Below are 56,941 nucleotides of genomic sequence, written 5' to 3'. Positions count from 1 at the left end.
CGAGGCGATCGAGGAGATCCGCGTCATGGTCAAGAACGGGGTGGACTGCATCAAGCTCGCCATGGACGGCACGCAGACGCGGCCCGACGGCGAGCTGATCGCCGCCTTCAACCAGGAGGAGACGCATGTCATGGTCGAGGAGGCGCACCGCCTCGGCCGCAAGGTGGTGGTGCACGCGGTGGGGCGGGAGGCCACGCTGTATGCCGCGCGCGCCGAGGTGGACCTGATCTTCCACGCCTACCACCTCGACGACGAGTGCATCGAGGCGATGCTGAAGTCGGGCAGCGCGATCGGCCCGACCATGACGCTGCAGCGCAACGTGATCGACTTCACCCAGCCGCACGAGCCCGCCGCGATCAAGGGCCGGCAGAGCGCCACGGAGCGCCTGTACGAGCGCGCCTGCGTCAACCTGCGGAAGGCGCGCGAGGCCGGCGTGACGATGATGACCGGCACCGATTCCGGCTTCGCCGTGACGCCCTACGGCGAGTGGCACGCGCTGGAGCTGGAGATCTTCGTGCGCGACCTGGGCTTCACGCCGGCCGAGGCGCTGCGCTGCGCCACCTCGGTCACGTCGCAGTTCATGGCCAAGGGCGGGAAGATCGGCGTGCTGGAGCCCGGGCGCTACGCCGACTTCATCGCGGTGGAGGGCTCGCCGCTGGAGAACATCGCCATCCTGCAGGACAAGAAGCGCATCCGGCACGTGCATATCGGCGGCCGGCGCATGCAGGTGGACGACCGCGGCTACGACCCGCGCCAGGTGACGGACCGGAGCTGGTCGAACTGGACCGAGCTGTACACGCAGGAGCATGTGCGGACGGTGCGCGCGCGCCGACTCGGCCTGGCGGCGGAGTAGCGCAGCGGTCCGGAGCCGCCTTCCACGGACCGCGCCGGCATCCGTGAACACAAGATATGGTGTGGCTTCCGGGTCGCCCCCGGCACCCGTTGTGGCGGCGTCGCGCCGCCGGCACTGGCGACTCGCCGCCGGCCGGGACTAAGCTGCGGCACGACGCCGACCTGGCCCCGAGACCGAGCCGCATGACCGACACCACTTCCCGCCTTGCCGAGGACGGCCAGCCCGTCCGCTTCGACCTGCTGACCGAGAATCCGGTCTACAAGCCCTTCCGCTACCCCTGGGCCTACGATGCGTGGCTGACGCAGCAGCGCGTGCACTGGCTGCCCGAGGAGGTGCCGCTCGCCGACGACGTCAAGGACTGGCACAAGGACCTGACGCCGACCGAGCGCAACCTCGTCACCCAGATCTTCCGCTTCTTCACGCAGGCGGACGTCGAGGTGAACAACTGCTACATGAAGCACTACGCGCAGGTGTTCAAGCCGACCGAGGTGCTGATGATGCTGAGCGCCTTCTCGAACATCGAGACGGTGCACATCGCCGCCTACAGCCACCTGCTCGACACCATCGGCATGCCCGAGGTCGAGTACCAGGCCTTCCTCAAGTACAAGGAGATGAAGGACAAGTACGACTACATGCAGTCCTTCTCGATGGAGTCGAAGACGGAGATCGCCAAGACGCTGGCGGCCTTCGGCGCCTTCACCGAGGGGCTGCAGCTCTTCGCCTCCTTCGCGATCCTGCTGAACTTCCCGCGCTTCAACAAGATGAAGGGCATGGGCCAGATCGTCACCTGGTCGGTGCGCGACGAGACGCTGCACTGCCTCTCGGTGATCCGCCTCTTCCGCACCTTCGTGCAGGAGAACCCGGAGATCTGGACGGAGGAGCTGCAGCGCGACATCGCGCTGATCTGCGCCACCATCGTCGAGCACGAGGACGCCTTCATCGACCTCGCCTTCGGCCTCGGCAGCGTCGAGGGGCTGAGCGCGCCGGAGGTGAAGCGCTACATCCGCTACATCGCCGACCGGCGCCTGCAGCAGCTCGGCCTCGCGCCGCTCTACCACATCGAGAAGAACCCGCTGCCCTGGCTCGACGAGATGCTGAACGCGATCGAGCACACCAACTTCTTCGAGAACCGCGCGACGGAGTACTCCAAGGCGTCCACCGCCGGCAGCTGGGAGGAGGCATTCGCCGAGGATACCTTCGCGACCCCGCAGCCGGCCGGCGGCATCGTCCTCCCGCCCGGCCTCCACTGAGACCGGCCGCCATTCCCCTGTGCCCGCCTCGCCACGGGGCCGGGGCCCGGCAGGGGGGCACCCTCCGCCACCGTTGACTCGGGGCCGGCCCTGACCGAAGGAAGGACAGTGGGACTGTCTTGCCAGGATCCGCCGCGGGGGGCGGCATCGGCGTCGCCATCCGTGCCGTTCCGGGGGCCGCGCTCCGGGAGCCGGCTCGGACCCGCGATCCGCGCGCAGGCCCAGCGCCGCGGCCCATGGCGTCGTCGCCCCGATCGTGGCGAGTTTCGTTTCCCGCATGCCGCCCGGCTGGTATGGTCGGCGGCAGCAGGTCCGGCGAAGGGGGGGTTACCGGTAGCGATGGGGAGAGGCCGACATGGCTGACGAGGAAGCGGGCGACGACGGCCGCGAGGCGACACGTCCCGGCAGCGCGCCCCGGCACAGCCGCCGCCTTTCGGACAAGATCCTGATCGCCTTCCACCATGCCTGCGATCAGGCCGACTTCGAGGTCGCGGACCAGTTGCTGCGCGTGCTGGAGCTGATGCTGACGCGCCGGCCGATGACGCCCGACGGCAACCGGCGCAAGAACATGGAAAGCCTGGTGGCGGCGCATGAGCGCCTCTGGCTGCTGCGCAACCCCGACCGCGCGGACCAGTGACCCGGCCGTCGCCGGCCTTCCCACGCCCGGCCCGTCCGGACCGCGGCCGCGCCGGGGTCGCGGCCCGTCGCGGGTCCCGGTCTCCGGAGCGGCCTGCCGCCGCCGGGCATCCCCGCCCGCCGGCGATCCGCCCGGGCCGGCCAGGGGCACCGATCCTGGAGGTGCCGTGCCGGGGACGGCGCCGGCGGCACGCCTCAGTCCGCCAGCAGCGGTGCCAGCGCCGCGCGCAGCGCCGGCGGCAGCGGCATGGGCTGGCGCCGGGTCTCGCGGTCCACATAGACGTGAACGAGATGGCCCTCGGCGCTGGCCACCGACTCGCCCTCGCGGAACAGCCCGATCTCGTAGCGCACCGAGGTGTTGCCGAGATGCCCGACCCGTACGCCCGCCGCCAGCGTGTCGGGGAAGCCGATGGGGCCGAAGTAGCGGCAATGCGTCTCCACCACCACGCCGATCACCGGGCTGTCGGCGGGGCACGGCGCGCCGCTGTCGATCAGGCAGCGGGCCACCGCGGTGTCGAAGTAGGCGTGACAGGCCGCGCTGTCGGCATGCCCGTACCGGTCGTTGTCGCTCCACCGCGTCGGCATGGCGAGGAAGAAGCGGTACTCGTCGCGGCTGCCGTTGCGCTTGCTCATCCGGCTCGGCTCCTGATCGGGGGGGCGGGCGGCCGGCGGCCGGCCCGGGACAGTGTCGGGATCGCCGGGCGCGGCGGCAAGCGGCGCGGATGACGGGGGCGCCGGCCGGCCCCGGCGGCGGCGCCCGCCGCGGCCCGACTCCGGAATCCCGCCGCCGCGGCCCGTCCGCCGCCGGGAGGGTCTTCCCCGGCCGCGGACCGGCCGGACGGGGCACCGCCGCGGCGCTGGGCCGCGGCGTCCTGGCGGCGCTGCTCCTGCTGCCGCTGGCCGCCCCGGCGCAGTCGCCGCCCGCCGGGGCGACTCGGCAGCCCGCCGCGCGTGCCGGGCGCTGGGCGACCGACGCGCGCAGCGGCTGCCGCGTCTGGGACCGCCTGCCCGAGGAGGAGCAGCGGCCCGCTTGGTCCGGCGGCTGCGTCGAGGGGCTGGCCGAGGGGCTGGGCGTGCTGGAGTGGCGGCGCGACGGGACCGTGCAGCTCCGCTACGAGGGCCGGCTGCGGGCGGGCAGGCGCGAGGGGCATGGCGTGCTGGAGGCCGCCGACGGCACCCGCTTCGAGGGGGAGTGGCGGGAGGACCTCGCCAACGGCCAGGGCGTGTTCACCGCCGCCGACGGGCTGCGCTACGAGGGCGGCTACCGCGACGACGAGCGCAGCGGCCACGGCGTGCTCACCGGCGGCGACGGCAGCCGCTACGAGGGCGAGTGGGCGCACGACGTGCCGCACGGGCATGGCCTCGACATCGCCGCCGACGGCACCCGCTACGAGGGCGGCTTCCGGGACGGCCTGTGGTCCGGCACCGGCGTGCTGGTGACGCCGGAGGGCGGCCGCTACGCGGGGGAGTGGACGGAGGGCGTGCCGCAGGGGCGCGGCGTGCAGACCAGCCCGGACGGCACACGCTACGAGGGCGACTTCGTGGCCGGCCGCTGGGAGGGCCAGGGCGAGCTGACCAATGCCGAGGGCGACTATCGCGGCGCCTTCGTGGCCGGCCGCGCCCAGGGGCGCGGCTTCCGTCGCTACGCCGGCAGCGGCGCCACCTACGAAGGCGAGTTCGCCGACGGCGTGCCCGAGGGGCGGGGCATCCGCCGCTGGCCGGACGGCACCTGGTACGAGGGGGAGTTCCGTGGCGGCGTGCCGGAGGGCCGCGGCGTGCAGGTCTTCGTGCCGCAGCGCATGCGCTACGAGGGCGAGTTCCGCGACGGCCGCCCCAACGGCCGGGGCGTGACCATCGGCCAGGACGGCGATCGCTACGAGGGCGGCTTCGTGGATGGCCGCTCGGAAGGGCAGGGAGTCCGGACCTTCGCCGATGGCGGCCGCTACGAGGGCCACTTCGCGGACGGGCAGGCGGACGGGCAGGGCACCTTCCGCGATGCGCGCGGCGCCGTGTTCACCGGCACCTGGCGGGCCGGCTGCTTCCGCGAGGGCGACCGTCGGGCCGCGGTGAACCGGCCGCTCTCCGCCTGCCCCTGAAGCCGCCGGCCCCGGTGCCGGTGCCGCGGGGGGAGCCCGCGGGCGCGGCCGGCCCCAGGCCGGTCAGTGGTGCCGGTCAGCGGTGCCGGTCAGCGGTGCCGGTCAGCGGTGCCGGGCAGCGGTGTCGGGCGGCGGTCCGGCCGCGCCGGCGCCCGGCACGGCCGGCCGGGGTGGGCGTCGGTGACGGCCCCGATCCTCAGACTCTTCCTTCGCCACCGGCGCCGGGCCGGGCTATAGACAAGGGCTCGTGAGGTCGTCCTCCCCTTGGGGGACGCCGCGCCTGCCCCGTGCCGAGGGAACGCCCCGACGAGATGTCCGCCGCGCCAGAACCCGCCAGCATGCGCACCGAGCCGTTCCGGCTGCGTGGCGCCAATTTCAACCTGCTGGTGCTGCGCCTGCTGGACCCGCGCCCGGAAGCGGTGCTGCCGGCGCTGGGCACGCAGTTCCGCCAGGCCCCCGGCTTCCTCCGCTTCGCCCCCATCGTGATCGGCCTCGCCGAGCTGGAGGCGAGCGCCGCCGAGGTGGATTTCCGGGCGCTGGTCGCGGGGCTGCGGCAGCTGGAGATCCTGCCGATCGGCACCACCGGCGGCACGCAGGAGCTGCGCCTCGCCGCGCAGGCGGCCGGGCTGCCGCCGCTCAAGGTGGCGGGCGGACGGGAGCCGGACCCGGTGCCGGAGCCGCCGCCTCCGCCCCCGCCGCCGCCCGCGCCGGAGAGCCTGCCCGCCATGATCGTCGCCACCCCGGTCCGCTCCGGGCAGCGGATCTACGCGCAGGGGCGCGATCTGATCGTGACGGCGACGGTGAATCCCGGCGCCGAGCTGATTGCCGACGGCAACATCCACGTCTATGGCGCGCTGCGCGGCCGGGCCATCGCCGGCGGCGGCGAGAACCTGGCGGCGCGCGTCTTCGCGCTGCAATTCGATCCGGAGCTGGTTTCCATCGCCGGCTACTACACGGTGCGCGACGGGCTGACGCGCGCGCCGATCGGCCGGGCGGTGCAGGTCTGGCTCGACGGGGAGCAGTTGCGTTTCGAGCCGCTCGGCTGAGCGGCCGGCGGCCGGGCGACGCGCCGGCCCGCCGGCCGCCCGGGCAGCGGACACGGGGCCGGGTCGCCGGGCCGGCACCGCGCGCGAAGCGCGGCGCGCCGGCCCGGCCACGCGATCCGGCCGATCACACCTATCGCGCACCGGTCCCGGACCGGTGCGGCGCCTTGGATTCAGGGGAGAGTTGCGGGCATGGCGCAGATCGTCGTCGTCACATCCGGCAAGGGCGGGGTCGGCAAGACCACGAGCTCGGCCGCCATCGCCACCGGCCTCGCGCAGCGCGGCCAGAAGACCGTGGTGATCGACTTCGACGTCGGCCTGCGCAACCTCGACCTCATCATGGGGGTCGAGCGGCGCGTGGTGTTCGACATCGTCAACGTGATCCAGGGCGAGGCGAAGCTCTCCCAGGCGCTGATCCGCGACAAGCGCGTCGAGGGGCTGGCGATCCTCCCCGCCTCCCAGACCCGCGACAAGGACGCGCTGACCAAGGAGGGCGTGCAGACCATCATCGAGGAGCTGTCGAAGGACTTCGACTGGATCGTCTGCGACAGCCCCGCCGGCATCGAGAAGGGCGCGCTGCTCGCCCTCTACTTCGCCGACCACGCCATCGTGGTGACCAACCCCGAGGTCTCCTCGGTGCGCGATTCGGACCGCATCCTCGGCGTGCTGCAGAGCCGCTCCAAGCGCGCCGAGGAGAAGCGCGAGCCGGTGAAGGAGCACCTCCTCGTCACCCGCTACGACCCCGACCGCGTCGCCAAGGGCGAGATGCTGAAGCTCGACGACATCCGCGAGATCCTGGCCATCCCGCTGCTCGGCGTGATCCCCGAGAGCGAGACCGTGCTCAAGGCCTCGAACACCGGCAACCCGGTGATCCTCGACGGCGACAGCAACGCCGGCCAGGCCTATCGTGACGCGGTCGGGCGCTTCCTCGGGGAGAGCATCGAGCACCGCTTCCTCGACCCGGAGAAGAAGGGCCTGTTCCGGCGCCTGTTCGGGAGGGCGGCATGAGCTGGATCGACTTCTTCAAGGGCCGCAGGCCGCCGCCCAGCGCGGCGGCGGCGAAGGAGCGGCTGCAGATCGTCCTCGCGCACGAGCGCATCGGCCGCACGCGCGAGGACTTCCTGCCGAAGCTCCAGATGGAGCTGGTGCAGGTGGTGGCGCGCTACGTCGCGATCGACCCGGACAAGGTGGCGGTGAACCTCGACCGCGGCGGCGACATGTCCACCCTCGCGATCGAGATCGAGCTGCCGGGGCCGGCGGAGCGCAAGGCGGCCGCGGCGGCGGGGTAGCCCGGGCCGCCTGGGCCGGGCGCCGCCCCGCGAGGCGCCGGCGTTCCGGAGGGCGCGGCCGCGCTCCTGTCCTTTTGCCCCGGGTCTCCTGCCCCGGCTCCCTCGCCCCGCCTTCCTCGCCCCGCCTTCCTCGACCTGGGCCGCGACGGGCCCCGCGTCAGGCCTGCTCCCCGGGGCCGGCCACGTTTCCCCGGCCCGCCAGCGTCTCGATCTGCACGAGCAGCCGGTCGAATTCCACGGGCTTGGCATGGTAGTCGTCGCACCCCGCCGCCAGCGCCCGCTCGCGGTCGCCCGACATGGCGTGCGCGGTCAGCGCGATGATGGGGACCGCCGCCGTCTCCGGGCTCGCCTTCAGCATCCCGGCCACGGCCCAGCCATCCAGCACCGGCAGGTTCATGTCGAGCAGCACGATCTCGGGCGGCGCGGCGCGCGCCTGGTCCACCGCCTGCCGCCCGTCGGTCGCCAGCACCACCTCGTGGCCGCGTCGCCGCAGGCGGCGGGAAAGGAAGTCCCAGATCTCCTCGTGGTCCTCGACCAGCAGGATGCGCGTCACCGGGGTTCTCCCTCGGCCGCCGGCCCGGGGGGCGGTTCAGCGGCCGGCATCAGCTCGTGCAGCTCGCGCGCCAGCGCGGCGAGGCTCATGCTGCCCTTCTGGATCAGCCGGTCCGCCTGCCGCTCCAGCGAGGAGCGCTCCTCGGGCGTCACGTCCTTGGCGGTCAGCACCACCACGGGCACGTCGCCGCCGTCGGGGCGGGCGCGCAGCGCCTTGAGGAAGGCGAATCCGTCCATCACCGGCATCATCAGGTCGAGCAGGATCAGCGAGGGCATCGCCCCGGCCACGGCCTCCAGCGCCGCGCGCCCGTCGGCGGCCTCCCCGACCTCCCAGCCCTCGCGCTCCAGCATGAAGCGCATCCGCTCGCGCGCGTCGGCGTCGTCGTCCACGACGAGCACGGTGCCGCCCGCCTCGCGCGCCTGCACGTGCTCCATCACCTGCTTGAGCCGCTCCCAGAGGATCGGCTTGGTCAGGTAGTCGGTGGCGCCGAGCGCGTAGCCCAGCTCCTTCTCGTTGACGACGGAGGTGATGATCACCGGCGTGCCGGCGAGGTCGGGGTCGGTGCGGATGGCGTGCAGCACCGACCAGCCGTCCATCTGCGGCATCTCGACGTCGAGCAGCACCGCGCGGGGGCGCAGCGCGCGGGCGAGGCCGAGGCCGGAGCGGCCGTCGGCGGCGCAGCGCACGCGGAAGCCCTCCCGCTCCAGGAAGCGGCTGAGCAGGTCGCGCGCCGCCGGGTCGTCGTCCACCACCAGCACGGCGTGGCCGCCCTCGTGCGGCGGCTCGACGGGCGCCGGCTCCTCGTCGGGCACGGCGCCGTCCAGCTCGGCCGGCAGGGCGATGGTGAAGGTCGAGCCCTCGCCGGGCGTGCTCTCCACCGTGACGTCGCCGCCGAGCTTGCGGCAGAAGGCGCGGGTGATGGCGAGGCCGAGGCCGGTGCCGCCGAACTGGCGGGTGGTGGATTCGTCGGCCTGGGAGAAGCGCTGGAACAGCCGCCCGAGCTGCTCGGGCGTCATGCCGATGCCGCTGTCGCGCACGCTGAACACCAGCCAGTCCTTCCCGTCCCGCGCCTCCCGCCGCGCCGCCAGCTCGATGCGGCCGTCCTCGGTGAACTTGGCGGCGTTGCCGAGCACGTTCATCAGGCACTGGCGGATCTTGAGCTGGTCCGAGTGCATGCCGCCGAGGCCGTCCGCCATGGCCAGGACCAGGTGGTTGTGCTTGCGCCGCACCAGCGCGTCCACCGCCGCCGCCACCTCGTCGAGCATGGCGCGGACGGAGAAGTTCTCGGCCGAGACGGTCATCCGCCCCGCCTCGATCTTGGAGAGGTCGAGCACGTCGTTGATCAGGCCGAGCAGGTGGCGGGCGTTGCTCTCGATCTTGCGCAGGTCGCCCAGCAGGTGCTGCTCGCCGAGATCCTCCACCTCCTCGGCCAGCATCTCGCTGTAGCCGATCACCGCCGAGAGCGGGGTGCGCAGCTCGTGGCTCATGTTGGCGATGAACTGGCTCTTGGCGCGGTTGGCGGCCTCGGCGGCCTCGCGGGCGCGGTTCAGCTCGGCCTCGGCCTCCTTGCGCTCGGTGATGTCGGTGTAGGTGCCGATCCACTCGCGCACGGCGCCCGAGGGCTCCAGGATCGGCACCGCGCGCGCGGCGATGTGGCGCCAGCGGCCGTCGTGCCGGCGCGCGCGGTGCTCCATCACGTAGTCGGCGCGGGTGTCGAGCGCGCGGCTCCAGGCGTCGGCCACGGCGGCGCGGTCGTCGGGGTGGATCACCTCCAGCCAGCCCCAGTCGCGGTACTCCTCCCAGGCCTGGCCGGAGAAGGCGCTCCAACGCGGCTGCGGCACCTCGAAGGCGCCGCTCGCCGAGGTGTTCCAGATCACCGAGGCGGCGGAATCGACCAGCCGGCGGAAGCGCTCCTCGCTGCGCCGCAGCCGCTCCTCGGCGGCGCGCTGCTCGGTGACGTCGGTGTTGGTGCCGGACCACTGCACGATCTCGCCCCGCTCGTCGCGCAGCGGCAGGGCGCGCGAGAGGAACCAGCGGTAGCCGCCGTCGCGGCCGCGCAGCGGGAAGGTGTCCTCCCAGGGCTCGCCGGCGGCGAGGGCCTGGGCGAAGCGGGACGCCACGCGCTCCAGGTGGTCCGGGTGGTGCAGGGTGCGCCAGCCGTCGCCCCGCGACTGCTCCGGCGTGGCGCCGGTGTATTCGTACCAGCGGTTGTTGTACCAGAAGATGTTGCCGTCCGGCGCCGCGATCCAGGCCATCTGCGGCATGGTGTCGGCCAGCGCCAGCAGCTCGCGCCGCGTCACCTCCCGCGCCGCCTGGGCCGGCGCGCCGGCCGCCGACTCGTGCCCCGCGTCCCGGCCGGTCCGTCCATCCGTCATGCGCGCCTGCGGTTCCCTTGCCGGTGGTGGGCCCGCCGGATCGGGTGACTATCGCGCCGGACGGGGTCGGGGTTCACGGAGGCCGGCTCAACCCGCCGCCTGGTCGCGTTCCAGCAGGACGGTGTCGATCTGGTCGAGCAGGCGGCCGAAATCGACGGGCTTGGGGTGGTAGTCGTCGCAGCCGGCCTCCAGGGCCTTGGCACGGTCCTCGGCGAGGGCGTGGGCCGTCAGCGCGATGATGCCGATGCGGTCCGCCGCGGGCGTGGCGCGCAGGGTGCGGGCGACGGTCCAGCCATCCATCACCGGCAGGTTCATGTCGAGCAGGATGACCTCGGGCCGCTCGTCGCGGGCCTTGTCCAGCCCCTGCTGGCCGTCATGCGCCAGCACCACCTCGAAGCCGCGGCGGCGCAGGCGGCGCGACAGCGAGTCCCACAACTCCTCGTGGTCCTCGACCAGCAGGATCTTGGTCATCGAACTCCCTCATCCCTCGGCGACGCGCGGCCGGACGGAAGCGACCCTGACGGCGCGGCCGGGCCTGCGCAACACCGCGCACCGGGCCGGATCCATGCAGCGCGCCCGCCGCCGCTTCGTTCCCTGCCGGGAAGGGAAAGCCGCGTGGCCGCCAGCCTTCCTCGTGCGCCGTTCCGCGGCCCGGCGCGACGCGGGCTTGCCGCGCCCCGCCCCGCACGCCAGCCTGCGTCGGGATCCGGCCCGGCCGGCTCGGTCAGACCGACCCGGCCCGACTGGCCCGGTCGGGCCGGCGTCCGGTGCGGGACCGGGCCGCAAACCCGGCCGGGGCCGGGGCGTTGCCATCCGTCACGCCACCGTGCGACGCCCCGCCCCGGCCGTCGCCGATCCCCGGGAGCCGATGCAGGATGATGGCAGCCGCCCGCCCATGATGCCCTTCGACCCGCAGCGGCAGGCCGGCACGTCCGCCACCCAGCCCGTGAACCCGCCGGGCCTCGCCACCCTGTACGGCGCCGCCATCGTGATCGCCGGCGTGTATTTCGGGCGCGAGCTGTTCGTGCCGCTGGTGCTCGCCGTGCTGCTGGCCTTCGTGCTGGCGCCCGCCGTGCGCCTGCTGCGCCGGCTGCGCCTCGGCCAGGTGCCGTCCGTCGTGCTGGTGGTGCTGCTGGCCTTCTCCGTGATCCTGGGCATCGGCACGGTGGTCGGCCACCAGGTCACCCAGCTCGTGGGCAACCTGCCGCGCTACCAGGCGACCATCCAGGAGAAGGTCCACTCGCTGCGCGTCGGCGGCGAGATGGTGGAGCGCGTCAACGCCGCGATGCGCGACTTCGGCGCCGAGATCGCCGGCGGCGGCCGGGGCGCCGCGCCGTCGCAGCGCCTGCCCGCGCCGGTGGGCGACGCCGAGGCGCAGCCGGCCCGCCAGGACGCGGCGCCGTCCGGCGAGCCGGCGCCGCTCGGCGTCGTCCGCGCCCTGCTGGAGCCGCTGCTGGCGCCGATCGCCACGGCCGGAATCGTGGTGGTGTTCGTGATCTTCGCCCTGCTCTACCGCGAGGACCTGCGCGACCGCGTGGTGCGGCTGGCCGGCAGCCGCGACCTGCACCGGACCATCACGGCGATGGACGACGCCGCCTACCGTCTCTCGCGCTTCTTCCTGACGCAGCTCGCGCTCAACACCGGCTTCGGCGTGTTCATCGCGGCGGCGCTCTGGGTGGCCGGGCTGCCCAACCCGGTGCTCTGGGGCATCCTGGCGGCGCTGATGCGCTTCGTGCCCTTCGTCGGCACCTTCATCGCGGTGGTGCCGCCGGTGATGCTGGCGCTCGCGGTGGCGCCGGGCTGGGGCCTCGCCATCACCGTCGCCGCGCTGTTCGTGGTCAGCGAGGCGGCGATGGGGCAGGTGGTGGAGCCGCTGCTCTACGGCCACAGCACCGGCCTCTCGCCGGTCTCGGTGGTGCTCTCGGCCACCTTCTGGACCTTCATCTGGGGGCCGATCGGGCTGCTGCTGGCCACGCCCCTCACCGTCTGCCTCGTCGTGCTCGGCCGGCACGTGGAGCCGCTGCGCTTCCTCGACGTGATGCTGGGCGACCGGCCGCCGCTGGCGCCGGAGGAGTCCTTCTACCAGCGCGCCCTGACCGGCGACGCCGACGGCATGGTGGAGCAGGCGCGCCACTATCTGAAGACCGAGCCGCTGGCCGCCTACTACGACACCATCGCGCTGCGCGGGCTGGTGCTGGCGCAGGGCGACCTGTCGCGCGAGGTGCTGGAGCCGGAGCGGCAGGAGGAAATACACCGGCAGGTGCTGATCCTGGTGGACGAGCTGGCGCACAGCAGGGCGTCGCCGGTGGCGGGCGGCACGGCAGCCGGCGCGGCCGGCGCCCAGCAGGCCGCGGCAGGCGACGCGGCGGGTGTCCAGGCGGGTGCCCAGACGGGTGCCGCGCCCGCCATGGCCTGGCGCGAGGACGGGGCGGTGCTGTTCGTCGCCGGGCGCGGCCAGTTCGACGACCTCGCCGCCGCCATGGCGGCGCAGCCCCTGCAGCGCCTCGGCTTCGGCACGCGGGTCGAACCCAACGCCGTGCTCGGCGAGACGCAGCTCGGCCAGCTCGACCCGGCGCGCATCCGCCTCTGCTGCCTCTCCGTGCTGGAGGAGGGCAACACCGCCGCCGGGGTACGCTACTTCCTGCGCCGGGTGCGCCGGCAGCTTCCCGACGCCGCCGTGATGATCGGCCTCTGGCACGGCACGCCGGACGGGCCGATGCTCCAGGCGCTGCGGGCCGAGGGGCTGGCGGAGACCATCGTCACCTCGCTGCGCGAGGCGGTCGCCTACTGCCAGGCGGCGGCCCAGGCCGAGCCGGGGCCGGCCGCCGAGCCGGCACCCCGGCCGGCGGAGCGCGCGGCGGAAGCCGTGGCCGTGCCGCCGCCGGACATGCTGCCGGGCGCCAGCCTGGCGGGCTGACGCCCACGGCATCGCCCGCCGGCCTGTCCGGAACCCGCGAGGGCGCGGCGCCCGCCCCGTCCAGGACGGGCCGGGCGATGCCGCCGCCCGTGCCGATGGGCCGTGCCGATGGTCCGGGCCGATGGGTCGGGCCAGGAATGCCCGCCCGCGCGAGCGTGGCCATGGGGAGCCCCGCCGGGGGCGCTGCCGCCGGTCCGGCCCCTGCCAGGTATCGGCCTTTCCGGAACTGCCATGATACGGTCCCCGATCGGGGCCAATTCCATGTTGCGCCGCAGCATGCGGCCATGGCATGCGTCCGGCTCGACCGAGGGGAATGCGACGCCCATGCTGCGTGGCCTGTACGACTGGGTTCTGCGCCTGTCCGCGCACCGCCGCGCGCCGGCCTGGCTGGCCGGGGTCAGCTTCGCCGAGAGCAGCTTCTTCCCCATCCCGCCGGACGCCATGCTGGTGCCGATGTGCCTGTCGCGGCCGGACCTCGCCTACCGCTACGCGCAGATCTGCACCATCGCCTCCGTGCTGGGCGGCGTGCTGGGCTACGCGATCGGCTACTGGCTGTTCGACGCGCTGGCGGCGCCGGTGCTGCGCGCCTACGGCTATGCCGATGCGCTGGTGCGCTTCACCGGCTGGTACGACCAGTGGGGCGCGGCGGTGATCCTGATCAAGGGGCTGACGCCGATCCCCTTCAAGATCGTCACCATCGCCTCCGGCGCGGCGCAGTTCAATTTCGGCATCTTCCTGCTGGCCAGCATCGTGACACGCGGCGCGCGCTTCTTCCTGATCGCCTGGCTGGTGCGGCGCTACGGCCCGGCGGTGCGCGAGTTCATCGAGAAGCGCCTCACGCTCGTCACCAGCGCCGCCGCCGGCGGCATCGTGCTGGGCTTCCTGGCGCTGAAGCTGTTCTGATCCCGGCCGTCGCCGACCGGCCGGGGGCCGGCCGGGGCGGCATCGCAGCCGAGGGCGGGCGGGACGGCCGCGCGGGATGGGGAGGCAGCGCCGGCCGGCGGGAGCGGATCGCCGGGGCGTGGCGGCGCCTGGGGGCTCGGCACCCATGGCGGCGTTCGCCGACCCGTCCGGAGCCGCTGTCCCGACCCCGCGCCGGGAACGATATCCCGGGGGCGAAGCCGCCTCCCGGCCTCTTTCGGTCGGGCGGGCCGGGGGATCCCGGCGCCCGTACGATGCGCTCCCGGCATGCCCGGTGGGTTTTCGCCCGCCGGGAGAGGGCGAAAGCGGCGCCAAGGGCAGGCCGGCGGGCACCGTCCCGGGTAGGGGCCCGCTCGGGGGCCGGAATCCGCCGTAGGGGGCGACGGCGGGCCACCGCCCCGATGGCTTCGCGGCCCCTTCTCTCCCACCTGATCTGTGTCGCAGGCTGTTGTAGGATTGTCCGGACATCCGCCTTCCCGCGAGAGGTTCGCCACATGCCGCTCCGCCTCCCCGACTCGGCCCCGCCGCCCGTCGCCGGGAACGGCGCGGCCGAAGCCGGCCAGCTCCTCGCCGGCGCGCAGCCGCGCTACGCCAGCGTGGCCACGGCGCTGGCCGCCGACATCCTGGCCGGCCGTCGCCGCGTCGGCGAATTGCTGCCCACGGAGCAGGAGCTGGGGCGGCTGTTCGGCGTCAGCCGCTCCACGGTGCGCGAGGCGCTGCGCCGGCTGCGCGAACTGGGCCTGGTCGCGGGGAGCCAGGGGGTGGGGACCCGCATCGTCGCCGACACGCCGCGCAGCAGCTACGTGCTGGCGGTGCGCTCGGCGACCGACATCATGGGCTATTCGGGGCGTACCACGCTGGCGATCCGACGACGCGACGAGGTGGTGGCCGACGCCGCCATGGCGGGCTGGATGGGCTGCGAGGCCGGCACGCGCTGGTGCCATGTCGGCGGGCTTCGCCTGCCGGCCGACCCGGCGGCACCGCCCATCTCCTGCGCCGATCTCTACGTCGCGCCGGAATTCGCCGCGATCGCGGCCTTGCCCGAGGTGACGACGACGCCGGTCTACCGCCTGATCGGGCAGCGGCTCGGCATCGCCGTGACGGAGGTGCTGCAGGAGATCGCCGCGATCGCGCTGGCGCCGGCGCAGGCGGCGGCGCTGGGCGTGGCGGCGGGATCGCCGGGGCTGCACATCCGGCGCCGCTTCCTGGCGGCGGGCGGGCGGCTGCTGGAGGCGACCACCAACGTCCACGCGGCGGCGGATCGGTTCAGCTATGCGCTCCGGCTCGGGACGTCGGCCGAGGTGGCGGGCCAGGGCGGAGCGGCGGCGGACGAGGCTGCGGATCCGCCCTGACACGGGCGGCGGGATCGCCCGGCCGGAAAGGTGCTGCGGGCGGCCGATTCGCCCCGACCGCGCAACCGGCTCCGGCGCCGACCGCGGAAGCCCTCGCCGGGCGGGCCGCGGAGGGCTCGCCGCGGCGGCTCAGGGCATCATCGGCAGCGGCGCATCCATCGACAGGCCGGTCCGGGACAGGCTCGGGTTCAGCCGGGCCGCGCCCTGCAGGGCACGGAACTGCGTTTCGGCCATCCGCAGCTCCGCGCCGTTGCCGCAGTCGGTGCCGGCATTGGCGCTGCGCCCGGTCGAGGCCCAGACCGCGGCGATCCCGCCCTCGGCGTCGCGCCCGACCACCAGCAGGGAGCCGCCCGCATCCGCCGCCTCGCCGAGGCCGATCTGGCAGGCCGCGCCGTCCGGCCGCCGCGCCACGAAGACGACCCGCGTGCCGGAAGGCGCATCGCTGCGGGCCGCGACGCGCAGCATGTCGCCCGGCACCGGCCGCAGCGCCGTCGACATGGCGGCTTGGATGCCGGCCACGAGCGTGGCCACGGCCAGCACCACGATGCAGCAGAGCGGCAGCAGCGTGGCCCAGCCGATGCCGTGCCCGTCGGCGTCGTGTCCTTGGGGGTGACGCCCGTGTTCCGTATCCCGTTCGCGCATGGTAGCCCTTGCCTCCGGTGGCGTGGGGGTGGCGGCCGGACCTGCCGGCCGGCGCCCGTGCTACGCCGTATCCAGGTGGCAGGATCATGCTGCATCGCAGCATTCGCTGCAATGCAGCAATTCTTTCCGGGCGTTTCCGGCGATCACGGTGCCGGCGATCACGCTGCCTGCGATAACGGTGCCTGGGCGATGTCCGCGTTCCGTCCGGGTAGGGGCCGGCCCGCTTCGGCCGTGGCGGCGGCCGGGCCTCGGCGGAGGCCCTGCCGCCCGCGTCCGCCCCGCGCCTGCCATGCGGGCCGGCCATGCCCGGGGCGGCCCGCGGCCCGTACTCCCTTGCAAATCCGCGCCGGACAGCGCATCTCTCCGCCGAGAGACCGGCTCAATCACCGCAACTTTTGCATCGTTCGGCGGGCGGCGTGGGGACCTTCCCCGGGGCCGGGCCTGCCTTTCGCGTATGGAGGCCCCCCGTGGCACGGACCCCGCTCGACAAGATCCGCAACATCGGCATCACCGCGCACATCGACGCGGGCAAGACCACCACGACCGAGCGGATCCTCTACTACACCGGCAAGTCCCATAAGATCGGCGAGGTGCACGACGGCAACACCACGACCGACTACATGGAGCAGGAGCGCGAGCGGGGCATCACCATCACCTCCGCCGCCGTGACCGCCGAGTGGAAGGACCACCGGATCAACATCATCGACACGCCCGGCCACATCGACTTCAACATCGAGGTCAACCGGTCGCTGCGCGTGCTCGACGGCGCCGTGTTCATCATCGAGGGCGTGGCCGGTGTGCAGCCGCAGTCCGAGACCAACTGGCGTCTCGCGGACCGCTACAACGTCCCGCGCATCATCTTCATCAACAAGCTCGACCGCACCGGCGCCGACTTCTTCCGCGCCTTCGACACGCTGAAGGAGAAGCTCGGCATCGTCGCGCTGCCGCTCCAGCTGCCGATCGGCGCCGAGGAGAACTTCATCGGCGTCGTGGACCTCGTCGAGATGAAGGCGATCGTGTGGGAGGGCGGCGAGCTCGGCGCCAAGTTCCACGACGAGCCGATCCCGGCCGAACTCGAGGAGAAGGCCAAGGAGCACCGCCAGATCCTGCTCGACACCGCCGTCGGTGTCGACGAGAAGGCGATGGAGGAGTACTTCGAGAACGGCGACGTCTCCGTCGAGACGCTGAAGCGCTGCATCAAGAAGGGCACCATCTCGGGCGAGTTCCGCCCCGTGCTCTGCGGCACCGCCTTCAAGAACAAGGGCGTGCAGCCCCTGCTCGACGCCGTGCTCGACTACCTGCCGAGCCCGGTGGACGTCGAGGGCATCAAGGTCGCCCCCGAGGAGGGCGAGGACGAGGACGCCGAGCGCCGCGTCATCCCCGTCAGGGAGGACGGCCCCTTCGCCGGCCTCGCCTTCAAGATCGTCAACGACAAGTACGGCAACCTCACCTTCGTCCGCGTCTACTCGGGCGTGCTGAAGTCCGGCGACCAGGTCCTCAACACCACGAAGGGCCACAAGGAGCGCATCGGGCGGATGTTCCAGATGCACGCCGACAAGCGCGAGGAGATCAAGGAGGTCACGGCCGGCGACATCGCCGCCTTCGTGGGCCTGAAGGACACCGGCACCGGCGACACGCTGGCCTCGCAGGAGGACCCGGTGGTGCTGGAGCGCATGGCCTTCCCGGTGCCCGTGATCGACATCTCCGTCGAGCCCAAGACCAAGGAGGCCGTCGAGAAGATGACGATCGGCCTGCAGAAGCTGGCCGGCGAGGACCCGTCGCTCCGTCTCAAGACCGACCAGGAGACCGGCCAGACCATCCTGTCCGGCATGGGCGAGCTGCACCTCGAGATCATCATCGACCGGCTGCGCCGCGAGTACGGCGTGGACTGCGCGATCGGTGCCCCGCAGGTGGCCTACCGCGAGACCATCTCCAAGTCGCACACCGAGACCTACACCCACAAGAAGCAGACCGGCGGCTCCGGCCAGTTCGCCGAGGTGAAGATCGAGTTCTCGCCGCTCGAGCGCAACGAGGGCGTGGTGTTCGAGAACGGCATCGTCGGCGGCGCCGTGCCGAAGGAGTACATCCCGGCGGTCGAGAAGGGCATCAAGGTGCAGGCCGACACCGGCGTGCTCGCCGGCTTCCCGACGGTGGACTTCAAGTACCGCCTGATCGACGGCAAGTACCACGACGTGGACTCGTCCGCGCTCGCCTTCGAGATCGCCGGCAAGGCCTGCTTCCGCGAGGGCATGAAGAAGGCCGGCCCGATCATCCTGGAGCCGATCATGGACGTCGAGGTGACCACCCCGCCCGACCATGTCGGCGACGTGGTGGGCGACCTCAACCGCCGCCGCGGCGTGATCCAGAACCAGGAGATGTCGGGCACCTCCGTGATCGTCCGCGCCCACGTGCCGCTCAAGGAGATGTTCGGCTACATCTCCAACCTGCGCGGCATGACCAAGGGCCGCGCGAGCTTCTCGATGCAGTTCCACCACTACGATCCGGTGCCGCGCAACGTCGCGGACGAGATCATGAAGGCCAGCGCCTGACGGCAGGCGGCCGCCGCGCCCCCTCGGAGCGATCCTCCGTGGGGAGCGGCCCGACCGCACGGCCTGCCAGCCCAGGGCGCTCCGGCGCCCTGGGCCGTTTCATGGCGCCGCCACGACCCGGCCTGCCCGATCCGGCCACGGATGGGGGCGGCCTGCGAACGCGCCGGGACCTCGGCCCGGCGAGCACGATCCGGACCGGCTGCCGCCCGCCGCCACCCGGGCGGGCCCTTCCACGCCGCCTGTGCCAGGCCGCGTTCCCTCGGGACGCGGCCTTTTTCGTGTCCGCCGGGTGGGGCGGCGGAAGCGGCGGGCCGATGCGCGGCGGCCTTTCTCGTCGGTCCGGTCGCCGCCCTCCTCGTCGCGACTGCCATCCGCCCTACTGCCATCCACCCTGGGGAGTGGAGCCCCTGGGGAGTGAAGCCGGCATCGCCGCCGCGCCCTGCCGCCGCCGCGGATGGCGGCGGCCCAGGAGATGGTCACTCTGCCGATGATGGAGGCAATCGCGGCCGCGGTGGCGGCGATAGCGGTTGCGGCGCCGCGGAGGCGGTGGCAGCGGGTGACGCGGTCGGCGGGCCGGGGCCGCCGGTCTCGGCCGGCGCGGCAGGGGGCCAGGCCCGCCATCCGGCCCGGGTGCGGGCGGGGCAACGGCGGCCCGGCATGGCCTGGAATTTGCTCGGATGCACCCACGGAACGTTACCGGTTCGACTTCCGAACGGCACCGCCTTCCCACGGCACCGCTCGGCCCAGAAAGGTCACTCGATGAAGCAGGTCGCCGTCCATCCGGTCGATGAGAAGCTGCCGCTGCCAAGGCTGGTGCCGCTCGCGCTGCAGCACGTTCTCGTCATGTATGCCGGCGCGGTGGCGGTGCCGCTCATCATCGGCCGCGCGCTGAACCTGCGCCCGGAGGAGGTGGCCTTCCTCATCAGCGCCGATCTCTTCGCCTGCGGCATCGCGACGCTGGTGCAGTGCTTCGGCCTGCCCGGCGTCGGCATCCGCCTGCCGGTGATGATGGGCGTCACCTTCGCCTCGGTCGGGCCGATGCTCTCCATGGCGGCGGCGCCGGAGGTCGGCATCCTCGGCATCTACGGCTCGGTGATCGCGGCCGGCATCTTCGGCGTCCTGGTCGCCCCCTTCATCAGCCGCCTGCTGCCGCTCTTCCCGCCCGTGGTGACCGGCACGATCATCCTGGTGATCGGCATCTCGCTGATGCGCGTCGGCATCAACTGGGCGGGCGGCGGCCTGCCGATGCTGCCCCGCACCGTGGACGGCCAGCCCGGCTACGTGCTGAACGCCAATTACGCCCAGCTCACCGGCCTCGGCATCGCGCTGTTCGTGCTCGTCATCATCATGTCGCTGATCAAGTGGGGCCGCGGCTTCCTGTCCAACGTCGCGGTGCTGCTCGGCATCGTCGCCGGCTCCGTGCTCGCCGCGGCGCTCGGCGTGATGCACTTCGAGAAGGTGGCGGCGGCGCCGTGGTTCGACGTCGTGCTGCCGTTCCACTTCGGCATGCCGCAGTTCCACCTCGTCCCGATCGTCACCATGTGCATCGTGATGGTGGTGGTGATGATCGAATCGCTCGGCATGTTCCTGGCGCTCGGGGACATCACCGAGAAGCGCATCGAGCAGGACGACCTCACGCGCGGCCTGCGCGCCGACGGTGTGGGCACCATCATCGGCGGCATCTTCAACACCTTCCCCTACACCTCCTTCTCGCAGAACGTCGGCCTGGTCGGCGTGACCGGCGTGCGCTCGCGCTGGGTCACCGTCGTCGGCGGCATCATCATGCTGCTGCTCGGCCTGCTGCCGAAGATGGCCGCGCTGGTCGAGGCGGTGCCGCAGGTGGTGCTGGGCGGCGCCGGCCTCGTCATGTTCGGCATGGTCGCCGCCACCGGCGCGCGCATCCTGACCAACGTCAACTTCAAGACCAACCACTACAACCTGTTCGTTGTGGCGGTCTCGGTCGGCTTCGGCATGATCCCGCTGGTGGCCCCGAACTTCTTCCGCAACCTGCCGCACGGGCTGCACCCGCTGCTCGAATCCGGCATCCTGCTCGCCGCCATCGTCTCGGTGCTGCTGAACGCCTTCTTCAACGGCATCGGCAGCGCCGAGGAGGCGCGGCACGAGGCCTCGGCCTCGGCGGCGGCGGCCGAGCACGTCTGAGCCCCGGGCGGCCCGCGGGGCCGCCCGGGCGCGGATCGCCCTTCGCGCTCTCCCCCGTCACGGCGCCGCCGAGGCCAGCCCGCCACGGCGGCGGCACCGGCGGCCGCCCCGCCTTTCCCGCGGCGCGCACGCGGCCTTCCGCCGCACGCCGCTTCCCCCCACCGGCAGAAGACATACCGAAGGAGACAGGCCATGTCCCTCGTGAGCAAGACCTACGGCAAGGGCAAGGTCCGCGTGATGCGCGTCCACCGCGACGGCGAGCGGCACGAGGTGCGCGACCTCAGCGTGCAGGCGATGGTCACCGGCGATTTCGGCCGCGCCTTCACCGATGCCGACAACTCCACCTCGCTCTGCACCGACACGGTGAAGAACATCGTCAACATCGTGGCGCGCGAGAACATGACCCTGCAGAACGAGCCGTTCTGCAAGGCCGTGGCCGAGAAGCTGCTCGGCGCCTACCCGCAGGTCGAGTCCGCGACGGTGACGGCGCACGAGACGAAGTGGGTGCGCCTCGCCTTCGGCGGCACGCCGCACCCGCACAGCTTCGTGCTGGACAGCAACGGCAGGCCCTACGCCAAGGTGGTGGCGACGCGCGACGCGGTCTCCACCCTTTCCGGCGTCTCGGGCTTCTCCTTCCTCAAGTCCACGCAGTCGGGCTGGTCGAACTTCCACAAGGACGGCTTCACCACCCTGGCCGAGACCGACGACCGCATCGCGGCCACCGCCATGGAGGCCTCCTGGCACTGGAACGCGGAGCCGGCCGACTACGAGGCGGCGAACGCGAAGATCCTCTCCACGATGATCGAGGTGTTCGCCACCACCTACAGCTACAGCGTGCAGGACAGCCTGTACCGCATGGGCACGGCGGCGCTGGAGGCGGTGCCGGAGATCGAGGACGTCAGCATGGCGTGCCCGAACAAGCACTACATCCCGCTGAACCTGAAGGCGTTCGGGCTGGAGAACAACAACCAGGTGTTCGTGGCGACCGACGAGCCGCACGGGCAGATCGAGTGCACCGTCGGCCGGGGCTGAGACCCTGAGGGGGGCGGGGGGCTTCGCCCCCTGCGACCCCGACCAAGGAGGCGCCGCCTCCTTGGATCCTCCGCCAAGGGGCGAAGCCCCCTTGGAACCCCCGTTCGATCTTCGCGCCTCGCATGGTTCGACGCCCGGGCCGGAAAACGCCAGCGGAGGTCCAGGAACCTGAGGTTCCTGGTGGGAGGGTTCCAGGGAGGGCAAAGCCCTCCCTGCGCGGATGGGGTCCGGGGAAGGCAGAGCCTTCCCCGGAAAGCGGCGGAACCCTCCCGGCGCCGCCGCCTCAGCTCCCTCGGTAGGTCGTGTAGCTCCAGGGCGAGCACAGCAGCGGCACGTGGTAGTGTCCTCCCGCCGCCGACAGCCCCACCCGCACCGGCACCACGTCGAGGTAGGGCGGCTCGGCCGCCACGCCGCTCGCCGCGAAATAGGCGCCGACGTGGAAGCGCAACTCGTACACGCCGGGCACGAACTCGGCCGGCGGCAGCAGCGGCGTGTCCGCACGGCCATCGGCATCGGTGACGGCCCGGTTCACCAGCGCCGCCTCGCCGCCTTCCAGCCGCCACAACTCCACCGCCACGCCGACGGCGGGGCCGCCCTTCACCGTGTCGAGCATGTGGGTGGAGAGGATCGAATCCGCGTGCGAGTGGGCCATGGGCGCGCCTCCGTCTGGGGCATTCCGAACCGGCCGGCAGGATGCAGGCCGCTGTCGGCGCCCGCAACCCGTGTCGCCACTTGCGCGACGGCGAGGCCGGGACGACGGTTGCGTCCCACGCGGCCGGCGCCCAGAAACGCGCCGGCAAGGGATACGCAGCAATGGAGAGGCCGAGCATGGGTGGCGCAGCGTCGGTGCAGGAATCCCGGCATTGGGATCGGCTGATGGCCATGGCGGCGCTCGGCGCGATACGCGGCGCTGATGGCGAACCCGGCGTCAACCGCGCCTGCCTGACCGAGCTGGACCGCGCCGCGCGCCGCCTGCTGATCGGCTGGGCTGGGGAGGCCGGACTCACGGTCAGCGTGGACGCGGCGGCCAACCTGTTCCTGCGGCACGAGGGCACGGATCCGGACGCGGCGCCGGTGCTGACCGGCAGCCACATGGACAGCCAGCCGAACGGCGGCCGCTTCGACGGCATCTGGGGCGTGCTGGCGGGGCTGGAGGCGGTGCAGGCGATCCGCGAGGCCGGCATCGCCACGAAGCGCCCGATCGAGGTGGTGGCCTGGACCAACGAGGAGGGCGGCCGCTTCGCCCCGGGCTGCATGGGTTCGATGAGCTACAACGGCTGCAAGCGGCCGGAGGACTTCGCCGCCGTCACCGATGCCGAGGGCATCACCTTCGGCGACGCGCTGCGCGCGCTGCTGGAATCGGAGGCCGACATCGCGCGCCGGCCGCTCGGCGGCAAGCCCTTCGCCTATGTCGAGGCGCATATCGAGCAGGGGCCGGTGCTGGAGCGCGAGGGGCTCGACATCGGCGTCGTCACCGGCATCCAGGGCAGCCGCTGGTTCACCGTGACCATCACCGGCGAGACCGCGCATGCCGGCACCGCGCCGCTCGGCCTGCGGCGCGACGCGGTGCAGGACATGGTGCGCGCGATCGAGGCGCTGAACCGGCTGATGGCGGACCCCGCGGACATACTGCGCTTCACCGTGGGCCGGGTGGAGGTGGGGCCGAACAGCTCCAACACCGTCGCCGACCGCGCCGTGTTCTCGATCGACTTCCGCCACCCCGATGCCGGCGTGCTGACGGAGCGCGGCGACGCCATCGAGCCCACCATCCGCGCGGCGGTGCGCAATTGCGACGTGCATGTGCTGGAACGCTTCCACGCCCTGCCGGCGGTGTTCGACCCGATGGTGCGGGAGGCGGTCTCGCGCGCCGCGTCGGGCCTCGGCTACGGCCAGCGCGACATCGCCTCGGGCGCCTTCCACGACGCGCAGTTCATGGTGCCGCTCTGCCCCACCGGCATGATCTTCATCCCCTGCCGCAAGGGCATCAGCCACAACCCGGCCGAGTATTCGAGCCCGGAGCAGGTGGCGAAGGGCACGCGGGTGCTGGCCGCGACGCTGGAGGAGCTGGCGGCTCGCTAGAGCGGATCGCCGGCGGGCGGACACGCCCGGCGGCGTGAATCCGCGCCGGGAACAACGAGCGACAGCGAACCGCAGTCCCAGCCGGACTGTGGTTCGCCGTAGAGCGGCTGCGAACGTGGCGCTGTGGGAGATAACGGCACGAGCGTCATCGATGGTGCCCGGGTCGCCGCTCTGGGTGCCAACCGGCACCTGCTCCGTTTCCGCCCCGCTGCGTCACCGGCCGGGCCGGACGGTCCGATGCCGGCGGCGCAGGGTTGGCCTGCGTCCTTGCGGGTTGTGCCGCCCCTGTTCCTCCGGGATGACGATGCCGATATCGGCCCCGTCGCCAGGCTGCAACCGCTCCGCTGGAACCGCGCCGCTGGAACAGGACATGAACGACCGCATCTCCCTGCCCAAGGACCGCATCCGCATCCTGCTGCTGGAGGGCGTGAACGACAGCGCCGTGTCGCTCCTCGCCTCGGCCGGCTACACCAACGTCACCCGCCACAAGACCGCGCTGGACGGGGCGGCGCTGAAGGAGGCGCTGCACGGCGTCCATATCCTCGGCATCCGCTCCCGCTCGCAGCTCACCGCCGAGGTGCTGGAGGCCGCCGACCGGCTGATCGCCGTGGGCTGCTTCTGCATCGGCACCAACCAGGTGGACCTGGTGGCGGCGCGCAACCTCGCCATCCCGGTCTTCAACGCGCCCTTCAGCAACACCCGCAGCGTCGCCGAGCTGGTGATGGGCGAGATCGTGATGCTGATGCGCGGCATCCCCGACAAGTCCGTCTCCGCCCACCAGGGCGGCTGGGAGAAGTCGGCGGCCAATTCCTGGGAGGTGCGCGGCAAGACCCTCGGCATCGTCGGCTACGGCAACATCGGCTCGCAGCTCTCCGTGCTGGCCGAGGCGTTCGGCATGCGCGTGATCTTCTACGACCACGCGACCAAGCTGCCGCACGGCAACGCCCAGCCGGTGGACAGCCTGAACGCGCTGCTGGCGCAGAGCCACGTCGTCACCCTGCACGTGCCGGAGACGCCGGAGACGGAGGGCATGATCGGCGCCGAGCAGCTCGCCGCCATGCCGCGCGGCGCCATCCTCATCAACAACGCCCGCGGCACGGTGGTCGACCTCGACGCGCTGGCCGGCGCGATCCGTGAGAAGCACGTCCTGGGCGCCGCGATCGACGTCTTCCCCGTGGAGCCGGCCGGCAACGGCCAGCGTTTCACATCGCCGCTCCAGGGCCTGCCCAACGTGATCCTGACGCCGCATATCGGCGGCTCCACCGCCGAGGCGCAGGAGCGGATCGGCGTCGAGGTGGCGCGCAAGCTGATCGACTACAGCGACACCGGCGCCACCGTCGGCGCGGTGAACTTCCCGCAGGTGCAGCTCCCGGCGCGGCCGAGCGGCACGCGCTACATGCACGTCCACCACAACATCCCCGGTATCCTCGGCCGCGTGAACGAGGTGTTCTCGCGGCGCCAGCTCAACATCGCCTCGCAGTACCTGCAGACCGACGGCGCCATCGGCTACGTGGTGGTGGAGGCGGACGCGTCCCGCTCGGACGCCGACGTCATCCTGCAGGAGTTGCGCGCGCTGGACGGGACCATCCGGGCGCGGCTGCTGTACGACCGGGGCTGAGGATTCCAGCCATCGGGGAAGGCTTCGCCTTCCCCGGGCCCCAGCCGCTTTCCAGGGAAGGCTCTGCCTTCCCTGGAACCCATCCACCAGAAGGGCGAGGCCCTCCCGGACCTCTCCTCGTTCAGGCCCGGGATGTCGGAACACCCCGGATGCCTTTTCCATGGCGGGGTTTCCAAAGGGGCTTCGCCCTTTGGTGGGAGGGGCCCGGGGAGGGCAACGCCCTCCCCGACACGCGCCGCGAGGCGCGCGCCTACGCCGCCGCCCGACGCGCCACCGCCCGCTGTCCCAGCGCCACCGCCGCCAGCGCGCCCGCCCCGATCGCCAGCCGCCCCGCATCCGGCAGCATGTGGCCGAACGCCGCGACCAGCCCGGCCAGCCCCAGCAGCAGGCGCAGCCAGCGCCCCAGCGGCGCGAGCAGGAAGCCGGCATAGGCCGCCGTCACCAGGGTCAGCGCCGCGAGCTGGATCGCTGCGGCGGAGAGGATGCCGGCGAGGCTGCCGCGCAGCATGATGCCGGGATCGTAGATGAAGGCGGCCCCCACGGTGAAGCCGGCGATGCCGAAGCGCGTGGCGTGCCAGCTCGTCAATGTCGGCCCCGCGCGGGCGATGGCGGCGGCGGCGAAGGCGGCCGCGGCCACGGGCGGCGTCGCGTCGGCGATCACCGCGAAGTAGAAGATGAAGAGGTGCGCCGGCAGCAGCTCCACGCCCATCTGGAGCAGCTGCGGCACGCCGATCGCGGCGGCGATGATGTAGGAGGGCGTGGTCGGGATGCCCATGCCCAGCACCAGCACCGTCGCGGCGAGCAGCAGCAGCAGCATGGGCAGCGAGCCGCCGGCGAGGTCCTTGACGATGCCGCCGAAGGCCACCACCAGCCCGGTGACGGTGAGCGCCGAGACCACGATGCCGGCGCCGGCGATGGAGACGGCGAGCGGCGCCATGGTCAGCCCGGCATTGGTCAGGCTGTCCAGGATGGCGCGCGGCGACATGCGGGTGCGCCGGCGCAGCATCGACACCGCGACCATGGCGAGCGTCGCGCAGAAGGCGGCGTAGTTGCCGGACCAGCGCTGCATCATCAGCCAGACCAGCAGGCCGATCGGCAGGACGAGGTGTGCGTCCGCCGCCACCTCGCGCCAGGGCGGGATGTCGGCCTGCGGCATGGGCCGCATGCCCAGGCGACGCGCCTCGAAATGCACCGCGGCCAGGATGGCGTAGTAGTACATGACGGCGCCGATCGCGGCCGCCACCACGATCTCGCCGTAGGGGATGTTGGTGATCTCGGCCATCACGAAGGCGGCCGCGCCCAGCACCGGCGGCATCAGCGCACCGCCGACCGAGGCCGCCGCCTCGATCCCGCCCGCCACCGCGGGCGCGTAGCCGATGCGGATCATCAGCGGGATCGTCATCGCGCCGGTGGTGATGACGTTGGAGACGGAGGAGCCGCTCATCGTGCCGAACAGGCCGGAGGTGATGACCGCCACCTTGGCCGGCCCGCCCGAGAAGCGCCCGGCCAGCGCCGCGCCGAGGTTGGCGAACAGCCGCCCCGTGCCGCTGCCCTGCATGAAGGCGCCGAACAGGATGAACACGGCGATGGTGGTGGCGGCGATGCCGGTCAGCGGGCCGTAGACGCCGCCGAGCGTCGGCACCAGCCAGGCGGATTCGACGATCTCGTTGAGACTGAAGGCACGACTTTCCAGCACGCCCGGCATCCAGGGGCCGGCCACCATGTAGGCGATGCAGCCGAGCACCATCCAGGCCAGCCCCGGCTCCACGGCGCGGCGGATCGCCTCCAGCAGCGTGACGATGGCGAGCAGGCCGAGCGCCAGCAATTCGGGCGTGAAGGGATCGACGAATTCCATGCGGTCGTTGACCGCGTCGTGGTTCCACATCGCCCAGGCGTGCGGGATGGCGGCGGCGAGCGCCCAGAGCAGGTCCGGCACGCTCGGGCGCGTGGATGGCGAGCGGTCCGGGAAGGCCGGATAGAGGATGAAGATCAGCGGCACGAAGACGAGCAGGTGGAAGGCGCGCGTCGTGATCGGCTCGGGGAAGCCGAAGCCGCCCCAGTAGAGGTGGACGGCCGCCGCCGCCGCCGCCCAGAGCGAGCAGAGCGTCTTCAGCCAGGGCGGCAGGTTGCGCACGGCGCCGGCCGGTCGCCGGGGGGTCAGGCCGGCATCACGCCGGCCTCGCGGTAGGCCTGCGCGGCGCCGGGGTGCAGCGGCACGCCGTTGTACTTCCACGCCACGGCGGGATCGAAGGCCGCCATGCTGCCGTGGATCGCGGCCAGGCGCTGCCCCCTGTTGCGGATCAGGGTGCGGGTCATGCGGTAGGCGACGTCGTCGGGCAGCGACTGGTTCACCAGCACCACGCTGTCCATGGTGCTCACCTTCAGGTCGGCCGATTGCAGCGCCGGGTAGGTGGCGGCGGGCAGCACGCCCTCGCCGTAGGCGTACTGCGCCGAGAGGTGGGCGCGGATGTCGTCGGGGAAGCCCACCAGGGCGGCGGGACGGCGGCCCTGCGCGACCTCCGTCAGCATCGCCGCCGGCTTGGCCAGGGCGACGAACAGGTAGTCCACCTGCCCGTCGCCGAAGGCCCCGGCGAGGTCGGCGTAGGAGCCGTTCAGGTAACGCCCGCCGCCGGCGCGGATCTGGTCCGGCCCGGTGCCGAGGAAGCGCAGGATGCGCTGGAGCGTCATCTCGTCGGTGGAGGAGCGCTGCGTCACGCCGATGCGCAGGCCCGGCTGGGTGAGGATGGCGCGCATGTCGGCCGGGCCGGCATCGGCGCGGCGCAGCAGGTTCAGCTCGTTGGGCGAGTAGCCGGTGCCGAGGGTGCGCAGCCTCTCGTGCCGCTCGCGGTAGGGCTCCTCGCCCCTGCCGGCATTGGCGGTGAAGGCGTCGATGCCCCAGCCGATCGGCGACTGGCCGTTGTTGACGCGGGTGCAGTTGGCGAGACCGCCGCCGGGCACGACGCGGAAGCGCAGCTCCGGGTTCTCCTCGGTGATCAGCGCGGTCAGGCCGGCGGCCATGGTGTACCAGCCGCCGCCGAGGGAGCCGGCCACCCACTCGTAGGTCTGCGGGCCCTGCGCCCGGGCGCGGCCGATGGCCGGCAGGGCGAGGGCGGCGCCGAGCGCCGCGCGGCCCAGGGTACGGCGGCCCAGGGTATGGCGGGCGATGCTGGTCATGGTCCGGGTCATCCCTTCCTGGCGCGCGGCTGGAGGCGGAGTGTGGCCAAGGGAGTTTGGCCGGGAGAGTGTGGCCAGGGCGCGCCCGCGCCGCAACCGGCCGGCGGCCCGGCCCCCGGCGGCTCAGCGGATCGGCATGGCGTACATCAGCCCGCCGCGGGTCCAGAGGTCGGAGAGGCCGCGGTCGAGGCGCAGCGGGCTGCCGGCGCCGAGGTTGCGGTCGAAGATCTCGCCGTAATTGCCCACGGCGCGGATCACGTCGTAGGCCCAGCCCCGCTCCAGCCCCATCATCGGCCCGTGGTCGCCGGCGGTGCCGAGCAGGCGGCGGATCCCGGGGTTCGGGCCCTGCCGCATCGCCTCGGCATTGGCCTGGGTCACGCCCAGCTCCTCGGCGCCGATCAGCGCGAACATGGTCCAGCGGACGATGTCGAACCACTGGTCGTCGCCCTGGCGGACGGAGGGGGCGTGCGGCTCCTTGCTCAGCCGCTCGGGCAGGACCACGTGGTCGTCCGGCCGGCGCAGGGCGATGCGGATGCCGGCGAGCTGGCTGGCATCGGTCGCCATCGCGTCGCAGCGCCCGGCCTCGTAGAGGAGCGCCAGACCTCGTCGTTCTGCTCGAAGATGACGGGGTGGATGGACAGCCCCGCGCGGCGCGCCCAGTCGGTGACGTTCAGCTCCGTGGTGCCGCCGCTGTTCATGCAGATCGAGGCGCCGTCGAGCTGCGCGGCGCTGGTGATGCCGGCCGCGCGGCGGGTCATGAGGCCGGTGCCGTCGTAGTAGTTCACCACGGTGAAGTTCAGCCCGTTGGCGGTGTCGCGCGCCTGGGTCCAGGTGGTGGTGCGGATCAGCACGTCGATCTGGCCCGATTGCAGCGCCGCCATCCGCGCCTGGCTGGTCAGCGGCACCCAGCGCACCTTCGTGGCGTCGCCCAGCACCGCCGCCGCGACGGCGCGGCAGAGATCGGCGTCGATGCCGCGGTATTCGCCGCGCGCGTCGGGCTGGCTGAAGCCGGGCACGCCGATCGAGGTGCCGCAGACCAGCGCGCCCCGCGCCCGCACGGCGGCCAGGGTCGGGCCGGGGGACGCCATCTGCGCCCGCGCCGGCGAGGCGAGGGCGGCGGCCGCGACGGCCAGCAGGGCCGCCGCGACGGAGGGAAGGGCACGCATCAGCGGATCGGCATCGGGTACATCAGCCCGCCCCGGTTCCACAGCGCGTTGAGACCGCGCGGCAGGCGGAAGATGCTGCCCTCGCCGAGGTTGCGGTCGAAGATCTCGCCGTAATTGCCGACAGCCTTGATCATGGCGTAGGCCCAGCGCCGGTCGAGGCCCATCATCGGCCCGTGGTCGCCCGAGGTGCCGAGCAGGCGGCGTATCTCCGGGTTGGGGCTTTCCAGCATCGAATCCACGTTGGCCCGCGTCACCCCCTGCTCCTCGGCGGCGTAGAGCGCGAACATCATCCAGCGCACGATGTCGAACCACTGGTCGTCGCCGTGCCGCACCACCGGCGCGTGCGGCTCCTTGCTGATGATGTCGGGCAGGACCATGTGGTTCGCCGCGTCCGGCAGCGAGGCGCCGATGGCGGCGAGCTGGCTGGCGTCGGTCGAGTAGGCGTCGCAGCGGCCCGCGGCGTAGGCGTTCGCCGCCTCCTCGTTCTGCTCGAACACCACGGGCGTGTAGCGGATGCCGTTGACGCGCGCCCAGTCGGCGAGGTTCAGCTCGCTGGTGGAGCCGGAGACGGTGCAGATGCTCGCCCCCTGCAATTCGGCGGCGCGGGCGATGCCGGCGCTGCGGCGGACCAGGAAGCCCTGCCCGTCGTAGAAGCTGACGGCGGTGAAGTTCAGCCCGAGCGCGGTGTCGCGGGACTGGGTCCAGGTCGCGGTGCGGATCAGCACGTCGATCTGGTTCGATTGCAGCGCCGGGAAGCGTGCCTGGCTGGTCAGCGGCACCCAGCGGATCTTCGTCGGGTCGCCCAGCACGGCGGCGGCCAGCGCCTTGCAAAGATCGGCGTCCAGCCCGCGGTTCTCGCCCCGGTTGTCGAGCACCGAGAAGCCCGGCGCGCCCGTCGAGGTGCCGCAGACCAGGACGCCGCGCGCGCGCACGGCGGCGAGGGTCGGGCCGGCGGCGGCGGTCTGCGCCGCGGCGCCCGCGGCCGACAGCAAGCCGGCCGGCAGCGCTCCGACCAGCAGGGACGCGGCCAGCGGCACGGCCCCCAGCATGGCGCGGAGCGCCGCGAAGCCCCAGCCTTGTCGCATGTCGTTCTGTCTCCTCGGGTGACGGCGTGGGGGCCGGCAGGGGCGGGCCCGGCGCGCGGAAGTTCGCAAGAAGCGTGCCTGCCCGGCGAACCGGCGCGGCGCGTCCGCCCCGGCGCCCCGACGCGGCCGGCATGCTGCCGGGACGCGCTGCCGGTGCACCCCCGCGATGCACCCGCCGGGAGGCGGCCCCGCCATGCCGCGACCCCCGGGAGGCGCCCCGGGTGGCCGTCGGACAACCCGGCCGGATCGCCGGCCTGGAGCGCCTCCCTCCGACCTGGGCTGGGTGCGCCGGGCGATCCGGGGCGGTGCGCGCCGGGACCACGCGCCGGGACCGCGCGCCGGTGCTGTACCCTGGGACCACGCGCCGGCGGGGCGTGCCGGCGGGGCGTGCCGGCGAGGGCACGCCCGCGGGGTTGACGCGGCACGGCGCGCGGGCGAGCGTCGGCGGGTCCCGGTCCGGGCGCGTCGGAATTCCGGTGCGGCGGTCCGGGCGCATCCTCATCCACGACGCGGGAACCGCCGATGTCCGCACCCGCCGCGGCCGTGCCGTCAGCCGGCCGGCTGCGCAGCCTGCTGCCGGGCCTCGCCCTCTCGACGGCAATCGCCCTCCTCGCCACCTTCCTGCGCAACGCCAGCGGCCTCGCGGCGCTGAACCCGGTGGTGGTGGCGCTGGTGCTCGGCGTCGCCCTGCGCGCCGCCATCGGCCCGCTGCCGCTGCTGCGGCCCGGCATCGCCTTCGCCGTCAGGCCGGTCCTGCGTGCCGCGATCGTGCTGCTCGGCCTGCAGGTGACGCTGGGGCAGCTGCTGGGCATCGGCGCCGGGGCGCTGGGGCTGGCGGCGGCCTCGGTGGCGCTCACCCTGCCCTTCACCATCTGGCTCGGCCGGCAGATCGGGGTCGAGGCGCCGCTCGCGCAGCTCATCGGCACCGGCACCGCGATCTGCGGCGCCTCGGCCATCGTGGCGGCGAACCAGGTGGCGCGCGGGCGCGAGGAGGACGTGGCCTACGCGCTGGCCGTGATCACCCTCTGCGGCACGGCGGCGATGCTGATCTACCCGCTGCTCGGCGGGCCGCTGGGGCTCGACGCCCGTGCCTACGGGCTCTGGGCCGGGGCCAGCGTGCACGAGGTGGTGCAGGCGGTGGGGGCCGCCGCGGCGGGCGGGCCGGTCGCCACCGAGGTCGGCACCGTCGCCAAGCTGGCGCGGGTGGTGCTGCTCGCCCCCGCCGTGCTGGCGCTCGGCTTCTGGGTGGGGCGGGGCGGCCCGGGGGAGGGGCCGGGGGGCGGGCCTGCAGGTGGGCCGGTGAAGGCGCCGGTGCCCTGGTTCGCCTTCGGCTTCCTGGCGCTGGTGGCGCTGGGCAGCACCGGGCTGGTGCCGCCGGCGGCGGTGGCGGCCTCGCGCTGGCTGGTGCCGCTGATGCTGGCGGCCTCGGTGGCGGGGCTCGGCCTGTCCACCGATATCCGGGCCCTGCGGATGCGCGGCGCGAAGCCGCTGCTGCTGGGCGTCGCGGCGAGCCTGTTCATCTCGGCGCTGGCGCTGATCGGGGTGGCGCTGCTGCCCTGAGCGCCTGTTGGCGCATGTCCGGGCTGGGCGTACTCGCCCGGCGGCCCGGAAAATGCGCCGGCGCAAAGGCCGGCGCGGGCCGGATTGGCGCCGGCCTGGGCCGGGGACAGCGACCACCCGGCCCTGCGGCTGGCGCGCCCTGGCGCTCGCGGCCTTCGCGGGCGGGACGCCGCCGCGTGACGGCCTGCCGCGCCGGCTCCACGCGGCCGTTGCCAGCAGGCAACGGCCCCGACATGCTCGCCGCCGGGGCGGCCGCCGGGGAGGCGACGACCCGCCGGCGCGGCCGTGCCCCGCCGGCGGCCAGCTCCGAACGACACGGCAGGGAACGTGCCATGCAGCGCAGGCGGATGCTTCGGGGGGGCACGCTCGCGGCCTCGCTCCTCGTCCCGGTCGCCGGGGGCAGGGGCCAGGCACCGGGGCAATCCGCCGGGCAGCCGCCGGCGCCGGCCCCGCCCGCCGGCCTGCCGGACGGCGCCGAGCCGCTCGATCCGATCCTGCAACCCTTCCTCGCCAGCCACGGCCTGCCGGCCCTGGCGGCGGCGGTGGTGCGGGCAGGGCGCATCGTCGCCGCCGGCGCGGTCGGCACGCGGCGTGCCGGGGCCGAGATCCCGGTGACGCTCGACGACCGCTTCCACATCGGCTCCGACACCAAGGCGATGACCGCGCTGCTCGCCGCGATCGAGGTGGAGGCGGGGCGGCTGCGCTGGGACGGCACGGTGGCGGAAAGCTTCCCGGAGATGGCCGCGGGCATGGCGGCGGGGCTGGGCGCGGTGACGCTGGCGCAGCTCCTCTCGCACAGCAGCGGCCTGCCCGCCGACGACGCCGCCTTCATCGAGCTGATCGGGCGCTCCTTCACCGTGGACGGCTATCTCAACCTCGACGAGCTTCGCCTCTGGCTGGTGCGGGAATGGTCGGGTCGGCCCCTCGCCTCGGCGCCGGGCACGCGCTTCGCCTACGCCAACATGAACTACGTCATCGCCGGCGCCATGATCGAGCGCGCCGCCGGCCGGACCTGGGAGGAGCTGATCGTCGAGCGCGTGTTCGGGCCGCTCGACCTGCGCACCGCCGGGCTCGGGCCGCAGTCGAGCATGGGCCGGGTGGACGCCCCGCTCGGGCACGCCGTGCGCCCGGACGGCACGCTCAAGCCGATGCTGGCCGGTCCCGACGGTGACGGGCCGGCGATCATCGGGCCGGCCGGCGTCGTGCATCTCTCGGTGCTCGACTTCGCGCGCTGGGCCGGCTGGAACGCGGGGGAGGGGCGGCGCGGCCCGGCCCTGGTGCGGCCGGAGACGCTGCGCCTGCTGCACACGCGGCGCATCGACATGCCGCCGCGCCCGGGCGCCGCGCCCGGCACGCCGGATGGCGGCGGCGCCTACGCGCTCGGCTGGGGCTGGGGGCGCTTCGCCTTCTCGCCCGACCTCTTCCTGACCCACAACGGCTCGAACACCATGAACCTCGCCATGATCGCGCTGCGGCCGGAGCGCGACTTCGGCATGGTGCTCGTGACGAATCTCGGCGACACGCGCGCGGACGCGGCGCTGCGCGCGGCGGCGGCGGCGCTGTACGGGCGCTTCGGGGCCGGCTGAACGCGGGGGCTGCCGCCCTTTTCCTCCGCTCCGGCACCAGTATTCCGCTGGCACCCTGCTGGCGGCGGGACGGCCCGGGAAGCCGGCGGGCCGGACGGCGCCCGCCCGGACGGCGCGGGGGGCCTACAGCACGCCGATCCCGAGCTGCCGCGCCGTTCCGCGCCAGCGCCGCACATCCGCGACGAAGGCGGCCTCGAACCCCGCCACGTCGGCCGGCGCCGCGGTCGCGCCCTCCACCCCCAGGAAGCCCTGGAAGTCCGGCTGCGCGAGCAGGGCGTTCACCTCCCGGTTCAACCGCTCCCGCACCGGCCCGGGCAGGCCGCGCGGGCCGAGCACGCCCCACCACAGATCGACCTCGTAGTCGATGCCCGTCGCCTCGCGCACCGTCGGCACGCCGGGCGCGAAGGCCATGCGGCGCGCCCCGGTCCCGGCCAGCACCGGCAGCCGGCCCGCTTCCACCATGCCCCGCACCGAGGCGAGGGTGGTGATCAGGAAGTCGAGCCGCCCGCCGGCCAGATCGGTCTGCGCCGGGGCGATCCCGGGATAGGGGATGCCCTCCATGCGCAGCCCGGCCGCCTGGTTGAACAGCTCCATGGTGAAGTGCCCGATGCCGCCGATGCCGGCATGGCCGTACTGCAGCGCGCCGGGCTGCTCGCGGGCGCGGCGCACCAGCCCGGCCATGTCCTCCAGGCCGCCGGGCCGGCCGACGATCATCATCGGCGCGGTGCAGAGCCGGGCGACCGTGTCGAAGCTGCCGATCGCGTCGTAGGGCGTGCGCAGGATGGTGGAGCTGGTGGCGAAGGTGGACGAGCAGAACAGCAGCGTATGGCCGTCCGGCGCGGCGCCCGCGACGAAGCCGGCACCGATGCTGCCCGACGCGCCCGGCCGGTTCTCGACGATCACCGTCTGCCCGAGCGCCCTGCCCAGGCCCTCGGCGAGCGGCCGGGCGATGGCGTCGTTGCTGCCGCCCGGCGTGTAGGGCACGACGAGGCGGAGCGGCTGGCCCGGCCAGGGCACGGCGGCGCGGCCGGTGCCGGCCCGCAGCGCCGCCGCGCCGGCGGCCGCGCCGCCGAGCAGGCGGCGCCGGGTGAATTCCTGCGACATGCTGCCTCCCATTCCGCGCGCCCCTTCGGCGCATCACCTCTTGGCGCACACTGCCGGGCGCGTCCCCGGGGCGGACCCTCGGGCGTGCCGTCGCGGCCGCCTCGCCGCGCCGGGCGGCGCCGCCCGGCGCGACGCCGCGGTGGCGCCGGGCGGATCGCGGCTCCGTTCCGGGACGACCCGAGGCGGGGCACGGCGGACGGCACGGCTTCACGCGCCGCCCGCCACCCCGCCGGCGGGGCGCCCTACTCGAATTCCTTCAGCGCGCGCCTGGCGATGCTCATGCGGTGGACCTCGGTCGGCCCCTCGTAGATGCGCATTACCCGCACCTGCTGCGCGAAGAGCTGCAGCGGCAGCTCCTTGGTCATGCCCATCGCGCCGTGGCACTGCATGGCCTGGTCCACCACCGTCTGCGCCATCTCGGTGCCGAACACCTTGATCATCGAGGCCTCCGAGCGCAGGTCGCCGCCCGCGTCGAGCGTCGCGGCCGCCGCCTGCACCATCAGCCGGCAGGCGTGGATCCGCGTCACCGCGTCGGCGATCCACCACTGGATCGCCTGCCGGTCGGCGAGCTTCACGCCGAAGGTGACGCGCTGGTTGGCGTAGTCGCGCATCATCGAGACGGCACGCCGCGCGATGCCGACGCAGCGCGCCCCCACCTGCAGCCGGCGCACGTTGAGGCGAAGCTGCATCGGCGCGTAGCCCTTGCCAACCTCGCCGAGCAGGTTGCGGCCGGGGATTCGGCAATCCTCGAACACCAGCTCGTAGGTGCGCCGGCCGCCGATCATCGGGATCTCGCGCTCGATCACGAAGCCGGGCGTGCCCTTCTCCACGATGAAGGCGGTCATGCCCTCGCCGCGCTTCAGCGGGCCGGTGCGCGCCATGACGATGATGAAGTCGCAGTACGGCACGCGGCTGACCCAGATCTTGCGGCCGTTGATCACCCAGTCCTCGCCGTCCTGCACCGCGCGGGTGATCATTCCCGCCGGGTCGCCGCCGGCGCCGGGCTCGGAGATGGCGATGGCGGACTTCATCTCGCCGCGCGCGTAGGGCTCCAGGTAGCGCTCGCGCTGCCAGGGGCTGGCGACGGCCGAGAGCATGTGCAGGTTGGGGGAATCGGGCGGGAACTCGAAGGGCGTGACGGTGCGCGCCAGCTCCTCCTCCACGCGCAGCAGCGCGGTGGCGGGCAGGCCGGCGCCGCCCATCGCCTCCGGCACGTCGAGGCCCCACAGCCCCAGCTCCCGGCACTTCGCCAGCAGCGGCGCCTCCTCCTCCGGCGTCAGGGCGTACTTCCCGCCCGCCGCCTCGCGCGCCAGCACCGCCGGCTCCAGCGGCAGCAGCTCGCGCGCGACGAATTTCGCGACGAGATCCTGCAGCATCCGGTGTTCGTCGTTCTCCGCCGCGTCGCTCATGGCGTCGCTCCCTCCTCCCGTGCGGCCTCGCCGAGGGCGATCAGGCCATCCACGGCGACCACGCCCTCGCCCTCGCCGCGGACGATGAGCGGATTGATCTCCGCGTCGCGGACCGTAGCCCCGCCGAGGCAGGCGAGCCAGGACATCGCCTCCACCGCCCGCGCCAGCGCCGCCACGTCGCCGCGCGGCAGGTTGCGGTAGCCGTCCAGCACGCGCAGCTCCGGCAGCGCCGCCACCATCTCCCGCGCCGTCGCCGCGTCCACCGGCGCGAGGCGCACCACGAAGGAGCGCCGCAGTTCCGCCAGCACGCCGCCGAGGCCCAGCACCACCACCGGCCCCACCTCGGGGTCGTGCCGGTAGCCCAGGATCACCTCCAGCAGGCCGCGCTGCATCGGCGCCACCAGCACGCCGCGCACCCGCGCCGCCGGGAAGCGGTCGCGCGCCGTGGCGAGCAGGTCGCGCACCGCCGCGCGCACCGCCTCCGCGCCGGCGAGGTTCAGCCGCACCAGCCCGTTCTCGGTCTTGTGCAGGATGTCGGGCGAGAGCAGCTTCGCCGCGACGGGTCCCTCGACCGCGCCGACCTCGTCGGGGCCGCCGACGATGCGGCTGCCCGGCCCCTCGATGCCCAGCGCCTCGAATACCGCGCAGGCTTCCGCCTCGTCCAACGTGTCGCCGCTTTCGCGGCGCGGCAACGTGTCGCCGCCTTCGCGGCGCGGCAACGTGTCGCCGCCTTCGCGGCGCGGCAACGAGTCGCCACCTTCGCGGCGCGGCGTGTCGTGGCCGCCGGCCTGCCGCAGCAGCGCCGCCGCCGCGCGCAGCCGTTCCGGCGGTGCCGTCGCCACCTCGCGCGGCGCGCGCCAGTTCAGCCAGGCGTGCAGCGCGTCGGCGCAGGCTTCCGGCGTGCGGAAGCCGGCGATCCCGGCCTCGTCGCAGAGCCGCAGCGCCGCGTCGGCCTGGGGGGCGGCGAACATCACCACCGGCTTGCCGCCCTCGTAGACGGAGAGGATGTTCTCCTGCACCTGCGCCGGCCGCAGCCGCGCCGTGGAGCCGAGCACCGCCACCACCGCGTCGCAATGATCGGAACGCTGCAGGGCCGTCAGCACCGTCGTGTACTGGCCGCGCCCGCCGCCCATCGGCAGGTCGATCAGCGGCGAGTCCGACAATTCGATGCCCCGGGCCGCCAATTCGGCGCGCATCGCCGGCGGCGGCGGCACCACCTGGTCGCCGAGCAGGCCGAGCCGGTCCACCACCATGGCGGCGCCGCCGCCCGTGCCGGTCAGCACCGAGACGCGGTTGCCCGCCGGCGGCCGCCGGCCGAGCGCGAGGCGCGGCAGCTCCATCAGCCCGTCCAGCGTCTCCACGCGCAGGATGCCGTTCTCGCGGAAGAAGGTGGCGGCCAGCTCGTCCGCGCCGACCATGGCGCCGGTGTGCGAGGCCGCGATCCGCCGGCCGACGTCGGATCGGCCGAGCTTGTAGGCGACGACCGCCTTGCCCAGCGCGTGCGCCCGGCGCGCCGCCCGCGCCAGGGCCGGCGCGTCGCGCAGCGTCTCCAGGAACAGCAGCACGACGCGCGTCGCCGGGTCCTCCACCAGCATCCCGGCGATCTCGCCGACGCCGAGGTCGCACTCGTTGCCGACCGAGACGAGGCGCGAGAAGCCGAGCCCGCGCGCGGCGGCGCGGCTCAGCAGCGCGCCCATCATGCTGCCGCTCTGCGACACCACGCCGAGCCAGCCCGGCGCCAGCGCCTCCGCCTCCACCGCCGCGTTGATGGTCAGCGGCACGCCGTCCGTCACGTTGACGAGGCCGAGGCAATTCGGCCCGAGCAGCCGCACCCGGCCGGCCCGTGCCACCGCGACCACGCGCTCCTGCAACGCCCGTCCCGCCTCGCCCAGCTCCGCGAAGCCGGCGCTGTAGATGGTGGCGACGCGCACGTCCTTCTCGGCGCAGCCGGCGATGGCGTCCGGCACGGCGGCGGCGGGGACCATGACGAAGGCGTGGTCGATCGGGCCGGGGGCGGCGCGTATGTCGGGGAAGGCCGGCACGCCCATCACCTCGGCGCGGCCCGGGTTGACCGGGACGATCCGCCCCGCATAGCCCGCCCGTGCCAGCAGCCGCTGCACGCGCGAATTGTTCTTCGCCTGGTCCGCCGTGGCGCCGATCAGCGCCACGGAGCGCGGGTTGAACAGCGCCTCATCCAACGCCCCGTCCGGTGCCCCATCCAGCGACGTGTCGATCCCCATGCCGTCCACGGCCTCAGCCCCCCTTGAAGACCGGTTCGCGCCGCTCGGCCATGGCGCGCACGCCCTCGCGGTAGTCCTCGGTCTGGCGCTGCCAGGCCTGCTGCTCGAACTCGCGCTCCGTGGCCCGCTCGTACTCGTCGGCGAGGCCGCGGCGCAGCGTCTCGCGCACGCCCTGCACGGCGAGCGGCGCGCTGCCCGCGATCTCGTGCGCCAGCGCCGCCGCCGCCGCGCGCACCTCGGCCTGCGGCACGAGCCGGTCGGCGAGGCCGATCGCCGCGGCCTCCTCGCCGCCGATCCGCCGCCCCGTGTAGAACAGCAGCGCCGCGCGCTGCGCGCCGACGAGGCGCGGCAGCAGCGCCGTCAGCCCGAAGCCCGGGTGGAAGCCGAGCCGCGCGAAATTGGCGGCGAAGCGCGCCTCGGCGCAGGTGACGCGGAAATCCGCCGTGCAGGCGAGGCCGAGCCCGGCGCCGATCGCCGCCCCGTGCACCGCCGCCACCACCGGCTTGCGCGTGCGCAGCAGCCGCGCCGCCTCGCGGTACAGGGTGCGGCCGGTGCGCTCGTCGCGCGGCACGCCGGCGCCGGGGGCGCGGTTGGCGAGGTCGGCGCCGGCGCAGAAGTGGCGCCCCTCGGCGGCCAGCACCACGGCGCGGCAGTCCGGGTCGCGGTCCAGCGCCTCCAGCGCCTCGGCGATGGCGACGAGGCTCGGAAGGTCGAGGTGGTTGTTGGGCGGGCGGCGCAGCAGCACGGTGGCGACGTGCCCCTCGCGGCTGACGCCGACCTCGCCGGCGTCATCCCCGGCATGGTCGGGCGCACGGTCCTGGGCACGATCCGGGTTTTCCATCGGCTGGGCCTGCCTCCCTGCGCTTGCGGTGCGCGTCCCGGCCTTATAATGTTGTCCGGACAAGATGACAACAGGGCATCGACGCCGTCGCATCGGCGTCGCCCGCCGGCGAGGAAACCGCACCATGGACATGCACGAGATCGACCACGCCGGCGCCAGGGGTGCCGCCCGACCTGCCGCCATCGGCCCGACGCGGCAGCTCGCCGGCTTCGTCGCCGGGCTGCGGCTGGAAGCGGTGGACGGCTTCGCCCGCCACGCGGCGCGCCGGCACGTCATCGACACGCTCGGCGCCATGATCGCCGGGGCCACGCAGGAGGCGACCCTGGCCGTGGAGCGCGCCCTGCGCGCCGCCGGCGTCGCGCCGGGGACGGTGCCGGTGCCGGGAGCGGCGGCGCGCCACGACCTGCTCTCCGCCGCCTATGTCGGCGGCACCGCCGGGCACGGGCTGGAGCTGGACGACGGCTACCGCCCCGGCTCGGTGCATCCCGGCACGGTGGTGGTGCCCGCCGCCCTGTCGCTCGCCGTGTCGCGCGGCGCCTCGGGCGCCGACTTCCTGCGCGCCGTGGTCGCGGGCTACGAGGCCGCCTGCCGCATCGCGGCCGCGAGCCATCCGCGCGCCCGCTGGCGCGGCTTCCACAACACCGGCACGGCCGGCGTGTTCGGCGCCGCCGCCGCCGCCGCCAGCCTGCTCGGCTTCGACGCGGCGCGGGCGGAGAACGCCTTCGGCGCCGCCGCCTCCTCGGCGGGCGGGCTGTTCAGCTTCCTGGCCGGCGGCGACGTCAAGCGCACCCATCCCGGCCATGCCGCGCGCGAGGGGCTGCTGGCGGCGCTGCTCACCGAGCAGGGCCTCGCGGGCCCGCCCGGCGTGCTGGAGTTCCGGGAGGGCTACTTCAACGCCTATGCCGGCGGCGATGCGAACAGCCCCGGGGGAGAGGCGGACTACCGCGCGCTCGACCTGCTCGCCGCCGGCGACGACCACCCGCGCTCGCGCTACGCCATCGCCAATTGCTACATGAAGCCGCATGCCTGCTGCCGGCACATCCACGCCGCGATCGACGCCGTGCTCGACATCGTCCGCGCGGAGGACATCGCGGCCGGCGCGGTGGAATCCGTCGCCGCCGGCACCTACGCCGTCGCCGCCGCGCACGGCGCGGTGGGCTGGAGCGAGATGACCACGGCGCAGATGAGCTTTCCCTTCGTGATCGCGACCGCCCTGGCGCGCCGCCGCGTCAGCCTGGCCGATTTCGGCGGGGAGGCGCGCCGCGACCCGTCGATCCTCGCCCTCGCGGCGCGCGTGCGGGTCGCGGTGGATCCGGCGCTCGATGCCGACTACCCGCGCCGGCGCTCGGCCCGGGTGGTGCTGCGCACGAAGGACGGGCGCGAATTCGAGCGGCTGGTGCCCGAGCCCTTCGGCGGCGCCGGCAACCCGCTCGGCGACGACGAGGTGGCGGAGAAATTCCTCGGCCTCGCCACGCCGCGCCTCGGGGCGGAGCGCGCGGCGGCGGCACTGGCGGCGCTGTGGCGCATCGACGAGGTGCCGGAGATGCGGGCGCTGGCGGAGACGCTGGCGGCCTGACCCCGGAAGCCCGCCCATCGGGCCGGCCATCGCCCGGTCGGGCCGGCGATCCGCGCCGCGACCCCGGGGCGGGGAATCCGGCATCGACGGTCCTTCCGCCGGGGCGGGGCCGGGGCGGGGGCAGCGCCGCGGGGCCTCGCCGCGGCCATCCCGGGTCCGCCACCGCCATCCGGCGGCGCGTCCGGGGCGAACCGCCGCCCGGCCGGGTTCGCCCGGGCCCGTCCTGCCGCGGTTTGCTGTAGGCGCGCGCCCCCGCCCGGTGGCATGTGATGGGCGCAGGAGGCATGACCGATGACCGACGCCGCCACCACCGCGCCGCACGACGCCGACGGCATCGGCCTCGTCTTCGACGGCCATGCGATCCGCGCCCGGCCGGGCAGTTCCCTGCTGCAGGCGTGGATTGGGGCCGGGCTGCCGCTGACCGAGAATGTCGGCTGCATGGGCCAGGGCGCCTGCGGCGCCTGCCGGGTGCTGGTGCGGCGCGAGGGCGAGCGGCTGGCCGGCACCGCCCTGGCCTGCGAGACCCTGGCGGCGCCGGGCATGCAGGTGGCCTTCCTCGACCACTTCCCGGCCACCCGTCCCCATGGCTACGCGCTGCGCGAGCTGACCGACAGCTGGACCGCGGTCGACCGGATCGACGCGGTGTTCCCCGAGGCGCGGCATTGCCGCCACTGCGGCGGCTGCGACCGCGCCTGCCCGAAGGGGATCGAGGTGCAGCGCATGGTCAACACCGCCGCCGCCGGGCAGCCCTTCACGGCGGCGGCGCTGTTCGACCGCTGCGTGATGTGCAACCTCTGCGTCGCCGCCTGCCCGGAGCATATCGACCCGGCGCATCTCGGGCAGTTCGTGCGTCGGCTCGGCGCCTCGCTGACGCTGCGGCCCGCCGACCTGATCGCCCGGCTGCGCGAGATCGAGGCGGGCCACCAGCCGATCGACCCCGACGCGCCCGGCGCCAACCCGCCCGCCACCGGCGCGCCCCCAGCCAACCCGTCCCCCGCCAGCCCGCCCCCCGCCAACCCATCCTGGGCGCCGGGCGACGATCCGGGAGCGGCGGCCGGGCGGGCCGTGCCGCCGGGGCGCGTGCCGTGAGCGTCGGCATCCCCTACCCCCAGGCGCTCGCCCGCTGGCGCGCCGCCGCCCCGGCCGCCGCGCGCGAGGGCGCGCTGCCGGTGCCGGACCTGCTGCGCGGCTTCCACCCGGACCACCGGCCCGGCGCGATGGAGCGGCTCGCGGTCGGCATCGGCGCCGGGCTCGACTGCCCGGCGGCGCTGGCGGCGCTGCTCCAGGCCGACTCGCTGCTGGAGGACGTGGACATCGCCGGCGCGCCGATCCTCGATGCCGACGTGCTGGTGATCGGCGGCGGCGGGGCGGGCTGCGTCGCGGCGCTGTCGGCGGCGCGGGCCGGGGCGCGCGTGACCATGGCGACCAAGCTGCGCCTCGGCGACGGCAACACGGTGATGGCCGAGGGCGGCATCCAGGCCGCGGTCGGCGCCGACGACAGCCTCCAGCACCACTTCGAGGACACGCTGCGCGCCGGCCACTTCGCCGCCGACAAGGCGCTGGTGGCGGCGCTGGTGGGCGACGGGCCGGCGGCCATCCGCTGGCTGATCCAGGAGGGCATGAGCTTCGACCTCGCGGAGGAGGCGGGGCATGCCGGCCGCCCCATGGGCGGGCTGCTGCTGCGCAAGAAGCCCGGCGGCGCCACGCGGGCGCGCCTGCTCTCCTACCGCGACTTCACCGGCCTCGAGATGATGCGCGCGCTGCGCGAGGCGACGCTGCTGCAGCCCGGCATCACGATCCTGGAGCGCCACCCGGCGCTGGAGCTGCTGAGCGACGACCGCGGCCGCTGCGCCGGGGCGGTGCTGCACGACCTCGCCCTCGGCCGGCCGGTGCTGGCGCGCGCCGGCGCCACCGTGCTGGCGACCGGCGGGGCGGGGCGGCTGCACATCGCCGGCTTCCCGACCTCCAACCACTACGGCGCGACGGCGGACGGCCTGGTGCTGGCCTACCGGCTCGGCGCCGCGCTGCGCGAGGTGGACAGCTTCCAGTTCCATCCCACCGGCATCGCCTGGCCGACGCATCTGGCCGGCACGCTGGTGAGCGAGGCGGCGCGCGCCTCCGGCGCCACGCTGGTGAACGGGCTCGGCGAGCGTTTCATCCCCGAGCTGGCGCCGCGCGACGTGGTGGCGGCGGCGATGCTGCGCGAGATCGCCGAGGGGCGCGGCGTGGCGCGCGACGGCGCCGTCGGGCTGTTCCTCGACACGCCCGGGCTGGAGCGGGAGAGGCCCGGCATCCTGCGGCACGGCCTCGTCACGCTGACGCATCTCGCGCATCGCGGCGGCTTCGACCCGGCCGAGGAGCCCTTCCTGGTGCGGCCGACGCTGCACTACCAGAACGGCGGCGTCGCCATCGACCCGGCCGGGCGCACCGGCGTGCCCGGGCTGCTGGCGGCGGGCGAGGTGACGGGCGGGCTGCACGGCCGCAACCGGCTGATGGGCAACGCGCTGCTGGAGCTGGTGGCGTTCGGCCGCCGCGCCGGCGCCGCCGCGGCCGGGGCGGCGCGCGACGAGCGGCCGCGCAACGTGGGGCTGACGCATCTGGCGGACTGGCGGCGGGCGCTGGCGGCGCAGGGGCTGCCGCTCTCGCGCAAGGCGCCGATGGTGTTCCCGCCCTACGGCAATTTCGACATCGCCGCGGCGCGGGGGAGGGCGGCGTGACGGTGCTCACCGACGAGGCGCTGTGCGTCGGCGCCGATCTCGACGCCTGGCTGCGCGTCGGCGGCGGCGAGGCGCTGCGGCGGGCGCTGGCGGACCGCGCGGCGGTCATTCCCGCCATCGAGGCCGCCGGGCTGCGCGGCCTCGGCGGCGCCGGCTTCCCGACGCACCGGAAATGGGCGGCGGTCGCGGCGCAGCGCGCGGGAGGAGAGGCGGCGCAGCGCGCGGGGGGAGGAGCGGCGCAGCGCGCGGGAGGAGGAGCGGCGCCGCCGGCGGGGGCGGACGGGAAGTGGATCGTCTGCAACGGCAACGAGGACGAGCCGGGCACCTTCAAGGACCGCTTCCTGCTCACCCGCACGCCGCACCAGGTGATCGAGGGCGCGCTGGTGGCCGCCGCCGCCGTGGGCGCCACGCAGGTCGCGCTCTACGCCAACCCGCGCGAGGCGGTGGCGCTGGCCGTGCTGCGCGAGGCGGCGGCGGCCTGGGCGGGGCACGGATTGCTGGCGGCGCTGTCGGCGGCCCTCGGCGCCGAGGTGCGGTTGCACGTCGTCGAGGGCTCGGGCCTCTACATCGGCGGCGAGGAGACGGCGGCCGTGGCGAGCGTGATGGGCGGCTTCCCGTTCCCCTCGCTGAAGCCGCCCTTCCCGGCCGAGCACGGCGTGCACGGCGCGCCCACCCTCGTCAACAACGTCGAGACGCTGGCGCAGGCGGCGCTGATCCTGCGGATCGGGCCGGAACGCTGGCGCGCGCTGGGGCGCGGCGGGGCGCCGGGCACCAAGCTGTTCTCGCTTTCCGGCGACGTGCTGCGCCCCGGCCTGCACGAGCTGCCCATGGGCACGCCGCTGCGCGAGCTGGTGTTCGACCACGGCGGCGGCATGCTGGCGGGGCGCGCCTTCAAGGCGGTGTTCACCGGCGGCCCCTCCAACACGCTGCTGACGGCGGCCGACCTCGACGCGCCGCTGGACTTCGACAGCCTGCGCGCGCGCGGCTCGCGCCTCGGCACGGGGGCGATGATCGTGGTGGGGGAGGGGACCAGCATCCTGCGCAAGACGGCCGAGTACGTGGCCTTCTTCGCGGCGAATTCCTGCGGCCAGTGCCCGCCCTGCAAGATCGGCACGCACCAGGTCTCGCGCCTGCTGGAGCGGATCGAGGCGGGGCGCGGCCGGCCGGGGGACCTGGAGGCGCTGGAGAACCTGGCGGGGCTGCTGCCGGGCAGCGGGCGCTGCGGGCTGGTGGACGGGGCGGCGACGGTGCTGGCCAGCTCGCTCGCGACCTTCCGGGAGGAGTACGAGCGGGCGCTGGGGCGGGGCTGAGGCGTTCGGGGAAGGCGCCTCTGCCGGGGCGCGGCTCCGGCCTTTTGGTTCTCCGCATTTTCCAGGTCGCCGGGTGAGGACACCCGGCTTGGAAATGCTCTACCGCCCGAGTGCCGCCCAGTGCCGCGCGATGTCGATGCCGCGGCAGAACCACACCCCCTCGTGCCGCCGCATGTGCTCCAGCAGCCGGATCAGCCCCGGGGCGCGCCCCGGCCGCCCGATCAGCCGGTCGTGCAGGCCGATGGAGAGCAGCTTGGGCGAACCCGCCTCGCCCTCGCGGATCAGCAGGTCGAAGGCGTCGCGCATGTAGGTGAAGAAGTCGTCGGCGGTGGAGAAGCCGTTGTTGCCGTCGAAGCGGTTGTCGTTGGCCTCGTAGGAGTAGGGGATGACGAGGTGGTCGCGGCCGGCGACGCGCAGCCGGTAGGGCAGCTCGTCGGCGAGGGAATCGCGGTCGTAGAGGAAGCCGCCCTCCTCGACGAGCAGCCGGCGCGTGTTGGGGCCGGGCCGGCCGGTCATCCAGCCGAGCGGGCGCTCGCCGGTCAGGCGCTCGATGCCTGCGACGGCGAGGCGGATGTGCTCGCGCTCGACATCCTCCGGCACCTCGACGTAGTCGATCCAGCGCCAGCCATGGCTGACGATCTCGTGTCCGCGCGCGACGCAGGCGCGGGCGAGCGCCGGGTTCTGCTCCAGCGCCCGCACCACGCCGAGCACGCTGACCATCACGCCGAATTCGCGGAAGATGTCGAGCAGCCGCCAGGCGCCGCGCCGGCTGCCGTACTCGAACACCGACTCGACCAGCGGGTCGCGCCGGCCCTGGCGCGTGGGCACGCCGATGTCGTTCAGCATCCCCTCGGAGACGGGATCGCCGTTGTAGGGCGTGGATTCGCCGCCGCCCTCGACGTTGAGGTTGAAGTTCACCGCGATGCGCGCGCCGCCGGGCCAGCACGGATCGGGCGGGTGCTCGCCGTAGCCGACGAGGTCGCGCCGCTCCATCGGGTCCGGCATGATCTCCGTCGCAGCCTCCGGCCGGGTTGCGGACATGGCGGCCTCCTCAGGCGAGCGGCGCGGTGCAGACGTCGTGGCCGAAGAACCAGTCGAGCTCGGTCGGGCCGCGCATCCAGCTGTTCTCGATCGAGATGCGCTGCACCTCCGCCACGCGCGGGATGCGCGTCGCGGCGTAGCGCGCGAAGGCGGTCCCGTGGTCGTCGAATTCCGCGAGGCAGCGCGCCAGGACGCCTGCGTCCTCGATGGCGCTGGCGCCGCCGGCGGCCATGTAGGGGCGCACGGCGTGGCAGGCATCGCCGAGCAGCACCGCGCGGCCGGCGTGCCAGCGGTCGTCGCGCGGGCGGTCGCAGATCGGCCAGACCATCACCGTCTCCGCCGCCTCCAGCACGCGGCGCAGGTCGGGATGCGCGTCCTCGAAGCCGGCGAGGAAGCCCGCGCGCGTGCCGGGGACGGAGGTGTCGTCGCCCTCCCAGGAATCGGCGGGGACGGCGGTCATCACGTACACCTCGTCGCGCCGCCCGGTCATGAAGTAGACCAGGACGTGCCGGTCGTCGGCCCACCACTTGGTGCAGTCGCGGATCGGCGGGCCGGGGATGCGCCCGGGCGGGAAGACGGCGCGCATGGCGAGGCGGCCGGTGAAGCGCGGCGGCGCCTCGCCTTGCAGCAGGGCGCGCAGGCGCGAATGGATGCCGTCGGCGCCGACCACGATGTCGGCCTCGGCGGTACCGCCATCGGCGAAGATCAGGCGCAGGTGGTCGTCGCGCTCCTCCAGTCCGGCCAGCCCCTCGCCGAAGCGGATGGTGCCGGGGCGCAGCGCCGATTGCAGCAACGCGTGCAGGTCGGCGCGGTGGATGTTGACGAAGGGGCCGCCGAAGCGCCGCTCGCTGGCCGCGTCGAGGGTCAGCTCGTACAGCGTCTCCCCGGTCGCGATGTCGCGGCTGAGGAAGGAATCGGGGCGGATGCCGGTGGCGACGATGCCCGGCTCCAGCCCGAGCCGGCGCAGCACCTTCACCGCGTTGGCGCTGAGGATGATGCCGGCGCCGATGCGCGCGAAGCCCGTGGCCTGCTCGTGGACGCTGACGTCGAAGCCCCGGCGTTGCAGCAGGCCCGCCAGGGTCAGCCCGCCGAGGCCGGCCCCCACCACCGCGATGCGCGTCGCAGCCCGCATGCCGTCACCCCGCTCCGTTGCCGTACCGGCCATGCCGGCGGGCACGGGCCGGACCGGCATGGCGCCCCGTGCCGGCGGACCGCCGGCCCGGCCGGTGCCGCAGGGCAGCCGGTGGTTCCATGCCGTATTGTTCGATGGCGAAGTTATCGGCGGGCGCCGCCGGGGCCGTCAACCGGTGGCCTGGCAACCGGTGGCTTGGCGACCGGTGGCCTGGCGGCGCCGCCCGAGGGTACGCCGCGGGCGCGGTCCCGGCCCGGCGGCCGGACCACGCGGGCGCTCGACGCCACGCGTGTCATACGGGTCCGCACAAGTGCGGACCCGTCTGATTCGTCGGTCCGGCGCGCGGCCGCCCCACCAACCCCGCGCGCGATACCGGCCTGCACAAGTCAGGACTTGTGCGGGCCGGTATCAGTAGCCCGGCATCCCGCCGCCGAGGCCCGAGGTGGTGAGTCCGCTGCCCTCGATCAGCTCGGGCGAGTTGAAGCGCTCCCAGCGCTGCTCCTCGTCCAGCCGGCGCACCTCCTGCGCCAGCACCGCCGTGGTGTTGGCGGTCTGCGGCAGGGGGGCCACCTCGTTCAGCCGCAGCAGCGTCGCGGCGCCGCCGGCGGGGAAGAGCGGCGGCGCCAGCGCCTGTTCGGCCGCCGCCCGGTCGCCGGCCCGCAGCGCGCGCGCGGCCGCGAGCAGCGCCCGCGACACCGCCGCCGGGTCGGCCTCCGGCGCCGTGCCGAGGGCGCTGCGCAGCTCCAGCCGCGAGGCCGCCAGCTCGAAGGGCAGGGAGGAAGGCAGGGCGCGCCAGCGACCGCCGCGCGCGACGTCGGCGGCGAGGTATTCGAGCTGCGCCGAGGCCTGCGCCGCCTCCGCCGGCCGGCCGGTCAGCCGGCCGCCGCCATCGGCGAAGGCATAGGCGGTGGCGGCGATCGCGGCACGGCCGGGATCGGCCGCGCCGGGGGTCAGGCCGGGCGGGGCGGCGCTCTGGGCCGGCGCGCGCAATTCGGCGCAGCCGGGCAGCAGGAGTGACAGCAGCACGAGCAGGCCGGGGGCGCTGCGCATCTCGTTTCCGTCTCCGTCGCGGCGCAGGGGATGCGGCCGGCTCGCAGGCTTCCGTCCCGCCTTGCGGCAGGATGCGCCGACATCCCCCGTTCCGGCCGGCGCGGCAAGCGATTCGCGCCGCTGGGCATGACGACGGGGCGGCGCGTCCCGGCGCGTCCGGGCTCAGGCGCCGCGGCCGCCGCCCCCGCCCCCGCCGCCACCCCCGCCGCCGCCGTTGTGGTCGTTCTGGTCCATGCGGCGCAACTCCGCCTCGGCCAGCGCCGTGGCGTGGGCGCTGCGCGGCAGCGTCGGCAGCGCCGAGAGCCGGGCCAGCGTGGCCTCGCCGGCGGGGAACACGCCGGGCACCGCGAGAGCCCGCGCCGCCCCGGCCGCGTCGCCGACCCGCAGGCGCGCGGCGGCGGCGTACAGCGCGTCGATCACGGCCTGGGGCGGCGCACCCGGCGCGATGCCGAGGGCCTGGCGCATCTCGGCCCGGGCCTGGCGCAGCTCCAGGCCGGCCAGCGGCGAGAATTCGCGCCAGCGGGCACCGTCCGGGATCTCCGTGGCGAGATATTCGAGCTGCGCCGCGAGGCGCGCCGCCTCCGCCGGGTTGCCGGCCACGCTGGCCGGCGTGCCGAAGCCGTAGGCGGTGGACAGGATGGCGCCGCGCGCCGGATCGCCGGCGCCGATCCGGGCATCCGGCGGCAGCACGGCGTACTCGGCGTTGCCGCCTGCGGCGCAGCCGATCAGGAGCAGCAGCAGGCAGGCCGCGGGATGCTGGCGGGATAGCGGGGCTGGCAAGGTACATCCTCCCGTTGCGTGACTGCCCGTTGCGTGACCGCCGGCCACCGCCTGCCCGCGGGGGGCGCACCTCCGGGGGGCGGCCCGGGGTATGTCCCCCAAGGGGGCGGCCCAAGGGGGCGGCCCAAGGGGGCGGCCCAGGGGGGCAACCGCGGAAGGCGGGCGTGGGGGCGGTCCGGGGGCGGGGACCGGCGGGATGCGCGTCCCGGCCCCGGCGGCCCGGGGTGGCACTTGGTGCCGGCCCTCAGGCCTGCAAGGCGCGGCGGGACCGGTGCCGCGCGGCCGGCGGACGGCGCCGGCCCTTCCACCGGCGCCGGGCGGCCGGCCTCGCGTCAGAAGCTGCCGCCGGGGCGGCCGCGCATGCCGGAAAGGTCGTCGCGCTGCAACTCCTCCTGCGCCAGCACCGTCGCGGCCCGGGTGCGCGGGAGGGGCGGCAGGGCCGAGAGACGCGCCAGGGTCGCGGCGCCGCCCGCGGGGAACAGGTCGGGGCGCAGCGCCTGCTCCGCCCCGGCACGGTCCCCGGCGCGCAGCGCCCGGCTGGCGGCATAGAGCGAGTCGACCACCGCCTGCGGCGGCGCGCCGGGGGCCACGCCCAGCACCTGCCGCAATTCCGCCTGCGCCCCCTGCATCTGCGGCGCGACGATGCCACGGAAGCGGATCCAGCGCGGACCGCTGGCCAGTTCCCCGGCGAGGTACTCGACCTGCGCCACGGCGCGCGCGGCCTCGCCGGGCTGGCCGGACAGCACGGCCGGGGTGCCGAAGGCATAGGCGGTGTTCAGGATCGCCATCCGGGTCGGGTCGCCGGCGCCGCTCACCGCGTCGGGCGGCAGCGCGGCGGTGGGCGGGGCGGGCGGCAGCGCGCAGGCCACGAGCGGCAGGGTGCAGGCGAGGAGGGCGGGCAGGAGGCGTCGCATGTGGCATTCCCTTGGTTTGGCCGACAGGGATCGGCGTTCTTCCCGGACCGGGACGGGATCGCGGCGGCGACCGCCGCCCCCGTCGCCCGCCCCCGACAGCGTCTTCCGCGGGGGACCCCGCATCGGGGCACGCCCGGGTGCGGCCGCAGGATCATCCCATCGCCCCGATCCGTCACGCCCCGCCCAGGCCAGCGGGCCGGCACAATCTGCGGTGGAATCGAAACGTCTTTTTTACAAATATCAATTCCGTGCTATGAAACAACAACCGTCGGGTGGGCAGGATGCCTCTGGGGGTTCCGCAACGGCGGTGGTCCGTGCCGCGCGATGGGGCGGGGCACGGCACCGATCGCACTGGCCGTACCGTCCTGCCGTCCCCGGCATGCGGGGTCGCGGCCGAGGAGAGGATGCATGGCCGGTACGGCGCAGTACTCGCTGCAGAGCAAATGGAACAACGGTCTGGTCGGCAACGTCGCCGTGACCGCCGACGGGACGGGGCTGGACGGCTGGACCGCCGAATTCGACGCACCCTTCGCGATCACCAGCATCTGGGGCGCCGAGATCGTCAGCAGCGTGGGCGGCCATTACGTGGTGCGCTCCCTGTCCTGGAATTCGAAGCTCGCCGCGGGCCAGTCCGCGAGCTTCGGCTTCCAGGCCGCCACCACGGGGACGGACACCGACATCTCGGGCCTCGCCCTGGGCGGCGGCGGCACCGTCACGCCGAGCCTGCCCGCCCTCAGCGTGACCGACGCCTCGGTGACGGAAGGGGATGCCGGCACCAGGGTGCTGACCTTCGCGGTCACGCTGGACAAGGCGTCGGCCTCGGCGGTGACGGTGCACTACGCCACGGCGGACGGCACGGCGCAGGCGGGCAGCGACTACGTGGCGGCGGCGGGGGACCTGACCTTCGCGGCGGGCGAGACGAGCAAGGCGGTCTCGGTCACGATCAACGGCGACACCGCCTACGAGGCGAACGAGACCCTCACCCTGGCCCTCTCCGCGCCGGGCGGCGCCACGCTGGGCCGGGCGACGGCCACCGGCACCATCGTCAACGACGACGCGGCGCCGCTGCCGACCCTCAGCGTCGACAGCGTCTCGGTGGCGGAAGGCAATCCCGTCACGACCGGCGGCACCGGCGCGGTCGGCTTCTTCCACACCAGCGGCAACCAGATCCTCGACGAGGCCGGCCAGGTCGTGCGGATCGCCGGCGTCAACTGGTTCGGGCTGGAATCCACGAACTACGCGCCGCACGGGCTCTGGGCGCAGGGCTACAAGACGATGATGGACCAGATGGTCCAGCTCGGCTTCAACACCATCCGCCTGCCCTTCTCCACCGACCTGCTGCACAACACGGGCACGCCGAACGGCATCGACTTCGGCAAGAACCCCGACCTGCAGGGCCTCACCGGCCTGCAGATCATGGACCGGATCGTCGAGTATGCCGGCGAGATCGGCCTGCGCATCATCCTCGACCACCACCGTAGCAGCGCCGGCGCCGGCACCTCCGAGAACGGCCTGTGGTACGACGCGCAGCATTCCGAGGGGCAGTGGGTGTCGGACTGGGCGATGCTCGCCGCGCGCTACGCCGGCAACTCGACGGTGATCGGCGCCGACCTGCACAACGAGCCCTACAACGGCGTCTGGGGCGGCAACGGCGTGAACGACTGGACGGCGGCGGCCGAGAAGGCTGGCAACGTCGCGCTCGCCGCCAACCCGAACTGGCTGATCTTCGTCGAGGGAGTCTCCGACTACCAGGGCAACAACTACTGGTGGGGCGGCAACCTGATGGGCGTCAGGGACGACCCGATCGTGTTGAACGCGCCCGGCCACCTCGTCTACTCGGTGCACGACTACCCGAACTCGATCTACAGCCAGCCCTGGTTCAACACCGCCGACTTCCCGAACAACCTGCCGGCGAAGTTCGACCAGATGTGGGGCTACATCTACAAGCAGGACATCGCGCCGGTCTATGTCGGCGAGCTGGGCAGCAAGCTGACCGATCCCAAGGACCTCGCCTGGCTGCAGAAGATCACCGCCTACCTCGCGGGCGACCTCGACGGCAACGGCACGACCGACATCCCGGCGGGAGAGGAGGGGCCGAGCTGGACCTGGTGGTCCTGGAACCCCGATTCCGGCGACACGGGCGGCATCCTCCAGGACGACTGGAGCACCGTGAACACCGGCAAGGTGGCGGCGCTGCAGCCCATCATGTTCGACCTGGGCGAGAACACGGGCACCGGCGCCAGCGCCAAGCTCGCCATGTTCACCGTCTCGCTTTCCACGGCCGCGATGGGGACCGTCACGGTGGACTACCACACCGAGCCGGGCACCGCGGGCGCCGACGACTTCACGGCGATCGCCGGCACCCTGACCTTCGCGCCGGGCGAGCGGAGCAAGACGATCGGCGTCACCATCCTCGGCGACACCGCGGACGAGGTGGACGAGACCTTCTCGCTGGTTCTGTCCAACCCGCACGGCGCGACCATCACGACCGGCACCGGCACCGCCACCATCCTCGACGACGACGGGGCGTCCACGCCGACCACCCCCACAACACCGACCACCCCCACAACACCCACCACGCCGACCGAGCCCACCACGCCGACGACCCCCACCACGCCGACGACGCCCTCCGGCGGGCTGCAGGGCAGCTTCGCCACCGGCAGCGTCTGGGGCGACGGCTTCACCGCCAATGTCGGCGTGCACAACGGCGGCAGCGGCGTGCAGGAATGGCACCTGACCCTGCACATGGCCTACACGATCACCAACATCTGGAACGCCGAGATCCTGTCGCACAACGGCGACACCTACGTGATCGGCAACGCCGCCTGGAACGGCGCGCTGGGCGCCAACGCCGATGCCGGCTTCGGCTTCCAGGCCAGCGGCAACTACGCGGCGGGCAGCGTGGAGCTGTTCTTCTGAGGGAACGGCCTTCCGGGGGAAGGGCGGGGCGCGTCGGCGCGCCCCGCCCGGTTCAGCCGCGCCAGCGGGCCGCCATCTCCGCCGCGAAGTCGCGGTAGTCGCGCGGCGCGCGGCCGAGCAGCGCGGCCAGCCTCTCCACGCCGCCGGGCGCGGGCAGCATGCCGTCCTGCTGGAAGCGGCGCACCATGCAGCGCATGTCGTAGGCCATCCAGCCGGGCGAACGTTTCGCGCTGGCCTGCTCGAAGGCGTCGAGGTCGTCGCCGCCGTAGCGGACCGGCCTGCCGAGCGCCGCCGACCAGATCGCGGCGATCCCCTCGCCGGTCAGCGGCTCCGGCCCCGCCACCTCGATCACCTCGCGCGGCAGCGGATCGGCCGAGCGCTCGCGCCGCAGCAGCGCGTGCGCCGCCGTGGCGGCGATATCGCCCGCATCCACCATCTGCACCCCGACGCCGCCGACCGGCATCGGATAGACGCCGCCGTGCAGGATCGCCTCCTTCATCGAGGCGTCGTTCTGCATGAAGTAGGCGGGGCGCAGCACCGTGGCGGGCAGGTCGAGCTGCCCGATCATGCGCTCGACCGTGTACTTGCCGGTGAAATGCGGCACGTCGGTGAAGTGCTCGGCCCGCAGAACGGAGAAGTAGACGAAGCGGCGTATGCCCGCCTCGCGCGCCAGGCTCAGCGTGACCAGCGCCTGGGTCAATTCGTCCGGGACCACGGCGTTCAGCAGGAACAGCGTGTCGACGCCCGAAAGGGCCGCGCGCATCGCCGGGACGTCGAGCAGGTCGCCCTTTACCGGCGTCACGCCGGGGGGGAATTCCGCCTCCTCCGGCTTGCGTGCCAGGGCGCGCACCGAAGCGCCCGAATCGGCCAGGATCTTCACGATGCGTCCGCCGATCGTGCCGGTGCTACCCGTGACGAGGATCGTCATGGCATGCTCCTTGTATCGTTCAGGGGGGCGCGCGGGGCCGGCGTACCCTGCCAACGCGGCGGGCCGCTGGTCGTTCCGGCCCACCCGCGGCGATCCCGGCTCTCGACCGGCCGTTGCCGCCGGGCGCGGTCGCCCGGCCCGGCGCTGCCGCACGCGCGCGGAAGATCGGCCGGCCGGTCCTGCGGAAGGGGGCTTCACCTCCCGCCGGTGATCCCCCGGCGCGGGCGCCGGGGCGGGGCCCCGGTTGGGTCCGCGGCCGCCGCCATCGGCGTCACTGCGGGTAGCAGCCCGCCACCTTCGCCCGCGCCCGCACCAGCGCCAGCACCGCCCCGCAGATCGGCACCGGCACCTCGACGAGATCGGCGAGTTCCACCACCGAGCCGAGCAGCGCCTCGATCTCCATCGGCCGGCCGCGCTCCAGGTCCTGGAGCATCGAGGTCTTGTGCGCACCCACCTCGGCGCCGCCGGCCAGGCGCTTGTCCACGTCGATGCCGAAGCGGACGCCGAGCCGCGTGCCCACCTCCTGTGCCTCCAGCATCATGTCGCGCGCCACCTCGTGCAGCCCGGGATCGGCCAGCAGCACGTCCAGCGTCACGCCGGTCAGCGCGCTGACCGGGTTGAAGGTGAGGTTGCCCCAGAGCTTCACCCAGATCTCGTCGCGGATGCGCGGCCGCACCGGCGCCTTGAAGCCGGCGCCGATCAGCGCCTCGGAGAGCGCCGCGATGCGTGGCGTGCGGGTGCCGTCCGGCTCGCCCAGGGTGAAGCGGTCGCCATAGGTGTGCTCGATCACGCCCGGCTCGGGCACCTCGGCCGCCGGGTAGACCACGCAGCCGATGGCGCGCGAGGGATGCAGCAGTTCCCACAGCGTCCCGCCCGGGTCGACGCTCTCGACGCGCCGGTCCTCGTAGGGGCCGGGCAGCTTGTAGAAGTACCACCACGGGATGCCGTTCACCGCCGAGACCACCGCCGTCTCCGGCCCCAGCAGCGGCTGCATCTGCACGGCCGCCGCCGGCAGCGAGTGCGCCTTCAGCGTCACCACCACGTAGTCCTGCGGCCCGGCCTCCTCGGCGGTCGCGACGCAGCGCGGCCGCGCCACGACCTCCTCGCCGCCGCTGCGCAGGCGCACGCCGTGCGCCTGCATGGCGGCGAGGTGCGGGCCGCGCGCGATGAACGTCACCTCGGCCTTGCCCGCCGCGGCCAGCTTGGCCCCCATCAGCCCGCCGATCGCGCCGGCGCCGAAGATGCAGATCCTCATCGTGCCGCCCTCACGCCGTGACGCCGAGCTTCTCGGCGAGACCGATTCGCATCAGCTTGCCCGTGGCGCCCTTCGGGATCTCGGCCAGGAACACGACCTTCCGCGGCACCTTGAAGTCGGCCAGCGTCTTCGCGACGTGGTCGCGCAGCTCGCGCTCCGTCGCCTGCATGCCCTCGCGCAGCACGACGGCGGCGCCGACCTCCTCGCCCAGCACCTTGTGCGGGATGCCGAAGCACAGCGCCTGCGCCACGGCCGGGTGCTCGGAGAGCACGCCGTCCACCTCCAGCGGGCTGACCTGCTCGCCGCCGCGCTTGATGAGTTCCTTGAGCCGCCCCGTCAGCTGCAGGTAGCCGTCCTCGTCCAGCATCCCCTGGTCGCCCGTGCGGAACCAGCCGTCGTGGAACGCCTTGGCGTTGGCCTCCGGGTTGGCCTCGTAGCCGAGCGTCACGTTGGGGCCGCGGATCACCACCTCGCCGATCTCGCCCTGCGGCAGGATGGAGCCGTCATCGGCCATGATCGCGACCTCGGGGCCCGCCGGCAGGCCGACGATGCCGGGCTTGCGCGGGCGCGGCGGCAGCGGGTTGCTGGCCATCTGGTGCGCCGCCTCGGTCATGCCGTAGCTCTCCAGCACCGGGGCGCCGAAGGCCGCCTCCATGTCGCGCATCGCCTGCGCCGGCAGCGAGGCGGAGGAGGAGCGGATGAAGCGCAGCGGCGCGCGGGCGATGATCTCGGCGTTGCGCTCGGCGCGCGCCAGGATGGTCTGGTGCATGGTCGGCACCGCCGTGTACCAGGTGGGCCGCTCCGCATCGAGCCAGGCGAAGAACTTCAGCGCGTTGAATCCCGGCGTGCAGATCACCGCGCCCCCCGCGCCGAGCGAGGCCAGCACCGCCGCGATCAGCCCGTGGATGTGGAACAGCGGCATGATGTTGAGGCAGGCATCCTGCGGGCCGAGTTCCAGCGTCGCGCCGATGTGGCGGGCCGAGGCGGTGACGTTGGTCTGCGTCAGCGGCACGATCTTCGGCCGCGCCGTGGTGCCGGAGGTGTGCAGCACCAGCGCCACGTCCTCGGGCTCGGCGTAGCCGAGGTTCAGCGCGCGGCCCGGCGTGCCGCCGGTCAGCGTGAAGCTGCCCGCCCCCGCTTCCGTTTCCGGCACCAGCGTCAGCACCGGCACGCCGAGGCGCTCGGCCACCGCGCGCGCCGGGCTCTCGAAGCCTTCCGGCAGGATCAGCGCGCGGGCCTTGAGGTCGGTCAGGTAGAACTCGAACTCCTCGGCGCGGTAGGCGGGGTTGAGCGGCGCGGTGGTGGCGCCGGCGGCGACGGTGACGAAGGCGGCCGCCATCTCCGGCCCGTTGGGCAGCACCATCGCCACCCGGTCGCCGCGGCCGATGCCGAAGCCGTTCAGCGTCGCCACGGTGCGCTCGGCGAGCGCGCGCAGCGCGGCGTAGGTCAGCGGGGCGCGCTCCGGCGCGCGGATGGCGGGGCGCTCGGCCTCGCCTACCTGCAACAGCTCGAAGACGGTGCGGAACTCGGGCATGAAATACGTTCTCTCCGGGTCGTTCCGGCTCGCCGCGGGGCGGCGGCACGGGGTGGCCGAGGGCGCACGTCACCCCGCGACGAGGCGGGGCACCGGGCGTGGTCTGGCCCGGACGGCGTGCGTCCGGGCCGGTCTGCTCATCCGGCGGCGGCAGGCTAGAGCATTTTCAAGCCGGGTGTACTCACCCGGCGACTCCGAAAACGCGAAAAGCCAGAAGGCTGGAGCCGTTCCGGCCCGATACGGTCAGGCCGGAAC

The 56,941-nt window shown here is 74.1% G+C and carries 45 protein-coding genes (1 of these 45 cut by a window edge); 22 read left to right on the top strand and 23 right to left on the bottom strand.

Features of this window, described 5'->3' with window-relative positions; translation table 11 throughout:
- The 3 genes from M0638_RS20210 to M0638_RS20200 form a co-directional block, all read left to right on the top strand.
- Positions 1–853, top strand: the 3' portion of a protein-coding gene (locus M0638_RS20210) for a metal-dependent hydrolase family protein (protein WP_248668814.1). It extends 512 nt beyond the left edge of the window; the window shows 853 of its 1,365 coding nt (coding positions 513–1,365); the start codon falls outside the window, past its left edge; it ends in the stop codon at positions 851–853.
- 182 nt (positions 854–1,035) lie between these two features.
- On the top strand, positions 1,036–2,103 hold the full coding sequence (locus tag M0638_RS20205; RefSeq protein WP_248668813.1) for a ribonucleotide-diphosphate reductase subunit beta: 1,068 nt from the start codon (positions 1,036–1,038) through the stop codon (positions 2,101–2,103).
- Positions 2,104–2,458: 355 nt separating this feature from the next.
- Complete coding sequence (locus tag M0638_RS20200) at positions 2,459–2,740, top strand: hypothetical protein (RefSeq protein WP_248668812.1); 282 nt, start codon at positions 2,459–2,461, stop codon at positions 2,738–2,740.
- Between the two features lie 194 nt (positions 2,741–2,934).
- Here M0638_RS20200 and M0638_RS20195 read toward each other — a convergent pair whose 3' ends face one another.
- Positions 2,935–3,372 (bottom strand): acyl-CoA thioesterase, encoded by a 438-nt coding sequence (locus tag M0638_RS20195; RefSeq protein WP_248668811.1) that lies wholly within the window; start codon positions 3,370–3,372, stop codon positions 2,935–2,937.
- A gap of 89 nt (positions 3,373–3,461) precedes the next feature.
- Here M0638_RS20195 and M0638_RS28925 point away from each other — a divergent pair, with 89 nt between their 5' ends.
- The 4 genes from M0638_RS28925 (at position 3,462) to minE (ending at position 7,167) form a co-directional block, all read left to right on the top strand.
- Positions 3,462–4,835: an MORN repeat-containing protein gene (locus M0638_RS28925; RefSeq protein ID WP_282572186.1), complete on the top strand. Its 1,374-nt coding sequence runs from the start codon at positions 3,462–3,464 to the stop codon at positions 4,833–4,835.
- Between the two features lie 311 nt (positions 4,836–5,146).
- Positions 5,147–5,881: a septum site-determining protein MinC gene (minC, locus tag M0638_RS20175; protein WP_248668810.1), complete on the top strand. Its 735-nt coding sequence runs from the start codon at positions 5,147–5,149 to the stop codon at positions 5,879–5,881.
- Positions 5,882–6,070: 189 nt separating this feature from the next.
- Entirely contained in the window at positions 6,071–6,886 is an 816-nt protein-coding gene (minD, locus tag M0638_RS20170) for a septum site-determining protein MinD (RefSeq protein WP_248668809.1), read from the top strand.
- A complete protein-coding gene (minE, locus tag M0638_RS20165) occupies positions 6,883–7,167 on the top strand; it encodes a cell division topological specificity factor MinE (protein ID WP_248668808.1) in 285 nt (94 codons plus the stop codon). Before minD ends, minE begins: the two co-directional genes overlap by 4 nt.
- 157 nt (positions 7,168–7,324) lie before the next feature.
- Here minE and M0638_RS20160 read toward each other — a convergent pair whose 3' ends face one another.
- The 3 genes from M0638_RS20160 to M0638_RS20150 all read right to left on the bottom strand — a co-directional run bounded on the left by M0638_RS20160 (position 7,325) and on the right by M0638_RS20150 (position 10,566).
- The gene (locus M0638_RS20160; protein WP_248668807.1) at positions 7,325–7,720 is read right to left on the bottom strand and encodes a response regulator; all 396 of its coding nucleotides are present in this window, start codon (positions 7,718–7,720) and stop codon (positions 7,325–7,327) included.
- On the bottom strand, positions 7,717–10,095 hold the full coding sequence (locus M0638_RS20155) for a hybrid sensor histidine kinase/response regulator (RefSeq protein ID WP_248668806.1): 2,379 nt from the start codon (positions 10,093–10,095) through the stop codon (positions 7,717–7,719). The genes M0638_RS20160 and M0638_RS20155 overlap by 4 nt, the downstream gene beginning before the upstream one ends.
- An 87-nt stretch (positions 10,096–10,182) precedes the next feature.
- Positions 10,183–10,566 (bottom strand): response regulator, encoded by a 384-nt coding sequence (locus M0638_RS20150; RefSeq protein WP_248668805.1) that lies wholly within the window; start codon positions 10,564–10,566, stop codon positions 10,183–10,185.
- 424 nt (positions 10,567–10,990) lie between these two features.
- On the opposite strand from M0638_RS20150, the gene M0638_RS20145 reads away from it, so the two are divergent.
- The 3 genes from M0638_RS20145 (at position 10,991) to M0638_RS20135 (ending at position 15,285) form a co-directional block, all read left to right on the top strand.
- A complete protein-coding gene (locus M0638_RS20145) occupies positions 10,991–13,012 on the top strand; it encodes an AI-2E family transporter (RefSeq protein WP_248668804.1) in 2,022 nt (673 codons plus the stop codon).
- Between the two features lie 324 nt (positions 13,013–13,336).
- A complete protein-coding gene (locus M0638_RS20140) occupies positions 13,337–13,915 on the top strand; it encodes a YqaA family protein (RefSeq protein WP_248668803.1) in 579 nt (192 codons plus the stop codon).
- Positions 13,916–14,427: 512 nt separating this feature from the next.
- Complete coding sequence (locus tag M0638_RS20135; RefSeq protein ID WP_282572185.1) at positions 14,428–15,285, top strand: GntR family transcriptional regulator; 858 nt, start codon at positions 14,428–14,430, stop codon at positions 15,283–15,285.
- A gap of 129 nt (positions 15,286–15,414) precedes the next feature.
- On the opposite strand, the gene M0638_RS20130 is transcribed toward M0638_RS20135, so the two are convergent.
- Positions 15,415–15,927, bottom strand: coding sequence for a hypothetical protein (locus M0638_RS20130; protein WP_248668802.1), 513 nt, complete (start codon positions 15,925–15,927; stop codon positions 15,415–15,417).
- Between the two features lie 467 nt (positions 15,928–16,394).
- Between M0638_RS20130 and fusA the strand changes: the two genes are divergently transcribed.
- The 3 genes from fusA (at position 16,395) to pucL (ending at position 21,668) form a co-directional block, all read left to right on the top strand.
- Entirely contained in the window at positions 16,395–18,476 is a 2,082-nt protein-coding gene (fusA, locus tag M0638_RS20125) for an elongation factor G (protein WP_248668801.1), read from the top strand.
- Between the two features lie 759 nt (positions 18,477–19,235).
- Entirely contained in the window at positions 19,236–20,636 is a 1,401-nt protein-coding gene (locus M0638_RS20120) for a nucleobase:cation symporter-2 family protein (RefSeq protein WP_248668800.1), read from the top strand.
- 192 nt (positions 20,637–20,828) lie between these two features.
- The gene (gene pucL, locus M0638_RS20115) at positions 20,829–21,668 is read left to right on the top strand and encodes a factor-independent urate hydroxylase (protein WP_248668799.1); all 840 of its coding nucleotides are present in this window, start codon (positions 20,829–20,831) and stop codon (positions 21,666–21,668) included.
- 283 nt (positions 21,669–21,951) lie between these two features.
- On the opposite strand, the gene uraH is transcribed toward pucL, so the two are convergent.
- Positions 21,952–22,320, bottom strand: a complete 369-nt coding sequence (gene uraH / locus M0638_RS20110) for a hydroxyisourate hydrolase (RefSeq protein ID WP_248668798.1) — start codon at positions 22,318–22,320, stop codon at positions 21,952–21,954.
- 176 nt (positions 22,321–22,496) lie between these two features.
- On the opposite strand from uraH, the gene M0638_RS20105 reads away from it, so the two are divergent.
- Together M0638_RS20105 and serA are read left to right on the top strand one after the other, a co-directional pair.
- Positions 22,497–23,747, top strand: coding sequence for a M20 family metallo-hydrolase (locus M0638_RS20105; protein ID WP_248668797.1), 1,251 nt, complete (start codon positions 22,497–22,499; stop codon positions 23,745–23,747).
- A 370-nt stretch (positions 23,748–24,117) separates the two neighbouring features.
- Positions 24,118–25,365 (top strand): phosphoglycerate dehydrogenase, encoded by a 1,248-nt coding sequence (serA, locus tag M0638_RS20100; RefSeq protein ID WP_248668796.1) that lies wholly within the window; start codon positions 24,118–24,120, stop codon positions 25,363–25,365.
- Between the two features lie 250 nt (positions 25,366–25,615).
- On the opposite strand, the gene M0638_RS20095 is transcribed toward serA, so the two are convergent.
- From M0638_RS20095 to M0638_RS20080, 5 genes are all read right to left on the bottom strand, one after another.
- On the bottom strand, positions 25,616–27,499 hold the full coding sequence (locus tag M0638_RS20095; RefSeq protein ID WP_248668795.1) for a TRAP transporter permease: 1,884 nt from the start codon (positions 27,497–27,499) through the stop codon (positions 25,616–25,618).
- A gap of 23 nt (positions 27,500–27,522) precedes the next feature.
- Positions 27,523–28,539, bottom strand: coding sequence for a TAXI family TRAP transporter solute-binding subunit (locus M0638_RS20090; protein WP_248668794.1), 1,017 nt, complete (start codon positions 28,537–28,539; stop codon positions 27,523–27,525).
- A gap of 123 nt (positions 28,540–28,662) precedes the next feature.
- Positions 28,663–29,103 (bottom strand): type 2 periplasmic-binding domain-containing protein, encoded by a 441-nt coding sequence (locus M0638_RS29155; RefSeq protein WP_345893057.1) that lies wholly within the window; start codon positions 29,101–29,103, stop codon positions 28,663–28,665.
- Positions 29,019–29,705, bottom strand: a complete 687-nt coding sequence (locus M0638_RS20085) for a transporter substrate-binding domain-containing protein (RefSeq protein WP_345893056.1) — start codon at positions 29,703–29,705, stop codon at positions 29,019–29,021. The genes M0638_RS29155 and M0638_RS20085 overlap by 85 nt, the downstream gene beginning before the upstream one ends.
- The gene (locus M0638_RS20080; protein ID WP_248668793.1) at positions 29,705–30,790 is read right to left on the bottom strand and encodes an amino acid ABC transporter substrate-binding protein; all 1,086 of its coding nucleotides are present in this window, start codon (positions 30,788–30,790) and stop codon (positions 29,705–29,707) included. The genes M0638_RS20085 and M0638_RS20080 overlap by 1 nt, the downstream gene beginning before the upstream one ends.
- A 522-nt stretch (positions 30,791–31,312) precedes the next feature.
- Between M0638_RS20080 and M0638_RS20075 the strand changes: the two genes are divergently transcribed.
- Both M0638_RS20075 and M0638_RS20070 read left to right on the top strand, forming a co-directional pair.
- On the top strand, positions 31,313–32,350 hold the full coding sequence (locus M0638_RS20075; RefSeq protein ID WP_248668792.1) for a YeiH family protein: 1,038 nt from the start codon (positions 31,313–31,315) through the stop codon (positions 32,348–32,350).
- Positions 32,351–32,682: 332 nt separating this feature from the next.
- Complete coding sequence (locus tag M0638_RS20070) at positions 32,683–33,936, top strand: serine hydrolase domain-containing protein (RefSeq protein ID WP_248668791.1); 1,254 nt, start codon at positions 32,683–32,685, stop codon at positions 33,934–33,936.
- Between the two features lie 123 nt (positions 33,937–34,059).
- Here the strand turns inward: M0638_RS20070 and M0638_RS20065 are convergent, their stop codons facing one another.
- The 4 genes from M0638_RS20065 to M0638_RS20050 all read right to left on the bottom strand — a co-directional run bounded on the left by M0638_RS20065 (position 34,060) and on the right by M0638_RS20050 (position 39,530).
- Positions 34,060–35,040 (bottom strand): tripartite tricarboxylate transporter substrate-binding protein, encoded by a 981-nt coding sequence (locus M0638_RS20065; protein ID WP_248668790.1) that lies wholly within the window; start codon positions 35,038–35,040, stop codon positions 34,060–34,062.
- A 242-nt stretch (positions 35,041–35,282) separates the two neighbouring features.
- The gene (locus tag M0638_RS20060) at positions 35,283–36,449 is read right to left on the bottom strand and encodes an acyl-CoA dehydrogenase family protein (RefSeq protein WP_248668789.1); all 1,167 of its coding nucleotides are present in this window, start codon (positions 36,447–36,449) and stop codon (positions 35,283–35,285) included.
- Complete coding sequence (locus tag M0638_RS20055; protein WP_248668788.1) at positions 36,446–38,689, bottom strand: acetate--CoA ligase family protein; 2,244 nt, start codon at positions 38,687–38,689, stop codon at positions 36,446–36,448. The genes M0638_RS20060 and M0638_RS20055 overlap by 4 nt, the downstream gene beginning before the upstream one ends.
- Before the next feature lie 13 nt (positions 38,690–38,702).
- On the bottom strand, positions 38,703–39,530 hold the full coding sequence (locus M0638_RS20050; protein ID WP_248668787.1) for an enoyl-CoA hydratase/isomerase family protein: 828 nt from the start codon (positions 39,528–39,530) through the stop codon (positions 38,703–38,705).
- Between the two features lie 124 nt (positions 39,531–39,654).
- Between M0638_RS20050 and M0638_RS20045 the strand changes: the two genes are divergently transcribed.
- The 4 genes from M0638_RS20045 (at position 39,655) to M0638_RS20030 (ending at position 45,133) form a co-directional block, all read left to right on the top strand.
- Positions 39,655–41,106 carry an MmgE/PrpD family protein gene (locus tag M0638_RS20045; RefSeq protein ID WP_248668786.1) on the top strand — a complete coding sequence of 484 codons (1,452 nt, stop codon included), beginning with the start codon at positions 39,655–39,657 and terminating at the stop codon, positions 41,104–41,106.
- Between the two features lie 291 nt (positions 41,107–41,397).
- Positions 41,398–42,195, top strand: coding sequence for a 2Fe-2S iron-sulfur cluster-binding protein (locus M0638_RS20040; protein WP_248668785.1), 798 nt, complete (start codon positions 41,398–41,400; stop codon positions 42,193–42,195).
- Entirely contained in the window at positions 42,192–43,823 is a 1,632-nt protein-coding gene (locus M0638_RS20035) for an FAD-binding protein (protein ID WP_248668784.1), read from the top strand. The genes M0638_RS20040 and M0638_RS20035 overlap by 4 nt, the downstream gene beginning before the upstream one ends.
- Complete coding sequence (locus M0638_RS20030) at positions 43,820–45,133, top strand: NADH-ubiquinone oxidoreductase-F iron-sulfur binding region domain-containing protein (RefSeq protein WP_248668783.1); 1,314 nt, start codon at positions 43,820–43,822, stop codon at positions 45,131–45,133. Before M0638_RS20035 ends, M0638_RS20030 begins: the two co-directional genes overlap by 4 nt.
- A gap of 99 nt (positions 45,134–45,232) precedes the next feature.
- On the opposite strand, the gene M0638_RS20025 is transcribed toward M0638_RS20030, so the two are convergent.
- The 5 genes from M0638_RS20025 to M0638_RS20000 form a co-directional block, all read right to left on the bottom strand.
- Positions 45,233–46,174: a polysaccharide deacetylase family protein gene (locus tag M0638_RS20025; RefSeq protein ID WP_248668782.1), complete on the bottom strand. Its 942-nt coding sequence runs from the start codon at positions 46,172–46,174 to the stop codon at positions 45,233–45,235.
- Positions 46,175–46,184: 10 nt separating this feature from the next.
- Entirely contained in the window at positions 46,185–47,306 is a 1,122-nt protein-coding gene (locus tag M0638_RS20020; protein ID WP_248668781.1) for an FAD-dependent monooxygenase, read from the bottom strand.
- A gap of 408 nt (positions 47,307–47,714) precedes the next feature.
- The gene (locus M0638_RS20015) at positions 47,715–48,356 is read right to left on the bottom strand and encodes a hypothetical protein (RefSeq protein WP_248668780.1); all 642 of its coding nucleotides are present in this window, start codon (positions 48,354–48,356) and stop codon (positions 47,715–47,717) included.
- A gap of 162 nt (positions 48,357–48,518) precedes the next feature.
- Positions 48,519–49,136: a hypothetical protein gene (locus M0638_RS20010; protein WP_248668779.1), complete on the bottom strand. Its 618-nt coding sequence runs from the start codon at positions 49,134–49,136 to the stop codon at positions 48,519–48,521.
- Between the two features lie 332 nt (positions 49,137–49,468).
- Complete coding sequence (locus M0638_RS20000; RefSeq protein WP_248668778.1) at positions 49,469–50,050, bottom strand: hypothetical protein; 582 nt, start codon at positions 50,048–50,050, stop codon at positions 49,469–49,471.
- 408 nt (positions 50,051–50,458) lie between these two features.
- Between M0638_RS20000 and M0638_RS19995 the strand changes: the two genes are divergently transcribed.
- Positions 50,459–52,969 (top strand): cellulase family glycosylhydrolase, encoded by a 2,511-nt coding sequence (locus M0638_RS19995; protein ID WP_248668777.1) that lies wholly within the window; start codon positions 50,459–50,461, stop codon positions 52,967–52,969.
- A gap of 52 nt (positions 52,970–53,021) precedes the next feature.
- Here the strand turns inward: M0638_RS19995 and M0638_RS19990 are convergent, their stop codons facing one another.
- The 3 genes from M0638_RS19990 to M0638_RS19980 all read right to left on the bottom strand — a co-directional run bounded on the left by M0638_RS19990 (position 53,022) and on the right by M0638_RS19980 (position 56,686).
- A complete protein-coding gene (locus M0638_RS19990; protein ID WP_248668776.1) occupies positions 53,022–53,897 on the bottom strand; it encodes an SDR family oxidoreductase in 876 nt (291 codons plus the stop codon).
- Positions 53,898–54,168: 271 nt separating this feature from the next.
- Positions 54,169–55,152 (bottom strand): 2-dehydropantoate 2-reductase, encoded by a 984-nt coding sequence (locus M0638_RS19985; RefSeq protein ID WP_248668775.1) that lies wholly within the window; start codon positions 55,150–55,152, stop codon positions 54,169–54,171.
- A 10-nt stretch (positions 55,153–55,162) separates the two neighbouring features.
- Positions 55,163–56,686, bottom strand: a complete 1,524-nt coding sequence (locus M0638_RS19980) for an acyl--CoA ligase (protein WP_248668774.1) — start codon at positions 56,684–56,686, stop codon at positions 55,163–55,165.
- Positions 56,687–56,941 lie beyond the last annotated feature (255 nt).

This window comes from Roseomonas acroporae (genome assembly GCF_023223525.1).
In the GTDB taxonomy this organism is placed as follows: Bacteria; Pseudomonadota; Alphaproteobacteria; order Acetobacterales; family Acetobacteraceae; genus Roseomonas_E; species Roseomonas_E acroporae.
Note: the sequence above shows the minus strand (reverse complement) of the source record. Positions and strands in the feature narration are given on the sequence as shown.

Excerpts from the sequence above, each read along its gene's own strand:
- M0638_RS20050 (WP_248668787.1), bottom strand. The coding sequence starts at position 39,530 with ATGGAAAACCCGGATCGTGCCCAGGACCGTGCGCCCGACCATGCCGGG.
- M0638_RS19995 (WP_248668777.1), top strand. The coding sequence starts at position 50,459 with ATGGCCGGTACGGCGCAGTACTCGCTGCAGAGCAAATGGAACAACGGT.
- M0638_RS20075 (WP_248668792.1), top strand. The coding sequence starts at position 31,313 with ATGTCCGCACCCGCCGCGGCCGTGCCGTCAGCCGGCCGGCTGCGCAGC.
- M0638_RS20155 (WP_248668806.1), bottom strand. The coding sequence starts at position 10,095 with ATGACGGATGGACGGACCGGCCGGGACGCGGGGCACGAGTCGGCGGCC.
- M0638_RS20085 (WP_345893056.1), bottom strand. The coding sequence starts at position 29,705 with ATGCGTGCCCTTCCCTCCGTCGCGGCGGCCCTGCTGGCCGTCGCGGCC.
- M0638_RS20205 (WP_248668813.1), top strand. The coding sequence starts at position 1,036 with ATGACCGACACCACTTCCCGCCTTGCCGAGGACGGCCAGCCCGTCCGC.
- M0638_RS20105 (WP_248668797.1), top strand. The coding sequence starts at position 22,497 with ATGGGTGGCGCAGCGTCGGTGCAGGAATCCCGGCATTGGGATCGGCTG.
- minD (WP_248668809.1), top strand. The coding sequence starts at position 6,071 with ATGGCGCAGATCGTCGTCGTCACATCCGGCAAGGGCGGGGTCGGCAAG.
- serA (WP_248668796.1), top strand. The coding sequence starts at position 24,118 with ATGAACGACCGCATCTCCCTGCCCAAGGACCGCATCCGCATCCTGCTG.
- M0638_RS20090 (WP_248668794.1), bottom strand. The coding sequence starts at position 28,539 with ATGACCAGCATCGCCCGCCATACCCTGGGCCGCCGTACCCTGGGCCGC.
- pucL (WP_248668799.1), top strand. The coding sequence starts at position 20,829 with ATGTCCCTCGTGAGCAAGACCTACGGCAAGGGCAAGGTCCGCGTGATG.
- M0638_RS20135 (WP_282572185.1), top strand. The coding sequence starts at position 14,428 with ATGCCGCTCCGCCTCCCCGACTCGGCCCCGCCGCCCGTCGCCGGGAAC.
- minC (WP_248668810.1), top strand. The coding sequence starts at position 5,147 with ATGTCCGCCGCGCCAGAACCCGCCAGCATGCGCACCGAGCCGTTCCGG.
- M0638_RS20130 (WP_248668802.1), bottom strand. The coding sequence starts at position 15,927 with ATGCGCGAACGGGATACGGAACACGGGCGTCACCCCCAAGGACACGAC.
- M0638_RS20080 (WP_248668793.1), bottom strand. The coding sequence starts at position 30,790 with ATGCGACAAGGCTGGGGCTTCGCGGCGCTCCGCGCCATGCTGGGGGCC.
- M0638_RS20070 (WP_248668791.1), top strand. The coding sequence starts at position 32,683 with ATGCAGCGCAGGCGGATGCTTCGGGGGGGCACGCTCGCGGCCTCGCTC.
- M0638_RS20000 (WP_248668778.1), bottom strand. The coding sequence starts at position 50,050 with ATGCGACGCCTCCTGCCCGCCCTCCTCGCCTGCACCCTGCCGCTCGTG.
- M0638_RS20150 (WP_248668805.1), bottom strand. The coding sequence starts at position 10,566 with ATGACCAAGATCCTGCTGGTCGAGGACCACGAGGAGTTGTGGGACTCG.
- M0638_RS20145 (WP_248668804.1), top strand. The coding sequence starts at position 10,991 with ATGATGCCCTTCGACCCGCAGCGGCAGGCCGGCACGTCCGCCACCCAG.
- minE (WP_248668808.1), top strand. The coding sequence starts at position 6,883 with ATGAGCTGGATCGACTTCTTCAAGGGCCGCAGGCCGCCGCCCAGCGCG.
- M0638_RS29155 (WP_345893057.1), bottom strand. The coding sequence starts at position 29,103 with ATGGCGACCGATGCCAGCCAGCTCGCCGGCATCCGCATCGCCCTGCGC.
- M0638_RS20200 (WP_248668812.1), top strand. The coding sequence starts at position 2,459 with ATGGCTGACGAGGAAGCGGGCGACGACGGCCGCGAGGCGACACGTCCC.
- M0638_RS19980 (WP_248668774.1), bottom strand. The coding sequence starts at position 56,686 with ATGCCCGAGTTCCGCACCGTCTTCGAGCTGTTGCAGGTAGGCGAGGCC.
- M0638_RS20195 (WP_248668811.1), bottom strand. The coding sequence starts at position 3,372 with ATGAGCAAGCGCAACGGCAGCCGCGACGAGTACCGCTTCTTCCTCGCC.
- M0638_RS20020 (WP_248668781.1), bottom strand. The coding sequence starts at position 47,306 with ATGCGGGCTGCGACGCGCATCGCGGTGGTGGGGGCCGGCCTCGGCGGG.
- M0638_RS20060 (WP_248668789.1), bottom strand. The coding sequence starts at position 36,449 with ATGAGCGACGCGGCGGAGAACGACGAACACCGGATGCTGCAGGATCTC.
- M0638_RS20015 (WP_248668780.1), bottom strand. The coding sequence starts at position 48,356 with ATGCGCAGCGCCCCCGGCCTGCTCGTGCTGCTGTCACTCCTGCTGCCC.
- M0638_RS20040 (WP_248668785.1), top strand. The coding sequence starts at position 41,398 with ATGACCGACGCCGCCACCACCGCGCCGCACGACGCCGACGGCATCGGC.
- M0638_RS20055 (WP_248668788.1), bottom strand. The coding sequence starts at position 38,689 with ATGGGGATCGACACGTCGCTGGATGGGGCACCGGACGGGGCGTTGGAT.
- M0638_RS20025 (WP_248668782.1), bottom strand. The coding sequence starts at position 46,174 with ATGTCCGCAACCCGGCCGGAGGCTGCGACGGAGATCATGCCGGACCCG.
- M0638_RS20140 (WP_248668803.1), top strand. The coding sequence starts at position 13,337 with ATGCTGCGTGGCCTGTACGACTGGGTTCTGCGCCTGTCCGCGCACCGC.
- uraH (WP_248668798.1), bottom strand. The coding sequence starts at position 22,320 with ATGGCCCACTCGCACGCGGATTCGATCCTCTCCACCCACATGCTCGAC.
- M0638_RS19985 (WP_248668775.1), bottom strand. The coding sequence starts at position 55,152 with ATGAGGATCTGCATCTTCGGCGCCGGCGCGATCGGCGGGCTGATGGGG.
- M0638_RS28925 (WP_282572186.1), top strand. The coding sequence starts at position 3,462 with ATGACGGGGGCGCCGGCCGGCCCCGGCGGCGGCGCCCGCCGCGGCCCG.
- M0638_RS19990 (WP_248668776.1), bottom strand. The coding sequence starts at position 53,897 with ATGACGATCCTCGTCACGGGTAGCACCGGCACGATCGGCGGACGCATC.
- M0638_RS20065 (WP_248668790.1), bottom strand. The coding sequence starts at position 35,040 with ATGTCGCAGGAATTCACCCGGCGCCGCCTGCTCGGCGGCGCGGCCGCC.
- M0638_RS20045 (WP_248668786.1), top strand. The coding sequence starts at position 39,655 with ATGGACATGCACGAGATCGACCACGCCGGCGCCAGGGGTGCCGCCCGA.
- M0638_RS20120 (WP_248668800.1), top strand. The coding sequence starts at position 19,236 with ATGAAGCAGGTCGCCGTCCATCCGGTCGATGAGAAGCTGCCGCTGCCA.